Source organism: Nocardia amikacinitolerans NBRC 108937, assembly GCF_001612615.1.
Classification (GTDB): Bacteria; Actinomycetota; Actinomycetes; order Mycobacteriales; family Mycobacteriaceae; genus Nocardia; species Nocardia amikacinitolerans.
In genome coordinates this window covers 115,343-164,792 of the sequence record NZ_BDAU01000032.1, presented here as the reverse complement: position 1 = coordinate 164,792, position 49,450 = coordinate 115,343, and the positions used below count along the sequence as shown (strand labels likewise).

Below are 49,450 nucleotides of genomic sequence, written 5' to 3'. Positions count from 1 at the left end.
AGGTTATCGGATCGGTTCGGCCAGCTGGGTGCTGTTGTTCGCTGCCGAGGCAGCGCCCGATGGATCATCGGACTGGTTCGGCGAATTGGGTGCCGTCGCTCGCTGCGCGGGTCGCGCCCGATGGATCGCCGGACGGTTCGGCCAATTGGGTGCCGTCGCTCGCGGCCGAGGCCGTGCCGGACGGATCATCGGACTGGTTCGGCCAATTGGGTGCCGTCGCTCGCCGCGCCGACCGTGCCGGACAGATCACCGGAGCGGTTCGGCCAACTGGGTGCCCTCGCTGGCCGCACGGGCCGCGCCCGACGAGTCACCGGACCGGTTCGACCAGCGAACTGTCGCCCGCCGCGGCGATAACCGCGCCGTCCTCGATGATCAACCAGCGCCCGCACACGCAGCGCAGATACCGGATGGCGCCGTGCGCGGACACGACGGTGGGGGAGGGCCAAGCGCAGGAAGGGCATGTGGCGGACATGGTTTCAGCCTGATGTAATGGCTTTGTGCATTTCAACCCTTACGGCGGCACCGCGGCGGAGCTGGCCGCTCGGCTGGTGAACGCCGACCCGGAAATGGACCTGCTCGAGGTGCTCGACGCGGCGGGATACAAGCCGCTGGGTTCGCTCGACGCGACGCAGACCGCGGAATTGCGCCGCTGGATCGCGCGGCTCGCCGAGGTCTTCGACGCGCCCTCGGTGCCGCAACTCAACGCGCTGCTGGCCGAAACGACCAGTCGCCCTTACATTTCCACGCACGACGGTCGCCCGCCGCACCTGCACTTCGCGCACGAGGACGCGCCGACCGACGAGCGGGTGAAGGCCTATACGGCGGCCGGGCTCGCGGCGCTGTTCTGTGAAGACCCCGATCGCATCGGTCGCTGCGCGCGGCCGGGCTGCACGGTGGTCTTCGTCGACACCTCCCGCAACGGGCGGCGTCGCTTCTGCTCGACACGCTGCTCGAACCGGGTGCACGTGGCCGACCACCGGATGCGGCGCTCGGCGTGAACCCGCCGACTCAGTTGGTGGCGAGCGGTCCGTGCAGCCGGAAGTGCGGGTGCTCCTCGGCGCGGGTCCAGCGCCCGTAGGTCGCCTGGCCCGTGTCGTCGTCGCGCTGGATCGGGCTGACCCAGGTGCGGCGCGGAATCTGGCCGCCGCTGCGCGGGCCGTGCGCGACCAACGGGACCTGCCTGGCCACCAGGTAGTAGTCCTCGTCGGAACCCGTCTCTGGCAGGTATTCGCACAACTGCTCGGCCGCGTCGCCGAGATCGGCGCCCGCCACGACGCCGTGGCGGGGACTCGGTCCGTCGGCCTCGACGACGACCGCCGAGACGGCCCACATGCGGTTGCCCCGCAGACGCCCGCCGGGGCCGTCGGGGTCGGTAATGGTGCGCTGACGCGGTTCGGTGGTGTCTGCCGCCTCGGCCGCGTACGCGTTCTCGATCATCCTGCACCTCCGGTGGGGACGCGGGTCGGCCGGACCGGTGAGCTGTGATCGATCATCTTGCCTCCCTACGTAATCAGAAGAGAACAGCCGGTCATAGGTCGGGACATCTTGTGTCCGAGGTCAATTCGGCAATTACGAGGAGAACTGACCTGCAAAACAGTGTATAGCCCCGACCCGGCCGCCGTGGCCTAACCGTCGGGTCTACGTGGTGAAACACGTTCGCCAGCATCATGATTCAACCGCTATGGGCCCGCAGGGTGTTACACCTGGTCAGGAAGTATCAGCACACGCAAACCCCGGGCAATCACTGCGCGTGATCGAACGTGTTCGGTTGGCTGCGCGATCGTGCGCGATCAGGCGGTGCCGTTGAGTCGCCCGGCCACCTCGGGCAGCCGATCGATCATCGCGATGGTGAAATCGGCGAGCAGATCGATCAGGCCGTCCCGATCGATGTCGAGCCCGCCGTCCAGCCAGACGAGCACCAGTTCGGCGGCGCCGCCGGTGATGAGCTGGGAAGTCGCGGCGACCGCCGTTTCCTGTCCCGCGGGCAGATCGAGGACGATGCGGGTCTGCTCGATGATGGTGGCGGCGACCGTGCGCATGCCCGCGAACCGGGCGCGCATCAGCGCCTCGTTGCCGTAGGCCTGGGCGAAGACGATCTTCGCCCGGCGCGGGTCGTCGGTGAGCTCGGTGATGAGGGCGGCCACCGCGGCCCGGATGCGCCGCGCGGGCGGGCCTTCGGTCTCGGCGATGGCCACGCGCGCGCGATCGAGCGCGGAACGCTGCACCTCCAGCAGCAGATCGGAGGCAAGTGCGTCGAGATCGGGAAACGCCTCGTAGAAGAACCTGGGACCGACCTTGGCCTGTTCGCAGACCCCGCGCACGGTGAGCGCCGCGAGGCCCTGCGTGCCGACGATGTCCAGCGCGGCGTCGAGCAGCCGCCTGCGCCGATCCTCGCGACGCTCGGCGCTGGACACCCCGCGGTAAGTGCCGGTGAATGCGCGAGTCACCCGGCCAGCTTGGCACAGCACAAGTTGGGAAACAAACGTTTACGGAAACGCACGTTTCCGATATCGTCGATCCATCGCAGCGTCGCGAAGGGATGGGCCATGAGTCTTCTCGTGCCACAAAGAGTCAGTGCGGTGTCCGACGGGGCCAGGCAGCTGCGGACCCGGCTGTCCTGGCGGGTCCAGCGCGTCGGCGTCCGTTTCGTCCGCCGTTATCCGACCAGGGTGCGTCCACTGGCCGAGCCGCCTGCGGGCAGCGGATTGCGCCCGACCCTTGGTGATTTCGGGCCGCCGGGCATCGGATACACCCTGCACACCCTGGCCGATCCGATCGAGTTCGCGCGCAAGCGTTTCGAACGATTCGGCCCGGTGCAGTGGATGGGCGTGCTCGGCAGGCCGGTGGTCACCGTCGGGAGTCCGGAGGCCTTCGAGGTCGTCATGCTTGACCGGGACAAGGTCTTCTCCGCGCAGCGCGGCTGGGAATGGCTCATCGGCCCGTTCTTCCGCGGCGGCCTGCTGCTGCGCGATTTCGACGAGCATCTGTTCCATCGCCGGATCATGCAGCAGGCGTTCACCCGGCCGCGCCTGGTCGGCTACCTCGAGCTGACCACGCCGCTGCTGCGCGACGGCATCCGGAAGTGGCGTCCGGCCAACGATTTTCCCGTCTACAGCGCCATCAAGAAGCTCCTGCTGCAACAGGCCACCGAGGTGTTCGCGGGCGCCGCGCTCGGACCCGAGGCAACCAAGCTCGAGCACGCCTTCGAGGACGCGGTGCACGGCGGCACGGCGCTGGTCCGCGCCAATCTGCCCGGCGGGGTGTGGGCGCGCGGGCTGCGCGGGCGCCGGGTGCTCGAGGAGTACTTCCGTCGCGAGCTGCCCGTCAAACGCGCGGGGGAGGGCAACGACCTGTTCAGCGTGCTGTGCCGGGCCAGCACGGTGGAGGGGCACACCTTCACCGACGACGAGGTCGTCCAGCACATGATCTTCGTGATGATGGCCGCCCACGACACCAGCACGATCGCCTCCGCGATGCTGGTGCACGAGCTCGGCAGGCATCCGGAGTGGCAGGAGCGGCTGCGCGCGGAATCCCGTGCGCTCGGCAAGGATTCGCTCGACTACGACGATCTGGACCGGCTGCCCGCGCTGGACATGGCGTTCAAGGAGGCGCTGCGGATGTACGCCCCGGTCGCCCAGCAGGCCCGCGAAACCCTGCGCGACACCGATATTCTCGGCCACTTCGTGCCGCGGGGAACGCTGATCATGTGCGGCCCGTACACGATGATGCGCACCGACGAATTCTGGCGGGACGCAGCCGCTTTCGACCCGGAGCGATTCGCGCCGGAGCGCCGCGAGGACAAGGCGCACCGCTTCGCCTGGACGCCCTTCGGCGGTGGAGCGCACAAGTGCATCGGGCTCTACTTCGGCGGGATGACGGTCAAGGCCGTGCTGCACCAGATGCTGCTCCACTACCGCTGGACCGTGCCCGCGAACTACGAGGTGCCGCTGGTGGCCGGGACCGGTCCGACGCCCGCCGACGGCCTGCCCATCCGGCTCGAACGGATCCGGCCGTGAGGCTCGCGGCCGACCGCGGTAGGTGCGAAGGGCACGGCATGTGCGAGGCGCTGGCGCCCGCGCTGTTCCGTGTCGGCGCGGACGGCGTCGTCGAGCCGCTGGTCGAGTCGGTATCGCCGCCGGACGTCGAGGTGGTGGCGCTCGCCGTCGACAGCTGTCCCGTCCAGGCGCTCAGCTGGGCGGCGGACTGATTCTCGTCGGCTATTATCTGGCTATACTCGCGAGGCTCTCCCTCTTACGTCCTCGCGAGGAGACTCATGAACGAGTGGGATGGTGCGCACTCCTCGGGTGCGGGACGCGAGATCACGCGCCGCACCGTCCTCGGCTGGGCGACGGCGGCCGCCATCGGCCTCGCCGCGTGCGACCGGTCGACGGACGAGGAACCCGCCGTCCTGAGCGAAGCGGGCATTATCGCGAACGACGCCTACATCTTCGGCTACCCGCTGGTGCTGATGCATGCGATGCGGGATACCGCGCTGGCGAGCACACCGGTCAACCGTTTCCAGCATGCCGCGGCGTTGGCGACGCCGGATCGGCGCGGCGCGGTGGGGTACAACCTGGACACGCTGTATTCCACGGCGTGGCTGGATCTTTCGGGCGGCCCGATCGTGCTCCAGGTCCCGGCGGTCGACCCCGGCCGCTACTGGTTGATGCAGATCATGGACGCATGGACCAACACCGTGCACAACCCGAGCAGCGTGCGCCCGCAGGTGCGGCCCGGCGTGACCACTCCGCCATTCACCTACGTGATCATCGGTCCGAACTGGTCCGGCGCCCTGCCCGAGGAGCTGACACCACTGCCGATGCCGACCCCCACCGTCTCGGTACTCGGTCGCATCGAGGTCGAAGGCGCCGCCGACATATCGCGCGTGCACGACATCCAGCGGGGGATACGGCTGGCTCCGCTCGGTGACTGGGTCGCCCGCCGTGTTGCCCCGGCCGAACCGGTCACGCCCTCCGAACCGCCGCAGCCGCCGGTCGAGCAAGTCGCCGACATGGACGCCAGGGACTTCTTCGACCGGCTCTGCGCACTCATGGACACCGATCGGCCCGCACCGGCCGACGAACCCGCGATGGCGCGGTTCGCCGAGATCGGGATCGCGCCGGGCGGCCGGGTCCGCGGCATATCCGACGCGGAACTGACGACCGCGGCGACCGATGCCAAGCGCACCATCGACGTCTATGTCGATCCGGAGACCCGGATGTTCAACGATTGGTCCTTCGATCCACAAGCGGGCGTATACGGCACCGACTATCTACACCGCGCGTCCGTCGCGCGAAAAGGCGTCGGCACCAACCTACCTCAGGACGCGATCTACCCCACCTACTTCGGGACCGCGGACGACAACGGCACCCCCGCCCGGTACCGCCTGCGCTTCGCCGCCGGGCAGACCCCGCCCGTCGACGCGTTCTGGTCGCTCACCGCGTACGACGCCGATGGCTACCTGGTGCGCAATCCCGCGGGCATCCACGCGGTGGGCCATCAGGTCCCGGTCGTGCCGGGCCCGGACGGCGCGATCGAGCTGGCGATCCAGCACGACGACCCCGGATCCGCGGTGCCGCAGGGCAATTGGCTGCCCATCCCGTCGGAGGGCCCGTTCTCGCTCACCATGCGGCTGTACGCGCCGCGCCCCGAGGCGATCGACGGCCGCTGGCAGCCGCCGCCGGTCACCCTCTCGCAGTGAAGCGCGCGGGCGTGCCGCGCGGGCTGCGTAGTCTTGTCGAGACACGTCCGCCGAGCCGCGACCGGAGCGCCCTGTGACCGAACCAAGCCCCTTCCCGGTCCGCGCGAGCGAGCGAAGCGCGCTCGACCGCGTCACCGAACTCGCCGCGGAATTCCGTGCTGCCGCAGCCGATTACGACGAACGCGCCGAGATCGCAATCGAACACCTGATCGCGTTGCGCGACGCCGAGGTCGATCGCGCGGTACTGCCGGAGCACGTCGGCGGCACGGGCCTGAGCTACCAGGTGTTCGGACAGCTGGTACGCACGCTGGCGAAGGCCGACCCGTCCACCGCCACCATCTGGACCATGCACGCGGGCGCGGGCGTCGCGCTGGCGGAGATCACCGCGGATACGCTCGGCCCCTTCTTCGCCGAGGAGTTCTTGGCGGGCAAGCGATTCGCGAACGCGCTCTCCGAACCCGCCAGCGGCAACCGCTTCCTCCAGCCGCAGCAGGAGGCGCTGCCCGCGCCGGGCGGCTGGGAGTTGACCGGCGCCAAGAGGTTCGTCTCCGGCGCCGAGATCGCCGACTATCTCTTCGTCAACGCCCTCGTCGACGGCGTGCCGACCTTCTTCGGCGTGGTGCCGGACGCGACCGTGTCGATCATCCCGATCTGGGACACGCTCGGGTTGCGCGCCACCCGCAGCCAGCTGCTGTCGTTCGAGCGTACCGTGCTGCGCGCCGAGTATCGCGGAAGACGGCCCGACGCAGGCGATTTCGCGGTGATTCCCGCCGGGCTGCCCGCCCTCTCGCTCGGCATCGCCGACGCGGCGCTGGACGCCTTGGTCGAGCACGCGGCGTCGCGGGTGATCCTCGGCGCCCCGCTGTCGCACCAGCAGTGGGTGCAGCACGAGGTCGCCGACGCGCAGACCAGACTGGCCGCCGCGCACGCGCTGTACGAGCGCGCACTGTGGCAGGCGGACAACGGGATTCCGGCGTTCCTGCCTACGCTCGGGCGAGCGAAATACCTCGCCAACAAGGTCGCCGTCGACGTCGCGCAGCTCGGCGTGCGCGTCGGCGGCGCGTCCGGATATCTCAAGACCTCGCCCATCCAGCGGCACCTGCGCGACGCCGAAGCCGGTCAGCTCATGGCGTATTCGACCGAGGTGCTCGCCGGTGTGATCGGCAAGGAAGTCCTCGGCGTCGTGGACGAGCAGTGATCCGGTTGCCCGTCACGGGGTGACGATGGCGAAGCCGGGATCCGGCTTGTCGAACAGTCCGGGCAGCTGCGCCAGCGCTGCGGCGTTGCCCTCGATCGTTATGTCGCCGTTGCGCACCGCCTCGCGCAGGTCGCCGCCCGCGAGGAACGCCCGCGACAGCGCGGCGCGGGTGAGGACGATCGTGGCGTCCGGCGCGGGAAGTCCGTCGTCGGGGCGGCGGTCGTAGTGCACGAGCACGCCGTTGCGCAGTTCGGCGCGGTGCGTGCGATCGGCCTCGTCGCGGAAGCGCCAGTCGGTGACCAGCCGGACGCCCCACGCTTTCGGTCCGTCGACGCGCAGCGACATGGCGTCGAACGCCTGCTCCACGCTGATCGCGGTCAGCAGATCCGTCGAATTCGCTTGAATCGGTGTGCCGAACGAGCCGTTGCGCAGTTCGTGCGCGCCGCTGAGGTAGAAGTTGCGCCAGGTGGCGTTCTCCGCGCCGTAGGCCAGTTGTTCGAAGGCGCTGGCCTGCAAGTGTTTTGCCGTCGTATCGGTCGGATCGGCGAAGACGACGTAGTTCACCATCTGTGCCACCCACCGATAGTCGCCCGCGTCGTAGGCGCGCTGCGCCTTCTTCAGCACCTCCTTCGCGCCGCCCATCGCCTCGACGTGACGCTTGGCGGACTCGACCGGCGGATGTTCCCACAGGTGCGCGGGATTGCCGTCGAACCAGCCCATGTAGCGCTGGTAGATGGCTTTCACATTGTGGCTGACCGAACCGTAATAGCCCTGCGTCGACCAGGTTTTCGTCAGCTCGGGCGGCAACTGGATCAGCTCGGCGATCTCGGCGCCGACATAACCCTTGTTGAGCAGCCGCAGCGTCTGGTCGTTGAGGTAGCCGTACAGATCCCGTTGCGCGGAAAGGAATTCCACGATCCGCTCGGTGCCCCAGACCGGCCAGTGATGGGAGGAGAACACCACGTCGCTGGCGCGGCCGTAGCGGTTGATCGAATCGGTGAGGTACTTCGACCACACGTGCGGGTCACGGACCAACGCGCCGCGCAGGGTCAGGATGTTGTGCATGGTGTGGGTGGCGTTCTCGGCCATGCACAGCACCCTGCGGTCGGGGAAGTAGAAGTTCATCTCCGACGGCGCCTCGGTGCCCGGCGTCAGCTGGAACACCATACGGACGCCGTCGATCGTCTCCTCTTGATCCGTGCGGACGATGTCGACGGTCGGCTCGATCAGGGTGACGGTGCCGAGCGAGGTGGTCTGGCCGAGGCCCGCCCCGATCTGCCCCTTCGGACCGCGCGGCAGAGCGGCGCCGTACATGTACGCCGCGCGGCGCGCCATCGCTGTCCCGGCGTAGATGTTCTCGGCGACAGCGTGTTCCAGGAAGCCGACGGGCGCGAGCACCGGGCAGCGGCCCTCGGCGACGTCTTGGTGGGTGGTCACGCCGAGCGCGCCGCCGAAGTGGTCGACGTGGGAATGGCTGTAGATCAGACCGGTGACCGGACGGTGCCCGCGGTGCGCGCGGTAGAGCGCCAGTCCGGCGGCCGCGGTTTCGGCGGAGATCAGCGGGTCGATCACGACCACGCCCGTGTCGCCTTCGACCAGCGTCATGTTCGACAGGTCGAGGCCGCGGATCTGATAGAAGCCGGGCGCGATCTCGTACAGCCCCTGCTTCACGGTGAGCTGGGAATGCCGCCACAGGCTCGGATGCGCCGACTGCGGGCAGGGTTCGCGTAGGAATCCGTAGGAGTCGTTGTCCCACACCACCTTTCCCTGGTCGTCGGTGATCGTGCCCGGTTCGAGCGCCGCGACGAAGCCGCGGTCGGCGTCGGCGAAGTCGGCGGTGTCGGAGAAGGGCAGGGTCTCGGCGGCCCGCTGGTTGGCGGCACGGATGTGATCGCTCGGGTCGGTCGGCGTGGCCGAGGGGCGCACCTGGTCGTCGTCGGCGCAGCCGCCGAGTCCGACGCCGACGCCCGCGGCCGCCAGTGCCGCCGCGCCGACGCCGAAGACGCCGCGACGGGACACCCGCGGGCCCGAAGTCTCGCCGTTCTCCCGCTCGACCATGCGCGCTCCTCGCTTGTCGTGGGCGTTCGCCCCGTAGTTGCCGACCCTCGGCGGTTTCGGTCGACCCTACGCACTATTGCAGCGATACTGCAATAGTGAATCTGTGCCGGGACGACGGGCCGGTCGTCGCTCGTCCGCGCGATCTGTGATCGGATGCGGTCATGGCTGAGGGCACGACCGGCGCGCGACGGCGCCGCAATCCGGAACAGACCCGGGGCGCGATCATCGACGCCCTGCTTGGCGCCGTGAAGGAGGGCATCTTCGCGCCGACCGCCAAGGACATCGCGCAGCGTGCGGGCGCCTCGGAGCGCAGCATCTTCGTGCACTTTCCCGCGATCGACGATCTGCGGATCGCCGCCGTCGACCGGCAGTCCGAGCAGGTCGAGGCGCTGATCAGGACCATCGACCCCGCGCTGCCGCTGGCGGAGCGCATCGATCTGGTTGTCGAGCAGAGCGCCGACATCTTCGCGCTCCAGCGCAACCCCCGCGTGCTCGGCCTGCTGGAATCGCACAGTCTGCCCGCCTTGGACGCGCGAATGCGGCTGACCGACAGGCGGATTCGCGCCGCGCTCGCGCGCGCTTTCGACGCCGAACTGACCCGCGACGGAGAACGCGACGAGCAGCTGCTCGACACGATCGACGCCACCGTCGGCTGGCCCTTCCGGCACCACCTGGTGGAACGGCGCGGACTGTCCCGCGCCGCCGCCTCCGCCGCCGTCCGGCGTGCCCTGGTCGCGCTGCTGGTCGCGGACCATTCCGGTCGGTCCGATTTCGGGTAGTCGACTACGCGCGCGATCGGGTCCGCGGTGGGCAGAATCGGCGGGCAAACAGGCCGAGTTCAAGGGGGGTGCCAGATGTCCGACGAGCGCAAGGCGTTGTCGCCCGCGCCGCACAACGAGCCGCCGCTGCGCGGCTTCCACGCGCCACCGCGATCCCAGCCCTGCCGGATGCGCCCGCGCGGAGACGCGACTGCCGGCGCGGGAGTTCAGCGCGCCGTCCGGGAGTCGCACGCCGCGACGGAACAGGACGAGCTGATCACCTCGGCGCGCAAGTTCGCGGAGCGTTCGCTGCGCCTCACCCTGGAGGTGCTGGACCAGCGCAGGCCGCTCGGCCAACTGGCCTCCGTCGCGGAGCCCGCCGTGGTGTCGGCGATCCGCACCTTGATCGCGGGCGACCTGACACCGGGCCGCGGTCTCGGCGTCGCTGTCCTGGCGCGCGTCGCGGTGACACCGGTGGACCCCCGCAGCGCGGAAGTCTTCGCCGGCTACGACCGCGGCGCCCGACGTTTCGCCCTGGCGGGCCGCATCGTGCACACCCGCACCTCGGGCTGGCGCTGGACCGCATTGCGCATCCGATGAGCGCGGGCGACATCAACCGGCGAAATTCCGATGGGGCAGTTCGACCCGCGGTCGCCGCGCTCGAGCATGCCGTCGATCGTGACCGCACATGTGCGCGCAGTAATGATGCGTCTATTGCGCCGAGGTTGATATCAATTGGAAGCCATAGCTACGCATCAGAATGGAGGTGGCGTTGATGCGCACGACGATAGATCTCACAGACGACTGGGAGGAAGCCGCGCGAGTTCTCGGTACCCGCGGCAAGTCGGAAACGGTGAACCGAGCCCTTGCTCACGTTCTCGCGGAGCGCCGCCGTGCGCAAGCCGTGGAAACCTTCCGAACCGTGAACCTCGACCTCGATCCGGAGACCATGCGGGGAGCGTGGGAGTGACCGACGCCCCGGTCTACCTCGCAGACAAGAGCGCGCACGCTCAGCGCTACAACTCCCAGGACGCCGCGCGACGCTTGGACCGCGAGATCACCGCGGGGCGGCTCGCGGTGTGTGAGATGGCGGCGCTGGAGTTGCTGTATTCGGCCCGCAGCGGCTCTGACTATCTACGCCTCGACACCGCGCTTCAGGCACTGCCTTGGGTCGCGACGGACGGCGCGGCGATGAGGCGGGCACTCGATGTCCAGGGGCAACTGGCCAAACGGGGACCGCACCGGCGGCCGTTGCCGGACCTCATCATTGCGGCTACCGCCGAGCTGGCCGAACTCACCGTGCTGCACTACGACCACGATTTCGATCTGATCGCGGAAATCACCGGCCAGCCGACCGAGTGGATCGTGCCCCGTGGCACCGCGGGCTGATTTCAGGTCGATCACCTGTGCTCGCGGGGGTATGACATCCGGCCCGCACGTCTTGTAGAGCATCCTGTCCGGCCGAGTCGAGTAGTCGACTACGCAGGTGATCGCGGCCGAGGTGGTGCGCTGTATCTCGTTGCGGTGCTGGGTGGTCAGCGAGGGCCGTTGGTGTTCAGGAACAGGACGGGGCCGGTGCCGAAACTTCCCTGGGCGTTGTGGGAGAGCAGGGCGGCCAGTGCCTTCGCGGTGTACACCGGCTCCAAGGCGAGGCCCTCGCTGTCGCCCGCGAGGTCTGCCGCCTCGGTGGCGGCGGGAATGGGGTGGCCGTAGCCGGGGCCGAGCCAGTTCCGGGTGATCTCGAGGTCGTCGGAGGTGAGTGCGGGTGCTTCGAAGACCGCGCCGCGTTTGCGCAGCAGGGCGATCGTGCGGTCCGCCAACCGCAGCAGCGTCGGTGCGTCGAGGCGAAGGGTGTCGTTGACGACGACGCCGAACACCCGGGTGCGCAGTCCGGCGAGCCGCAGTCCGAGCACCAGCCCGGCCGCCGTCCCGCCGGAGCCGATCGCGGTGACGACATGCGAGGGTTCGGGCAGAACACCCGCGCGGACCTGGGCGGCGATCTCCAATCCAGCCTCGACGTAACCGAGTACGCCGAGCGGCGCGGAACCGCCGGCGGGCAGGTAGAAGGGGGCCGCGCCTGGCCGCCAGTGCTTGGCGTAGAGCAGGGGAGCGGTGAGAACGGTGCGCGATTTGGTGCGCGTCCGATGGATCTCCGCGCCGGAGGCCTCGAGCCGGGCCAGTTGCGCGCGCACGTGCTCGTCGAGCGGTTGGTCGATCAGCGCGAGCACCGTGTGCAGTCCGAGCTCACGCCCGTACAGCGTGGCGGCAAGGCCCCAGTTTGTACCGACGCCGCCCACCGTCAGCAAGGTGCGTCGCCCGGTGCGAACCGCCTCGGGCAGCAACCATTCCAGCTTGCGCACCTTGTTGCCGCCCCAGCCGCCGTCGCCGTAGCCGCTCTCGTCCTTCAGCCACACCGGAGCGACGCCGGCGGGGAGCTCGTGCAGCGGTCGCACCGGTGTCGGTGCCGTGCCGAGCTGCCGGAAGGGAAGTTCGTCCGCGACTGCGGGAAGGCGGGCGTGCAGCAGCGGCAAGGCTGGTCGGTCGTCCAGTTCCATGGCGCTCCAGCATAGGACGCGGTGGCCGTCGGCGAGGTCGCATCCGCCGCGCGTCCGCTGTTCGACACTCACATCGCCTAAATCGATCAGCGGCAGACCTAGTCAACTACCTTTGACCTGGTGCGACGCTGCGCGAATGCGGTCGAGCTGATCACGGCGTTCATCGCCGCCGTGGTCGGCGGACTGGCGCTCACCACGCCGATCTCGCTGGCGTGGGCCCGCGGGACGGCGACGGTGGAGATGCAGCTGCTCGCCGACAACCTGCCGAGGGCGACCGCGATCGGCTTCGTCGTCGCGGTGATCGCCGCGGTCTTCACATGCACCGCCGATTCGGCCGTGGTGGCGTGGCTGGTGGCTCTATTCGGCACGGTCGTGCTGCTGATCAACCACACCATAAGCCGCAGCTTCTCCGCGCTCGCCCCGCTGACTACGCTCAACGACATCGATTCGCTGGCGGGCGGGATGCTGCTCGGCGGGCTGATGACGGCGGCGGGGCGGCACATGGTGTTCGCGGGCGCGGCCACCCTTGGCGCGCTCACCAGCATCGTGATCGGCGACCTGAGTGTGCCGGGCATCGGGCATCCGATCGCGCCGGAGTTGCCCGCCGGCTTCGTGACGGACTCGCCGCCACTCTGGCTGCTCTGGCCGACCGTCGCGCTGGTGCTGGCGTGCGCGCTGCTGAACCGGCATCGACGCCGGGAATCGGTGATCGCGGTCGAGCTGCCACTGCGGCCGATCGTCGCCGCGTTGCTGACCCTGCTCATCACGCTCGGTAGTTCGGAGTGGCTGGTCCACCGCGGCGCGACGCTGCTGGAGGTGCTGCTCGTCGCCGCTGTCACGGTGGTCACGGTGCTGGGCGCTGCGCTGCTGCTACCCGGACGCGACGGGGTGATCGTCGTGCTCAGCGCGGCCATCGCGGCGTCCGGAGGTGCGATCGTGGTCACCGCGCTTTCCGGTTGGACAGTGCCGCTGCTGCTCGGCAGCACGGTGGGCGGCATGCTGCTCGGGATGGCCCGTCCGATGCCGATGGCCGGGCTTGCGGCGACCGCGGCGCTGAGTGCGTTCGCCGCGGCGACCGCACGGCCGGAAGGCCCGACGCCGGCGGCGACCATGGCGGGCTGTCTGGCGCTGGCGCTGATCACCGGATATTGCTTCGGTACGGCGCAGCCGATCGAGAGTCCGAGCAAGGTGCTCGCTCTCTCGCTGCTGTACGTGCCCGGCGTCGTCGTCGCGCTCCGTGGTCTCATCTTCGGCGGCGAACTGGACATCCCGCGCCGCTACGCCGATCCCGACCGATGGCTTTCCGCGGTGCCCGGCCTCACGGCGATCTTGATAGCCGGTGGCTGCGCGCTCGTCGTGTTGCTGTTGCAGAGGGTGCGGCCCGAGGAGTCCGAGACCGAGTCCGCCGACAGCACCCGCCCCACCCTTCGCTAACGTCGCGGGCATGCGGCTTCACGTGGGATGTGCGATGTGGACGCACGCGGCATGGCAGGAGCGGCAGCTGGGACCCGCGGAACGGTTGCGCTGGTACGCCGAGCGCTGCACCGCGGTCGAGGGCAACACCACGTTCTACGCGACCCCCGCGCGCCACACCGTCGAATCATGGGCCGAGCAGACCGCGCCCGATTTCCGTTTCGTGCTGAAGCTGCCCAAGCCGATCACCCACGAGCGCAGGCTCACCGGCGCGGACCGGGAACTGCGCGCGTTCCTCGGCGCGATGGAGCCGCTCGGACCGCGCCTGCACACGCTGTGGGTGCAGTTGCCCGGCTCGTTCGGTCCGACCGATCTCGGCGCGCTCGCGGCGTTCCTGCGCGGGCTGCCCGGGGGATACCGGTGCGGGGTCGAGGTCAGGCACCCGGCCTTCTTCGAGGACCGGCGCGCGGGGCAGGCGCTGGAGCGGGTGCTCGCCAGGGTCGGCGCCGAGTGGATAACCTTCGACACCACAGTCCTTTTCGACGGGGTCGCGGCGGGCCCCGCGGAGCAGGAGGCGCGGTCGAAGAAGCCGCGCGTGCCGCGGCGCACCGACGCGCTCACCGAATACCCGATCGTGCGGTACCACGGGCGGGACGACGTCGAGCGCACCGTCGCCGGGTGGCGTCCCTGGCTCGACACGGTGACAGCCTGGCTGCGCGAGGGGCGCTCGCCGACGGTATTCCTGCACACCCCCGACAACGCGGGCGCGCTGGACTTGGCCCGGCGTTTCCACGACGAGGTCCGCGCCCGGCTCCCGGAACTCGACCCGTTGCCCGAACCGGTGGGGGACGAGCCGATGACGCTGTTCTGATTCAGCGAAGCCCCAGCACCGTCGACGCGAAATCCACGAACAGCGGGGCCAATTCGGGCACCTTCGCCGGTCCGTGCGAGACCATCGTGCGGCGGGTCCGCTCGCCGATCGCCTCCGGAATCAGTGCGATCAGGTCGTCCGCCAGCTCGGGCAGGGACGGGTCGGCCGCGCGGGCTTGGTGGTAGAAGACGCGGTAGAGCTCGGCGAAACGGTCCACGGCGAGGTCGCGGTAGGCCACGGCCGCTTGGTCCACCTTGAACGACTCCACCAGCACGACGCACGCGAAATCCGGTTCGGTGACGATCATTTCGCAATAGGTGTGCACGATCGAGCGAATCTTGGCGAGGGCGTCGGCATCCTGCGGGAGCTGGGCGAGTTCCTCGGCGATGCGGGAGGCGACGATGTCGATGCCGGTGTGCACGGCCTCGACGAAGCACTCCTCCTTGTTGGCGAAGTGTTCGTAGAACGTGCTGCGCGACACCCGGGCCCTGCCGACGATATCGGAGAGTGTGGTCGCGGAATACCCTTTGGCCCGTACGCTTTCCACCATCGCGGTGATGATCCTGCCGCGTTGCGAGGTGAGGACCGCTTCGCGGGTCGCGCGGTGCCGTTCGGCGAAACCGCTTCTCGGTAACACCGTCGGACGTATGGTCGCCTGCTCTCGGCGCATGTGTGCCTCTCTGTCGGAACGATCGAGATCGGACACGGCCCCGCCGATCGTGTCGTCTCGGGTCCCACCCGGGCGACATTATGCCGTGTGGTCTTCTGCCGCTCTGCGCCATTCATCCGTCATCTTCGGCGCAAATGTGCAATCTTGTTATTGCGCAATGGCATTGATACGGAGGGTGCGGCGGAGTCATGGCGTCGAACGCGTTCGATCTCGGCAGCCGCACTGTCGCGCGTCGCGGTGCGCTGCGCCGTGGCAGGGGCAGGGAAGCGGCGACGACGCCGCTGTGGCCGGGCATGATCCCGCCGCAGCAGGTCGGCCAGCCGCTCCGGAGGCAGCAGGGCAAGCGTTCGCCGCGGCGCGGGCGACCGCGAAACCGGCGGCGCCCCTGGCTCGTCGGCGGCGCGACCGTCGGCGCGTCGCTCGCCGCGGTGGCGGTGGTGCTTGTGTACGCCGCGGAGGTGACCGAACCGCGCCAGTCCGCCACGGTCGCCGACCCGGTGCTCGGCGGCGGACCCGGCTGTGAGCCGACCCGATCCGACCAGTTGGTGCGCGGCAACGGCACCGGCTCGCTGGCCAGCGGACCCGACGCGATCCTCGCCTTCCAGCACGCCTACTACGTGACCAAGTCCGGTGTCGCGGCGCGCGCGGCGACCACGCCCGACGCGGCGGTGTCGCGCATCGACGTCATCGACGCGGGCATCGCCTCGGTTCCCGTGGGAACCAGCCACTGCGTACTGGTGCTGCCGCTGCCGGACGGCCGCTTCGACGTGGTGATCACCGAGACCCGCCCCGACGCGGCGGTGCGCACCTATCGCCAGTTCGTCACCGTGACCCCGCGCGACGGGGACGTCCTGATCAGCAAGATCGCCCCGCCGGACCGGTAACCCGTTTCTCCGCCGTTTCGGGTTTCGGCGCGCCCGAGTCCTGATACATTCCTGTATCGAATACGCCGGTGTATCGAACCGGGGCGAGAGGAGTCGACGATGGCGCCGTCCACCGCGGGGGCGCGCCCTGCCACCCGCAGACGGGCCGCGACCCGCAAACGCCTGCTCACCGCCGCCTACGAGGTCTTCGCCGAGGACGGGTTCGGCAGGGCAACGGTCGAGCGGGTCTGCGAGCGCGCGGGATTCACCCGCGGCGCCTTCTACTCGAACTTCACCTCGCTCGACGAGCTTTTCCTCGCTATGTGGGAGGAACGCTCGGCCGCGATGCTCGCCGATGTCCGCACCGCCCTCGACGACATCTCCGTCGAGGGCATCGCCGACCTCCGCGACGCGGTGGACCGGCTGCTGCGCGCGGTCCCGCTGGACGAGGCGTGGTACCGGATCACCGCCGAGTTCACCAGCCACGCCCTGCGCACGCCGACGTTGCGCCGGGTGATGGCCGCCCGCGAGGAGGCGATCGTCGCGGCGCTGATGCCGACCGTGGTGACCGCGCTCGGCCGGGTCGGGCGCGGCGTCCCCGACCCGGAGGCGCTCGGCCAGGCCATGGTGGCCGTGCACGACGGCACCGCGGTGCAGGTGCTGATGGAACCGCGCAGCCGCACCGCCCTGCGGCGGCGCACCGACCTCTTCTGTCACGTCGTGCTGGCCTACAGCACGCCAATCGAAGGATGAACATGACCAACTGCAGTCCCGAATTCGCGCGCGAGGCCGATGTGATCGTGGTCGGCGCGGGCCTCGCCGGCCTGGTCGCCGCCCACGAGCTGGTCAAGGCGGGTCGCAAGGTGCACCTGCTCGACCAGGAGAACCGCAACAACCTCGGCGGGCAGGCGTTCTGGTCGCTCGGCGGGCTGTTCTTCGTGGACAGCCCGGAGCAGCGGCGCCTCGGCATCAAGGACTCCTACGAACTGGCACTGCAGGATTGGCTCGGCTCGGCGGGATTCGATCGCGACGACGAGGACCTCTGGGCGCGTCAGTGGGCCGAAGCGTATGTGCGCTTCGCGGCCACCGAGAAGCGGGACTACCTGCGCGCCTTGGGTTTGCGGGTGACTCCGCTGGTCGGCTGGGCCGAGCGCGGCGGCGCGGCCGCCGACGGCCACGGCAATTCGGTGCCGCGCTTCCACCTCACCTGGGGCACCGGTCCCGAGGTCGTGCGGGTCTTCCAGGAGCCGGTGCTCGAGGGCGAGCGGCGCGGGCTGGTCGGCTTCAGTTTCCGGCACCGGGTGGACGAGCTGATCGTCGAGGACGGCGCGGTGGTCGGCGTGCGCGGCACTGTCCTGGAGGACACCGATCTGGAGCGCGGCAAAGCGTCGTCGCGGATAGCCGTGGGGGAGTTCGAGTTTCGGGCCGAGGCGGTCGTGGTGACCTCCGGCGGCATCGGTCACAACCACGAGATGATCCGGCGCAACTGGCCCACCGAGCGGCTCGGGCCATGCCCGGAGACGCTCATCTCCGGTGTTCCCGCGCACGTCGACGGTCGCATGCTGGCCATCTCGGAGAGCGCGGGCGGCGCGATCGTGAACCGGGATCGCATGTGGCACTACACCGAGGGCATCCACAACTGGGACCCGATCTGGCCCGACCACGCCATCCGCATCATTCCGGGGCCGTCCTCGCTGTGGTTCGACGCCAACGGAAAGCGTTTGCCCGCACCGTGTTTCCCCGGTTTCGACACCAACACCACGATGAAAGCGATCCTGGCGAGCGGCTACGACTACTCCTGGTTCGTGCTGACCCAGTCGATCATCGAGAAGGAGTTCGCGCTGTCGGGTTCCGAGCAGAACCCCGACATCACCGGTAAGGACCTCAAACTCACCCTGAAGAGTCGGGTGGCCAAGGGCGCGCCAGGCCCGGTGGAGGCGTTCAAACAGCACGGCGTCGATTTCGTCGTCGCCGACACGCTGCGCGAGCTGGTCGACGGCATGAACAAGATCGCGCGCGGACCCCAGCTCGACCACGACGACCTGGAGCGGCAGATCGTCGCCCGTGACCGGGAGATCGACAACAAGTACAGCAAGGACGCGCAGCTGATGGCGATCACCAACGCGCGCCAGTACTTCGGGGACAAGGCGGGCCGGGTCGCCAAGCCGCACCGCATCCTCGACCCCGAAGCGGGTCCGCTGATCGCGGTCCGGCTGAACATCCTCACCCGAAAGACCCTCGGCGGCTTGCAGACCAACCTCGACTCGCAGGTGATGCGACCCGACGGCACCCCGCTGCCCGGCCTGTACGCCGCAGGCGAGGTCGCCGGGTTCGGCGGCGGCGGTGTGCACGGCTACAACGCGCTGGAAGGCACCTTCCTCGGCGGCTGCATCTTCTCGGGTCGCGCCGCGGGTCGCGCACTCGCGAAGAAGCTCGCCTGACGTTCGGCGAGGTTCCGGTCGCCGGTGCGGGTCAGCGCACCGGCTCGATCGGTAGCCGCCGTGCCGAGGTCGCGGTCGGAAGATCCGGTGCCGCGGTATCGGTCGCACGGCCCGGTGCCGCGGTATCGGTCGCAATGCCCGGCGCCGCGGTATCGGTCGAAAAGCCCGGTGCCGTCTCGGCGGTCGAACGACACAGCGCCGCAGGCGCGTTCGGTGGGACGATCGGACGACGCGGCGGGATCGGATCGAGCCGCCGGTACGGTGCGCCGAGCGCAGGCCGCGGATCGGCCTCACCTTTGTTGGGCCACAACGAAACCGCGCGTTCGGCCTGCGCGGTGATGGTCAGCGACGGGTTGACCCCGAGGTTCGCCGAGATCGTCGAACCGTCGATGACGTGCAGGCCGGGATGACCGTAGAGCCGGTGGTACGGATCGACGACGCCGGTCTCGGCCGAGTCGCCGATCACGCAGCCGCCGATGAAGTGCCCGGTCATCGGGATGTTCAGGACGCCGGAGGTGGTGCCGATGGGGAAGCCGTCGATCTTGTCCGCCACCCCGCGCGCCACCTCGTGCCCGGCGGGCACCCAGCTCGGATTCGGCTGGCCCGCACCCTGTTTCGTGGTCATCGTGCGGCGCCCGAACCAACCGCGCTTGGTGTAGGTGGTGATGGAGTTGTCCACCGACTGCATTACGAGCAGGCCGATCGTCTGCTCGGACCAGTGCCGCGGGTTGTGCGCTCGCAGCACGTCGCGACGGCCGCGCCACAGCGCGCGCAGCCACAGCCCGAACCGCGGGGTGTCGCCGCTGACCATCACCGTCGCCATGATGGCGAGTGCGTTGCTGCCTTTGCCGTAGCGCACCGGTTCGACGTGAGTGTCCGCGTCGGGGTGGATGGAGGAGGTGATGGCGACGCCCTTGGTGAAATCGGCGTCGGCGCGGCGGCTGCGGGCGCCGAGCAGTTCCTCGGAGTTGGTGCGCGAGAGCTGCCCGAGCATGTCGGAGATCGCGGGCAGCGAGCCGGTGTCGCGCAGCCGGTGCAGCAGGCGCTGGGTGCCGAGCGCGGCGGCGGAGAAGACCACGTGCTGGGCGGTGAACTCGCGGCGCCGCTTGCGCGCGGTGCGGCCGGTGCGCTGCGTGGTGATCGTGAAGCCGCCGCCCTCGCGCGGTCGCACGTCGGTCACCGTGGTCAGCGGATGCACTGTGGCACCGAACTTTTCGGCCAGATACAGGTAGTTCTTGACCAGGGTGTTCTTCGCGTTGTGGCGGCAGCCGGTCATGCACTCGCCGCAGTGCGTGCAGGCCCGCCGGTCCGGACCGACGCCGCCGAAGAACGGGTCCGGCACGTCCTGTCCCGGCCGGACGCCGGGGCCGCCGAAGAAGACGCCGACCGGCGTCCTGCGGTAGGAGTCGGCGACGCCCAGATCCTCGGCGACCTCGCGCAGCACCCGGTCGGACTGGGTCGTCGCGGGGTTGGTCGTCACGCCGAGCATCCGCTTTGCCTGGTCGTAGTGCGGCGCGAGTTCCGCGCGCCAATCGGTGATGTGACCCCACTGCCGGTCGGTGAAGAACCGTTCCGGGGGTTCGTAGAGGGTGTTCGCGTAGACGAGCGAGCCGCCGCCGACGCCAGCGCCCGCCATCACGAAAGTGTCCTTCAGCAGCGCCAGGCGCTGGATGCCGTAGCAGCCGAGGCGCGGTGCCCACAGGTATTTCCGCAGCCGCCAAGAGGTTTCGGCGAACTCCTCGTCGGTGAAGCGGCGACCCGCTTCCAGCACGCCGACCCGGTACCCCTTCTCGGTCAGCCGCAGCGCCGTCACGCTGCCGCCGAACCCCGAGCCGACGACCACCACGTCGTAGTCGAATGTCATGGACCTACGCCTTCCGCTCCCGCCGATGTCGTGGAACAACGCTAGGAGCGGGCGACCCCATGACAGGACAGACCTGCGGCCAAGAAATCGACATTTCCGGCCACTGGGTGGTCCGCGCAGGTCAGCCGGGCAGCGCGTGGAGCGGTCGGCTTCTCGGCCGGTCAGGGTTGTCGTCGAGCCAAGTGGTTGTGGCGGCCGCGACCGCACCCGAGTGGTTCCGCGCTAAATCCGGCGCAGGGCCACTTCGGCGAGCTCGGTCCAGTCGGCGAGCACTTGTTTGCGGCGGGCGCGGTCGCGACCGACCATCTCGTCGAGGGTCGCGCCGCGCACCAGGTTGATGGTGAGCCAGAAGGCGGAGTCGAGGCGGGCGCGGGGGATTTCCCGGCCGATGAGTTCGGCACAGCGGTCGAGCAGTTCGACGGTGAGATCGTGCTGCACGCGCAGCATCTCGCGGCGCAGCTCGCGGTCGTTGGCGATGCCGACGTAGAGCTCGACGCAGGCGCGGCCGAGTTTGCCCGCGAAGGTGGCGGTGACCAGCTCGACGAGCACGGCTCCCGCGGCGGAGTTCGCGGGCAGCGTGCGCAGCTTGCGGTGCAGCGCCTGGCGCTGGCGCTCGGTGAGATGCCCGATGGTCTGGGCGAACAGCTCATGGCGGGTGTGGAAGTGGTGCAGCTGGGCGCCGCGGGTGACGCCGGCGCGCGCGGTGATGTCGGCGATGGAGGCGCCGCCGTAGCCCACCTCGGCGAGGCTGTCGATCGCCGCGTCAAGCAGCTGCGCGCGGGTCCGCAGACTCTTCTCCTGGTGCTTGTTCGGCGGCAGATCGGAAACCATTCGTGCAGTATAACGGCCGGAAAGTACATGCTGCCTTGCATGCAATTGGATGTTGGCCATAATGTGTTGGCAAGCCGACCACCCCCGCCGCGGAGATGATGAGATGCCTGTCGACCGACTGCTGCCCACCGAGGAAGCGCGCGATCTGATCGAGCTCACCAGGGAGATCGCCGACAAGGTGCTCGAGCCGAACGCGGCGGAGTTCGAGAAGCAGGAGAAGTACCCGGAGGAGGCGTTCCGCGCGCTCGGCGCGGCCGGGCTGCTCAGCCTGCCGTACCCCGAGGAGTTCGGCGGCGGTGGTCAGCCCTACGAGGTGTACCTGCAGGTGCTGGAGGAGCTGGCCGCGCGGTGGGCCGCGGTCGCGGTGGCGGTCAGCGTGCACAGCCTCTCCTGCCACCCGCTCTTCGTCTTCGGCACGCCCGAACAGCAGCGGCGATGGCTGCCGGAGATGTTGTCCGGCACCATGATCGGCGCGTACAGCCTCTCCGAGGCGCACGCCGGTTCCGACGCGGCGGCGCTGCGCTGCAAGGCCACCGCGGCCGAGGGCGGGTACCGGATCGACGGCACGAAATCCTGGATCACCAACGGCGGGCGGGCGGACTACTACACCCTGTTCGCGCGCACCGGCGAAGGATCGCGCGGCGTCTCCTGCTTCCTGGTTCCCGCCGACACCGAGGGCCTGAGCTTCGGCAAACCCGAGGAGAAGATGGGCCTGCGGGCGGTGCCCACCACCACCGCTGCCTACGACGGCGCGTTCCTGCCCGCCGAGCGGCTCATCGGCGCCGAAGGCCAAGGTCTGTCGATCGCGTTCAGCGCCTTGGATTCCGGACGTCTCGGCATCGCCGCCGTGGCGACCGGCCTCGCGCAGCGCGCCTTGGACGACGCGGTGGCCTACGCCAAGGAACGCGAGGCGTTCGGCCGCCGCATCATCGACCACCAGGGTCTCGGCTTCGTCCTCGCCGACATGGCCGCCGCCGTGGACTCCGCCCGCGCCACCTACCTCGACGCCGCCCGCCGCCGCGACGCCGGCCTGCCCTACTCGCGGCAGGCCAGCGTCGCGAAGCTGGTCGCCACCGACGCCGCCATGAAGGTCACCACCGACGCGGTGCAGGTCTTCGGCGGCTACGGCTACACCCAGGACTTCCCGGTCGAGCGCTACATGCGCGAGGCCAAGATCACCCAGATCTTCGAGGGCACCAACCAGATTCAGCGCCTGGTCATCGCCAGGGATCTGGCCGGAGCCTGAGCCGAGCCGGATACCGAGGGCGCCAACCCAACTCGGCGTCGCCTCAGAGACTGCCACCGCCGCCGATCAGCCAGGGGTTGAAGGTGCACGCCAGTTCCGTCGGGACGGTCGGGTCGAGTGCGCGCAGCGCGATCGAGGTGGAGCGGGGCGAGTACATCATGGTCAGGTGGTCGGAGACGTCCTGCTCGCAACCCGCCTGGAGGGTGATGTTGTCGACCGTCGCGTCCGGGCCTGGGCGCAGGAAGGTCCAGTCGTAGGGGTTGGTGACCTCGTCGTAGCGCGAGCCGACCGCGGTGTAGGCCACGCCGGGGACGGTGTCGCCGTTGGCGTTCAGCGTCGCGTAGAACGCGGAGCCGACGGCCTGCTGAATGTTGGAGAGCCCGACGATGGGCTCGTAGAAGCCCAGGATGTTGACGCCGAGGTTGTTGATCGCGCGGCCAAGCGCGGCGATGCCCATCAGCGAGGTGCCGTGGTGGGTGGCGCCGAAGGTGATCAGCTTGTCGACCTTGCCCTCGCCGCCGTCGAACTTCAGGTACCGGTTGGCGACCGTGCCGCCCTGCGAGTGCCCGATGATGTCGACCTTCTCCGAACCGGTCGCCGCGCGCACCTGCTCGACGAATTCGGCGAGCTGGCGCGAGGACTCCTCCATCGGGCCGACGCCGAAACGGCCGGGCAGGACGGTGCCGATGCCGCCGCCCTCCATCAGCCCGGAGCGGCCGTAGTTGAAGCCGAAGACGCAGTAGCCCGCCTTGGCCAGTCGCGGCGACATGTAGGCGAAGGTGTCGTAGGCGTTGAGCCAGGTGCCGTGCAGCAGCACCACCGGGCGAGGATGCGCGGCGCTCGGCTTGCAGTCCCACCGGTTGGCGCCGGGCGGCGCGGCGTCGGGATTTGTGAGGCCGTAGGCGAACGCGGCGAGCGCCGCGGACATCTCCGGGCCCTCCCCGACGGCTGCCGAAGCGGTGCTCTTGGCCCAACCGGAACCGCCGCTGCCGGTGTCCACGATCGCCTTCGGCTGCCGTCCGTCGGCCGCTGGCAGCAGCCCGGCGGTGATCGCGTCGGCCAGCGCCTGGGCGGCGGCGGACTCGGCACTCCCCTCCACGGCCGGGTCGGCGAACGTCACCCCCGCGGCCGATCCCTGCGCCAGCGCCAAGCCCGCGATCAGCGCGGCGCAGGCGAGCGCGCGTATGCCTCGTTGCTTCGTTGCAAACATTTCCGTACTTCCCATCCGCTACGTTGCGCCCCCCGAAATCGATATGGCGCAGAACACAATTGGGTATCAGCTGTGACGCGCGCCATCTCGCGGTGGCGGTACTGAAAATTCAATACCGAATGGTCCAGGTCGTCACTGCACGGCTGGACGAAGAAAATCCGGAGCCCGTTGTCGTCGGTGACAAAGTTCTTGGCGGTCGCGACCGACGCGTTGTCGTCAACCCTGTCGTCGGCAACAATCGGCCCATGGCTGTCGCTTCACCCCCGGTGACCGGGGACCTCCCACTGGTGGCCCGTTTGCTGACCAGGTGGCCTCAGATCTCCGAGCGGATGCTCGCCGCCGGTCTCGGCGCCACACCGCCCGCCGCCGAGCTGCCCGCGGGTCATTTCACCGCCGAGGTACTGCCCACCATCTACGCCTGCGGGCGCGCCGTGCTCCAGGCCATCGGGGAGGAGCGCGCGTTCAGCAGGGCCGAGGTCGCCGCGTTCGTGGTGCCGGTCGCCGAGCGGCACGCCGAGGACCGTTTTCCGCTGGCGATCCTGATCGAGGCCATCCACGGCTCCGCGCAGTCGGTGCTCGCCGAGGCCGCCGCGCTCGCCAGGATCGACGAGAAGGACGAACTGATCGTCGTCGTCTCGCGGCTGCTCGACCTGCTCATGAACATCAACATCACCGTCGTGGAGACCTACACCGAGGTCGAGCAGTCCATCTACAACGCCGAACGCGAGGCGCGCCGCGAACTGTGCGCCGCCCTGCTGCGCGGCCAACCCGCCGACGAGCTCGCCGCCCGTGCGGACACGCCGCTGACCGACCGCTACACCGTTCTCGCCATCCATCTGCGCCCGGACGACCAGTACAACTCGGTCGCCGACCTGCTCGCCCGCCGCCGCATTCGCATCCTGCACCGCACGCTGGACGCGCTCAGCAACGGCACCGCGCTGGTCACCTTCGACGGCGGAACCGGAATCGCGTTGCTGCCCAACCACTCCGAGTCCATCGCCCCCGATGCCGCGCGCCATCGGGGCCTCGCCACGGAACTCGCCGAGCAGTTCGGCACCCCGGTGTATCTGGCCGAGTCCCGCGGCGTGCCGCGTGCGGATCTCCCCGGCTCCGCGGAACAGGCGGCCGAGGTGGCGACCCTCGCCCGGTTGCTCAACCGCCCGACCGGCCGCTACCACCTCGACGACCTGCTGCTCGAGTACCAGCTCACCAGGCCGGGCCCGGCGCGCGACCGGCTCGCCCAGCGCATCGCCCCGCTGCTGAACAACCCGCACCTGCTCGAGGCGCTGGAGGCGCACCTGGAGTACGGCTCGGACCGCAAGGCCGCCGCCGCGCGCCTGCACGTGCACCCGAACACGTTCAGTTATCGGCTGCGCCGCATCGCCGAGCTGACCGGCATCGATCCCGCCGACCCCACCAACTCGCGGATGCTCGCCGCGGCGCTCACCATCCACCGGCTCTACCCGGCGAACGACACCGCCTGACCGGTCACCGCCTTCCTCTCTGCCGTGCGCGGTTATTGGGTTGACTGCGTCCAGCCGCGTGGGCGTACCTCCGCCTTCGCTGCGGCCATACGCGGCTATCGACGGACTCCGTCCGGCAGCGCCTGCCGGGCGTACCTCCGCCCGTGCGCGGTTATTGGTTGACTGCGTCCAGCTGTATCGGGTGCGCCTTCTGGTGGTACATCGCGGTGTCGGCGTCGTGCAGGATCTCGGTCGCGGTGCGCGGATCGCCGGGCACGATCAGCGTGACGCCGATCGAGGCCCGGACCGCGAGCCGATGTCCTTGGGCGACAATAGGTTCCGCCACCGAGGCGGCGAGCCGCTGGATGACCGCCTCCGGGCCGAGCTCGTGCCCGCCGAGCAGGACGAGGAACTCGTCGCCGCCGAGCCTGCCGACAAGATCGCCGCGGCGTACCGCGCGCAGCAGCCGCTGGGCAACGATTTGCAGCACGACGTCGCCGGCCACGTGCCCGTGCGAGTCGTTGATGGCCTTGAACCCGTCGAGGTCGACGAACAGCACCGCCGATAGCGGACCGCCCGCGGGATGGGCGAGGGCGGTCTCGAGATCGGACAGGATGGTGGGCCGGTTCAGCAGCCCGGTCAGCCCGTCGTGCGTGGCCTGGTACTGCAATTCGCGCTGGCTTGCCCTGGTGGCGGTGATGTCGGTGAACGAGCTGACCACCGGCGATCTCCGGTCGGTCGGCTCGAGCAGGCGGCAGTTGCCCGCCAGCCAGCGGCGGTGATGGTCGGTGCCGTCCACGCCGAAGACGAAGCGGGTGACCGGCTCGCCGGTCGCCATGGTGCGCGCGACCGGATGACGGGTGGGCGGCAGCGGAACGCCGTCGCTGTCGACCATGCGCAACGGCAGCGCGTCGAACCTGGCGCCGACGAGTTGTACACCGCGACAACCGAATATGCGCACTGCGGCCGGGTTGATCGACTCGATCATGCCCTGCCTGCTTATCACGACGACGCCCTCTTCCAGTTGCGAGACGATCGCGGTGAAGTGCTGTTCGGCCCGGCGCTGGGCCTGCTCGGCCGCGTGCTGGGCGCTCAGATCGTGCAGCACCACCTGGTAGGCGCGCCTGCCCTGCCAGATGGTGAGCACCGAGACGGTCTGCACCGGGATGCGAGCCCCGTCGGCGCGCAGCAAGGTGAGGACCGCCCGCTTCGAGGCGTCGCCGGTACTGGGCGAACCCTCTATTCGGGCCAGCGTCGAGGCGACCGAATCGGGTGCGACGAAGTCGCTGACCGGGCGCCCGACGATCTCGTCCGCGGACCTGGCCGCCAGTAGGCGAACCCCGGCCGGATTGAGATAGACGACGACGCCGCCTTCGTGTACGCAAATGGCATCGGGGGAGTGTTCGACCAGCGATCGGTACCGCTCGGCCACCTGCTCCGGATCGCCCACCATGGTCTTGTTCTCGTCCATGCGAATCCCCGTTCGACGAACGACGCGCGGTCGGTGTCCACATTGCTTGGAACCCGCCGGATCCGGCGATCGCCCACCCTGCCGATCCGAACGGGGTTTGGTGCTGCCATCCACTAGCCGAGAGCGAGATTATGAGACTCGTTGGAATCGAAGGTCAAGGATACCGCCTGCGGTTACTGAACAGCAATCGCCGCGCCCGGGTAGGGACGCGCGACCTTCGGCCTCGATGCCGAGCCAACGCGGCCCACCGGTAAGCTCGCCGGGTCGCAGCATCCCCTTGATCTATCAGTACGACAGCGCAGATCGCTTGTGGCGCATGGCTCGGTCGCTCGCGGCCGCCGGATGCGCTTTGTTCCGAACGCAAGATCGCAACCGTTGGACGATCAGAACCAGGGCATCTACATGACCAATACGACCACCCAGGCTCCGGCGCCGAAGCCGGACCTGGCGGCCGAGGCGGGCGCGCAACTGTCGCATCGGCAGATTCTCACCATCCTCTCCGGCCTGCTGCTCGGCATCTTCCTCGCCGCGCTCGACCAGAACATCGTCAGCGTCGCGATCGTGCCGATCGCGAACAGCCTGCACGGATTCGACGAACAGGCTTGGGCGACAACGGCTTATCTGATCACCGCGACCATCACCACGCCGCTCTACGGCAAGCTCGCCGACATCTACGGCCGTAAACCGTGGTACCTCATCGCCATCGGACTGTTCGTGGCCGGCTCGGTGGCGTGCACGTTCGCCACCTCGATGTACGAGCTCGCCGCGTTCCGCGCGTTCCAAGGACTCGGCGCCGGCGGCCTGATGTCACTGGCGTTCACCATCCTCGGCGATATCGTCCCCGCGCGCGAAAGGGTCCGGTACCAAGGCTATTTCATGGTGGTGTTCGGTTCCTCCACCGTGCTCGGGCCGGTGCTCGGCGGGCTGTTCTCCGGCTACGACGAGCTCGCGGGCTTGGCGGGCTGGCGTTGGGTGTTCCTGGTGAACGTGCCCATCGGCCTGCTCGCGTTCGTGGTGGTCGCCAAGGTGCTCGATGTGCCGCATCAGCGCCAGCCGCACCGCATCGACTGGTTCGGCGCGCTGACGCTCACCATTTGCGTTGTGCCGCTGCTGATCGTCGCCGAACAGGGCAGGGAATGGGGCTGGACCTCGGACCGGGCGCTGATCTGCTACGGCGTCGGCGCGGCCGGCTTGGTGCTGTTCGTGTTCGTGGAGTTCCTGATGAAGGACGCGGCGCTGATCCCGCTGCGATTGTTCCGTAACTCCACCTTCAGCGTGTCCATCGTCGGCGGCTTCATCGTCGGCATCGCGATGTTCGGCGCGATCGTGCTCGTGCCGCTGTATTTCCAAGTGGTGCGCGGATATTCGCCGACGAAGGCGGGCCTGCTGATGCTGCCGCTGGTGGTCGGCATCATGATCGGCGCGCAGATCGCCGGAATCGTCACCAAGCTCACCGGCAGGTACAAGATCCTGCCGGTGGCAGGCTGCTTCCTGATCGCGCTCGGCGCGGCGTTGCACGGCGGGGTGCACTACGACAGCCCGCTGTGGGAGCCGCTGTTGTACGGCGGGGTGATCGGCTGCGGCCTCGGCGCGTGCATGCAGACGCTGATCATCGCCGCGCAGAACGCGGGACCGCGCACCGACATGGGCGTCTCGACCGCGGCCGCCACCTTCTTCCGTCAGATGGGCGGCACGCTCGGTGTCGCGATCTTCCTGACCATCCTGTTCAATCTGCTGCCCGGCCGGATCGTCGACGCCTTCGGCGGGCAGCTGCCGGAGGGCTTCGACACCGCCCGGCTCGGCGAGTTGCAAAGCGACACCGGTGAACTCGCCGCCATGCCCGCGGACCTGCGCGCGCCGATCCTGATCGGCTTCACCGACGCGATGGCTGGCGTGTTCTACGTCGCGGCGGCGGTCGCGGTGCTCGCGGGCGTTGTGCTGATGCTCATGAAAGAGATTCCACTGCAAGACGATCCGATCGTGCCCGAGCCGGGGCCGGACGGTGCGGACAACTCGAAGAGCTGGGCGGAGTCGCAGGTATGGGCGGGCGCGGCGGAGGTCTTCTCCGAACCGGAACCGGTGCTCGCCGCCGCGGCGGAATCCCGTTCGCTGTTCGGCCGCATCCAGCACGAGGACGGGCATCCGGTGCCCGACGCCGCGCTGACGCTGATCGACAAGAGCGGGCGTCAGGTCGCGCGGGCGGTGGGCGACGCCAACGGCGGTTACTCCATCGATGTGCCGGACGCGAGCACCTACGTGCTGATCGCGGCCGCGGCCGGGCACCAGCCGACCGCGGTCAGCGTCGTCGCGGGCTCGTGGCCCCAGGAACTCGACGTGAAGCTGATGGGGTCGGGCACCGTGTCCGGAACGGTCAGATCGTCGGGCAGCGGCAAACCGCTCGGCGGCGCCACCGTGACCCTGACCGATCGACAGGGCGAGGTCGTCGGCGCGACGGTCACCGCGGACGACGGCGCCTACGTCTGTCACGGGGTCGTCTCCGGCACCTACACGATGGTCGCGCTCGCCGAGCACATGCGCCCGCACGCGACCACGCTCACCGTGCCGGACAGCGGGCTGCTACGCCACGACATCGACATGGAACCGAACGCCGTGCTCGCCGGATCGGCGCTGGCCGACGGCCGCGTTGTGCCGGATGTGCAGATCATGCTGCTGGACATGGCGGGCGATCTGACGGCCACCGCGCGCACTGACGCCGACGGCCGGTACGTCGTCCCCGATCTGCCGGAGGGGCAGTACACAGTTGTCGCGCGCGGATATCCGCCGGTGACCAGCCGAGTGACGGTGTCGGGCGGCGAGGCCGTGCACGACGTGCGGCTCGGCTACGGCCGCGACGGCGAGAACTGAGCGCGACCGGTCAGTTCGCGGGCGCCGCCTGCTCGCCGCTGCGGCTCACCTCGTAGCCGAGCAGGCGTTCGGCCTCCTCGATACCGCCCTGGAGGTCGCCGACCGCGTTCATCTTCGACAGGTCGAGGCCGATGGTGACCAGGGTGAGCGCGATCTCCGAGGACAGGCCGGTGATGATCACGCTGGCGCCCATCAGGCCGGAGGCGTCGACGGTCTGGACCAGGTGGTTGGCGACGGTGGAGTCGATCGTCGGCACACCGGTGATGTCGATGACGACGACCTTGGCGCGGTTGTTCCTGATCGCGCGCAGCAGCTGTTCGGTCAGCTGGCGGGCGCGTTGGCCGTCCAGCACGCCGATGATCGGCAGGATCAGCAGCTGCTCGCGCACCTGGAGCACCGGGGTGGACAGCTCCCGGATGGCTTCCTGCTGCTGGCGGATGATGCGCTCACGTTCCTCGACGAACGAGATCGCCACCGTGCTCGCGATGCGGTTGGCCGCGGGCTCGTAGGCGTCCAGCACTCGGTTCAGCAGGTCGAAATCGGACTGGTACTTCTCGAACAGCGAGCGCGCCAGCACATCTCGCAGCAGCAGCACGATGCCGAGGACCTCGTCGGTCTCGACTCCGCGCGGGATGATGCGCTCGGACAAATCGCGCGCGTAATCCTGTAGCGCCTCGACCGAACCGGTCTCCAGCACCGCCACGTAGTTGTCGTAGACCGAGGTGACCTCGGAGAACATCTCCTCGGCGGTCATCGCGGTCAGCAGCTGAGCCTCGGTGATCAGTCGCGCCCATTCCTCGCGCAGCGCCGTCCGATTCTGCCTGAGGTGCCGGACCAGCTCCGAGAGCAAGCCCGCGCCGCCGCCGTTCGCGCCGAGTTCGGTCACGACGGCGTCGAACACATCGGACACGTGGTCCTCCAACGATTCCGCAGCCGAGCGCCTTTCACGGCGCCTGCCGAATCGTATACCTCACCTGTGCGGTGCGCCGCGTTTCGTCGGCGACGCACGATTCCCGTCCCCGCCGTGTCGAATTCGCGCGGCGGCCGGCGCCATGAGGTGATGCCGGTGGGTGCGCCGACCCGCTCGGGCAGATTCGAGGCGACTCGCTGGACCGATGTCGGAAAGCCTAGTGCCGCACGGTGTCCGGGCGTCCTGCCCGCGCCGCGGTGAACGCCTGCACGACGGTGACGGCGGTGAGGGCGAGCAGCGCGGGGACCCAGCTCCGGGTGTGGTCGCGCAGGATGCCGAGCAGGACCGGGCCGAGGGCGGCGAGAACGAAGCCGACGGTTTGAGCCATGGCCGCGAGGGCGGTGGCCGCGGCCGCGTCGGCGGCGCGTTCGCTCTGGAATACCATTGCCGAGGCGAGGCAGGCCCCTGACCCGATGCCGAGCAGTCCGATCGCCAGCGGGGCCGCACCGGGCGCGAGGGCCAGCAGCAGGAACCCCGTGGCCTCGACCGCGCTGGCCGCCACCGCGAGGCGCCGCTTGGCCGCGACCGTGCGTGCCAGCCACGGCATCGCGTTGATGGCGGCCAGACCGAGGATCTGGACGGTGAACAGCGCGAATCCGGCTGCCCACGGTGCTGTCCCGTTGTCGTGCAGCACGCTCGGCAGCCACGCGAGGGTGGTGTAGAACCCCAGCGCCTGCAATCCCATGAAGACGCTGACCTGCCAGGCCAGCGTGGAGTTCCACGGCATCGGTACGCGGGGCGCGGGCCGCGGCGGCTTCGGCATGGACTCCGTGGTCGACCACGCCCGTAGTGCGACGACGACCAGCAGCGCCGCGGCGGCGAGCGCGGAACGCCATCCACCGGGCAAGTTTTCGGCCAGCGGCACCGCGATCCCCGACGACACGGCGGCCGCCGCGGTCATCGCCGCCACGTAGCCCGCGGTGACCGTCATGATCCGCGCGGCGGGGACGGCGCCGCGGACGATCGCGGGCAGCAGCACGTTGGCGTACCCGATCGCCGCCGCGATGACCACCGTCCCGGCGAACAGACCCGTCGAGCCGGGCATCGAGCGCAGCACGATCCCCAGCAGCAGCGCGGCCAAGGCGAGCCGCACGAGCTGTTCGGCCCCGCGATGCACGGTGTGCAGCACCATCGCGGGCACCGCCGCGAAAACCAGCAGCGGCAGCGCGGTGAGCAGTCCCGCCGTCGCGGCGGACAGCCCGGTGTCGTGGGCGATGGCCGGTACCAGCGGTCCGACGCAGGTCAACGGCGCCCGCAGGGTCGCACCGGCCAGGACGATCCCGGTGACCGGCCGGACCGCACCACTCATCTAGCGGCGGTACGGGAAGGTCATGCGACGAAGCAACCCGTCGCGTAAGACCAACGCGTGGAACAGGACCGCGCAGATATGTGCGGTCAGCGCGAACACCAAGAGGTAGGCCAGCGCACTGTGCGCGGTGCGCAACACCGCGTACAGCTCGGCGTCGGCGGGGGCGATCGCGGGAACACGCAGGCCGCCGAGCACGCGGATCGGGACGCCGGACGCCGACACCAGCGCCCACCCGATGATCGGCTGGAGCAGAAACAGCGCGTACATCAGGATCTCGGAGCCGGTCGCGACGAGCCGCTCCGGCCGGGACATGGTGTCGATCTGCGGTGGCGGCCTGCGCCGCAGGCGGTAGGCGATGCGGATCACGGCCAGCGCAAGGATCGCCAAGCCGATGGTCTTGTGCCAGCTCAGCAACCGGCCGTAGTTGCCGAGATAGCCGACCATCGCCGCGCCGATGCCGACCATCGCCAGGATCAGAACGGCCATGAGCCAGTGCAGAATACGGGCGGTAATACCGAAACGGGTTGTGTCGGTGGTGAGTTCGCCGAGCGTCATTGTCGTCAGACCTCCCGCACCAGCACCGCGCCGGTGGGTTTCGATTCGCCGGCGCGGCGACGGTAGGACTCGCTGTAGGCCGCGGATCGCGCCTGGAGCAGCGGATCGTCGGAGGGCTCGATTCCGTTGGGCAGCACCAGCGGGTCGAAGTTGACGTCCTGGACGTTGTCGGCCGATTCGGTGTCGATGCGGTCCAGCACGACCGTGCCGACGTGCACGGCGCGGCGGTCGCTCGGCCACATCCGGGTGGCGTCGTCGGTGGGATCGCCGGGCTCGCCGACGACAACGACGAGCCGCCAGCGCAGCGGCCTCGCCTTCAGATCGGCGACGAGGCCGTCGAACAGGGCGCTGTCACCGCCGCCGGGTCCGGTCGCCGGAGGCGGGCTGTCCGGTTCGAGCCGCCAGCGTACGGGGACGGTGCTGCCCTCGCCGTCGGTGAACCGAAAAGCGTTGAGTCCGAAGAAGGCCGAGGCCGCGAAGGTCGGCGCTGGCGCGCCTTGCTCGATGACGCCCAGCGCGGCAGCGGTTTTCGGGTGGCTCTCCAGGTACCGCTTCATCGTGGCGGCGTCGGGCTTGCCGGTGGCCGGGTCGGGGGCGAACGCCAGGGTGCGGTCGTAGAAGTGTTGCGGGGTGGCGTCCAGGAAGACCGGGATGTTGATCATCGCCATCCGCCACTCCTCGCCCCCCGGCAGAAACAGCCGCAGCCCGAGTCCGCGCGGAGCGGTCGGCGCGTCGGGCATGTGCGGGTTGCCGCCCGCGAGGGAGAACCGTCCGGAAAGGCGGTATCGACCGGCCCGGAACACCGAAGCCTTCGACAGCTCGACACCGCTGCCGTTGCTCTCGAAGTATCCGGCGACGGCCACCCCTTTGGCATGGTTGCGGCGGCAGCCTGGGAAGGAGCCGCCCGCGGTGTCCTGTAGTCGGTCCACCAGGGCGCGCGCGGTCAGGCGCCACGGACCGATGCGGTTCTCGGTGAACAGGAACCCGCCGATGCCCGCGGCTCCGAGCGCGGCGACGGCCGCGCCGCCGAGCAGGGTGCGGCGATTCAGCGGGAAGGAATTCGGCTGTGCGTCGGTCATCGTCCGTCCTTCTTCGTGCGCCGGTGTGGCGGGTTCGGGTGCGCGGCGCGGGTCACGGCGGACCCATCGCCTGGAGCCGGTCGATCAGCACCGGATCGATGTCGGGCTTCTCGGCAAGCAGCATGTCGATGGGCGGCGCGGGCGAGGAGGCGATGCGGATGTCGACGACGTACGGTTCGCCGTTGTCGAGGGACTCGAGCCCGCGCTCCAGCGCCGCGCGCAGTTCGCCGGTCTTGGCCACCACCTCGCCCTGGATGTCGAACGAGGCGGCGATCTCCGCGAAGTCCTGTGCCGGGCGACCCAACCGCAGGTACCAGGCGTCGTTGGACGGTTGCCAACCGTAGATTTGCCCGATCGCGGACAGCCCGGTCATGAGGGTCTTGTATTCGTGGTTGTTCATCACCAGATACAGCACAGGAAGCCCGAACTTGCTGACGGTCCACCAGGAATTGGTGTGGAACAGCGCGGAACCGTCGCCGACGATCGTCACGACGTAGCGCCGGTCGCCGAGGGCGAGCGAGATGCCGATCGACGCGGGCAGCGAGAACCCGAGCGAGCCGCCGGAGGTGCAGAAGTAGGCGTCGGGGGCGTCGTAGGCGATCGCCTTCTGGATCGCGGCCGAGATCGCGAAGTCCTCGTTGATCACCGTCAGCGGTTTGTCGAGGCCCTTCTGTACTTCGGCAAGCACCATCGGCACGGCGTGGTCGGGGATCGGCTCCTTCTCTCGCGCCGTTGCCGCGGCGGCGATGAACTCCTCGGTGCGGCGGGAGTCGAGTTCGACGACCCGCCGATTGCGTTGTGCCACGGCGGCTTCGTCGTAGTCGCAGTGGCCGGTGATGGCGTCGATGATCAGCGGCAGGGTGCGCTTGATGTCGCCGAGCACAGCGACCTCGGCGTAGGCGTTCTTGCCGATCTCCCACGGGTCGTTGTGCAAGGTCACCTGGGTGAGGGAGGCCGGGATGATCGGACCCTTCTCCCAGCGGAACACCAGGATCTGCGCCTGGGAATTCACCCCGATCTGGAAGATGGTGTCGAAGTCGGCCAGCTGCATGTGCACACCGTCCTGGGTGGGCACCAGTTCGCCCTGCCAGTGCGGCAGGTCGTTCGGGTAGTTCATCCTGCTGGCTTGGTTCTCGGAGTAGACCGCGGCGCCGAGTACCCGCGACAGCCGCTCGATCTCCGGCCACGCATCGGCCTCGCCGACGCCGTCGCCGACCAGCACCACCGGGTTCTTCGCCCGCGCGAGCTGCTCGGCGGCCGCCGCGATTCCGGTCGGATCGCCCGCCACCGCGTGCGCGACGCGCGTCACCCGGCCACGCTGCTGCATGGCGGGCGCCTCGATCAGGAAGTTCCACGGCAGCGAAACGAACACCGGCCGGAACGGCGGGACCAGGAGTTCCTTGAACGCGCGCTGCAAGACGAGCGGCATCTCGTCGACGCTGCGGATCTCGTACGCCCACTTGGTGTATTGCTCGGCCGTGTGGACGAGATCCGAGGCCAGGATCGGTTCCTGGACGAGCAGTTCGCTGTGCTGCTGTCCGCAGAACACGATGAGCGGGATGTTCGATCGGTAGGCGTTGAACAGGTTGCCGATGATGTTGGCCGTGCCGGGTGTGATGTGCACGATCGCGGCGCCGGGGCGTCCCGACATGCGTGCGTAACCCATCGCGGCGCCGAGGGCGATGTTCTCGTGCAGACACGGGACGTACTCGACACCGTTCTCGGGGATGGTCGTTCCGTCGAGCAGCGGGATTTCGTGGGTGCCTGGCACGCCGAACGCGTACTCGATGCCCACCTCGCGCAGGTAGTCGAAGATGATGTCGCGGCCGAGCCGGGGTGTTGTCGCTGAACTCATGGTCCTTTTGTTTCTGATGGGTCGGTAACTCAGTGACCGGTCCAGTTGGGCGGTCGCTTCTCGATGAACGCGCGCGGTCCCTCCCGCGCGTCGGCGGAGTTCGCGCGCAACGTTTCCCAGTGGTAGGTGGCGGTGAAGGCGTCCGGTAGCGGCGTTGTCGACGCCGCAGCTTCCTTGATGGCGCGCACCGACAGCGGCGCGCAGGCGAGGATGTCGGCCACCCAGCTTTCGGTACTGGCGTCCAGGTCGTCGACGGGAACGACCTCGTTGACCAGCCCGAGTTCGGCGGCGCGGGCGGCGCTCATTCGCCGCCCGGTCAGCAGATGACCGAGCGCGATCCGGTAGGGCGCTTGACGCGGCAGCCGGAACACGCCACCCGCGCCGGGGACAAGGCCGAGTCTGGCCTCGGTGAGCCCGAATTCGGCGTTGTCGGCGGCGATCACGATGTCGCAGGCGAGGGCCAGTTCGAAGCCGCCGCCGAGCGCGTACCCGGCGACTTTGGCGACGAGCGGCTTGGCGAACCCGAATCGCTCGGTGATCCGGGGATATCCGGGTTTGCCCGCGCTGCCGAACGACGACCGCCCTTCGCCACGGCTGTCGCGCTCGGCCAGTTCCTTCAGATCCTGCCCGACCGAGAACGCGCGCCCGCCGCGGCCGCCGAGGACGGCCACCCAGATGTCGTCGTCGCGTTCGATGTCGTCCCACACCAGGGCCAGCTCCGCGTGCATTCGCAGATTCATCGCGTTGAGGACTTCGGGTCGGTCGAGTTCCACGGTGGCGACGTGCCCCTGTTTGCGATAGACCACGGTGGACAGGTCTCCGAGCGTCACCGCCGCGCCCCGACTTCGGTCTTCGCCGAGGCACCGAACCGGGCCACCTTCGCCAGCACGTCCTGGCCGTAGAGCCGCAGCGCTTGGTGCAACGCGAACTCGGACATGTATCGGCGGAACGCGGCCTGCGGTTCCTCGGCGGTCACGATCATGTGCTTGTTCGCGATCACCGCGTCGGCGTCGAGTCGCTCGGCGGCCCGGGCGATTTCGGCGTCGAGGTGTTCGGGTTCGACGACGCTGTCGAAGACGTAACGCGCGTCGGGTTCGGTGGCGCGAATCTTCCTGCCCCACAGAATCACCTCGCGCGACACCCGCGAGGTCGCCGCGCACCCGAGCCGCAGGTTGCCCGCGCCGGGCACGATCCCTTCCTGCGCGGCGGGCAGGCTGAACCAGCTGTCGGCGGCGGCGATCACGCGGTCGAAGACGAGCAGCAGTTGCGCGCCGCCGCCGATCGCGAACGTGTCCACCGCGGCGATCCACGGTTTCGTGCGCGGTGTGGGCGGCCAGCTGTCGCCGTCGTCGGACAGGCCGCGCAAGATCTTCGCGATGTATCCGGTTTCGCGTCCGAGCAGGAACTCGAGGTAGGAGATCTTGCCCGCGTGCAGCTCCGCGAGATTGATGCCCGCGCTGAACACTCGCTTGCCCAGGTAGCGAGGATGGGTCATCTCGCCGCCGCGCACGACGCCGACCTTCGATCTCGGGTCGAGCAGCACCAGGTCGACCGCGGTTTCCATATCGGCGACGTGCTGGTTGTCCTCGGCGTTGAGGCAGTGGACGTTGGTGATCGTGAGTGTCGCGGTGCGCCCGGAACGGGTCAACGTCACCGCGGACAACGTGACCCGGCCGGTCGCCTCGTATTCCGGCAGCAGCGCAATAGCGGCAGGCGTCGGTCGGCGCATGGCGTCGAGCAGGTGCTCGCCCGCGACCGGGTCGGCGAAGACCGCGTGGAAGAAGATCCCTTGATCGATCTCCCACCCTTCCTTGTGTGCCTGGACGACCGCGGCGTCGGCGGCGAGTTGGGCCTGCTGCGGCAGCAGGCCGGGGAACCGGGTGGTCGCCGCGGCCGCGAGATCGGTCAGCCGCGGCGAGTCGCGCAGATCGTCGGTCACGCACCGGTACACCGTCGAGACGTGGCGGCGCAGGAACGTCCGGCGCAGCGCGCGCACCGTCCGATGGGCTCGTGCCGCCCGCGCGGCCAGGTCGGCGTCTCGCTCCGCGACAGGACCGAGCTGTCGCAGAGTCCGGTCGCATTCGGCGGCGGCGTCCCGCAGCACGGCGCTGTCGTGGGCCAGGTCTCCGGTGAACGGCGACAGCGATGTGGTCATGACGCCGCCCGGAGACGCCGCAGCGATCGGTCGGAGGCCGCGAGGTGCGCGCCGAGCGCGTCCTCGAATCGCATGGTTGTCGCATCGAGCAGCAGTCGGCGGCGGATCGCGATTTCCGCCCCGGCGGCCGACTCGAACAACCTGAGACCCGCTTGCACCGTTCTGGTCGCGGTGCCCGCGTCGTCGTCGATCACCGCGTCGACGAGACCCTGCGCGTGCGCTTCGGCGGCCGACAGCGTGCGGCCCTGCACGGCGAGTGTCCGCGCCGGTCCGGCGCCGTACTGGGCGACCAGGCGATACAGCGCCATGGACGGCCAGACGCTCGAACCGGTGGCGGCGAACTCGAAAGTGCTTCCGGCCCGGAGAATGCGGTAGTCGGCGACGAGCAGTAGTTCCGCGGCGGGTCCGTAGGCGTTCCCGTCGACCACCGCGATGATCGGCGCGGGCACCTGTTCGAGCCGGCGCAGCGCGGCTTCCCACTTGCCGACGACGCCGATATCCACCGGGCCGGGCCACGAGAATTCCTGGCCCGCACGGGTTCCGGTGATGTAGAGGACAACGGAGTGCGGCTTGTCCGCAGGCGCGTCCTCCGCGCGCACCGCGATCGCGGATACCGCGGCGAGCAGTTCCTCGGTCAGCGGTTGGTCGGCGGGAATCACCGCGGGCAGGACGTGCGTAGCGGTTTCGTGACTGGTCATTGATACCCCCTGGAGTCGAATCGACTTGGACTGCTTCAGAACTGGAGAAGCGCGGACTCGATCTGTGAACCGGGGCCCATGGTCATGAGCACGCCGTGGTCACCGCGCCGAACCTTGCCCTCCTCGAGCAGTCGTTGATAGGAGAACAGGAACGAGCCGCTGGAGAGATTGCCGAAATCGCGCATGACACTGGCGGTGTGCCGCAAGTCGTGCGAGGTCAGGCCGAGGTTGATCTTCACCGCGTCGATGACCTTCTTGCCGCCGGAGTGCACCGTCCAGTGCGCGATGTCCTTGCGCCGCAATCCGGTACCGCGCAACAGCTTGTCGATCACGATCTCGGCGTGCGCGCCGACTTCGTAGGGCACCTCTTTGTCCAGGTAGAAACTGAACTTCCCGGCGTCCTCGTCCCAGTCGTAGCGCATCGCGCCGACCGCGTGCCGAATCATGTAGCTGCTTGTCGTCACCAGCGCGGGGGCAGGAGCCGAGCCGGGGGCGGTCGCGCCGGTATCGCCGCCCGCGCGGACCGCCAGCGCGGCGGCGCCGTCGCCGAAGAGGCTGTTGACGACCGCCGTACGCATCGTGCCGTCGAACACGTACGCCGCCGAACACGCCTCCGAGCAGACGAGCAGCGCCAGCTCATCCGGATGCGTTGCCGCCCAATTGGATACGGCGGCGAGACCGTTCAGTCCCGCGTTGCATCCCATGCCGACCACGTCGAGCCGGGCCGTGTCCGGGTCCAGCCCCAGCTCGTTGATCAGCAACGCGCTGAGTCCGGGCGTCAGGAAGCCGGTGGTGGTGACGGCGACCAGATAGCGCACGTCGCGGATGTCTCGGCCGATGCGGCGAAGGCAGGCGCGAACCGCGGCCGCGCCGGTCCGTACCCCTTGCGTCCGGTGCTTGGCCAGCAGTTCACCCTGGGTCTCGATGCGGAACGCGCCTTCGTGATCACGGGGTGGCAAGGTGAGGTAGCGCGTTTCGATGCCGCCGTTGAGGAAGACGCCGCGGATCTTCGCGTCGGTGATTTTCAGCAGGTCGAGGAGTTCGCGTTGGCTGTAACGGTTGGGCGGATTGGCGGTGGCCACACCGAGCAGCCGAGGGAGCGCGGCCGGTGTCGACCGTGGTTCGGGTCGTAGCTCGTCGTCGGGTCTTTCGATTTCGATTGTCGAGGCGGTCATGCTCTGGTTCCTTTGATTATTCGTCAACCCTGTTCCGCGATCCGGCCGACTGTTCGGACGCGAGTGAACGCGCGCGTTTACATTCGACCTGCCGCTCGGGGCGGCATCGGCCGGATTTGTCCGTGAGCACCTGATGAAGCAGTTATGCAGTGGTTCGAATTTCGATCACGAGTTGTCGAATACCCCCGTAGTTCGGCAATCGATACACGTACGTAGATCCCCGAGGTAGCGAATTCGTTACGACACCAGTCGGTCCGACGTCGCTTCCCGCACCGATTTCGAACGGTACACCAGCGCGATGTACTGCGACAACCCTAAAAACAGGGGCTCGAACCGCGGAACTGCTCTTCTGTAAGTCGAAAAATGTTGCGGTGCAGCATCTTTCGTTGATGGCGTCGCCGCGCCGAGATGGTACGTACACGTATGAGTCTGGCGGGAATCGGTCGGAAAGTTATTGGACGAACGACTAGAACGGCGATGTCGGCGGTTCGGATCGTGGTCTAATCGGCGGATGGATTCACTGACCTCGCGGCTGGTGCCCCACGTGTTCCCGGACACACCTGGACATCTGATCCGTTTGCTCTACCAACGCCACAACGCGCTCTGGCACGCCACGGTCGGGGATTCGATCACGCCAACGCAATTCGCCATTCTCAACGTCGTCTACGCGGAGGGGCCGCTGACCCAGCACGAGGTGTCCGTACGAATCAGCACGGACACTTCCACAATGGCGCAATCCGCCGGAGTCCTCGAACGGAAGAACCTGATCAAACGGTCCGTCAACCCGGCCGACAAACGCGAACGCCGGATCGCCCTCACCCGCACCGGTCGCCGCGAGTACGCCCAGCTCCTACCGAAAGCCGATGAAGTGCAACGACTCCTGTTCTCCGTCTTGACCCCCGATGGACACGACGGCGCCCTCGCCGTCCTTCGCACGCTCGCCGGAATCGGCGCCGACGGTGCGAGCGTCGACTGTCTCTAGACCGTAGAACGTCAGGCGCGGGCGGCGGCCAGCTCCACGACGGTGATGTCGGAGGGCGCGCCGACCCGCACGGGCGGACCCCATGCGCCAGCGCCGCGCGTCACGTAGAGCTGCGTGTCGCCATGGCGTTCGAGTCCGGCGACGGTCGGATTCGCCAGCGCCGCAAGGAGATTCCCCGGCCACAGCTGGCCACCGTGGGTGTGCCCGGACAGCTGGAGATCGACGCCGTGCGCCACCGCGTCGTGGATCTGGATGGGCTGGTGCGCCAGCAGCACCGCCGTGCGGGCGGGGTCGCGGTCGCCGAGCGCCTTGTCGAAATCCGGTCCCTGCCCGATGCGCTCGCCCTGCACGTCGTTGACGCCCGCGAGGTCGAAGCCGGGCAGCTCGGTCCGATCGTTGGCAAGCAGGCGCAGTCCGAGATCCCGCACGTGGTCGATCCATTCCTCCGCGCCGGAGAAGTACTCGTGGTTGCCGGTGACGAAGAACGCGCCGTGCCTGGCCCGCAGCCGAGCCAGCGGCTCCACGGCCGGGCGCAGGTCCTCGACGCTGCCGTCCACCAGATCGCCGACCACCGCGATGAGATCGGGCTGGGTGTCGTTGATCGTGCGGACGACGCGCTCGGCGAAACCCCTGCCGAGGATCGGGCCGAGGTGCACGTCGCTGACCACGGCGATCCGAAATCCGTCGGCCGAGCGGGGGAGTTTGGCCAGCGGGATCGTCAGCCGCTTGACCTGCGGTCCGTTCAGCACGCCGTAGGCGCCGACGCCGACGGTGGTCGCCGCGGTGAGCGCGGCGGTTCCGGCTATCGCGCGGGAGACGAAGATGCGTCGGGAGATCGGTTCGGGTTCTCGGGCTGGTTCAGCCGAAGTGCTTGCCGCCGAGCTTTTTTCGCTTCCCGGAGCCGCGGCGCCGGTTGGTGCGTCCAGTTGGCCGCCGGGACCGAACGGAGTGCTCGGTGCGGCGCCGGATCCCGGTCCCTGCCGCACCGGTGCGCCCGCGCACTCCGGTACCTTCTCCGTCGCGGCGCCCGGAGCTTCGGCGGGCTCTTCTCCCTGCTCGGTCGAAGTGGCTGCGGCTTTTCCGCCGCTCAAGGGTGCAGCCGCCGTGTGGTCGCGCCGTACGGCGCCGGTTGTCGTGGTGAGCCCTTCGCCGAGTCCGGTCGAAGGTTCCGGTACATCGGCCGATTCGGATTTCCTCGTCGAAGCGCCTGCGCCTCTTGCGGATTCGCGCGCGAACAAGCGCAGCAGCACCGGCCGCAGCACCTCGCCCGCCAGCAGCGCGAGCAAGAGGTACACGAACAGCGCGCCCCAGAAATAGCCCGGCCACGCGATGGCCTGCACCAGCGGAAACGGCAGTCCGGCCGATTCGGCGAAGAACGCGGCGAGCAGCAGTAGCGGAGCCGCCACCAGCGCCGCGGTCCCGATCCGTCGCGCAGGCGACCCCGGCACGGTCGTGTCTCGCACCAGTCGCCGCCACAGATACCAGTGCAGCCCGGCGAAGACCGCGAGCACCACGACGCCGATCAGCACCACCACAACGACCACCGCGCAGCCCTCTCGACACAACCGAACGGAGTTCGCCGACAGCCGCGCGTGGCCGTGGCGGAGGCGGGATACGCCCACTCCCGAACCGACCGTTCCGACCTTACGCGGGAGCGCTCGTCGGAGCAGGCGACGATGTCACCCCACCTCGGTAGCCTCGAAGTATGTGCCGAAACATCACAGCCCTGCGCGGGTTGGAGCCCGCTGCGACACCGGAGGAGATCCAGGCGGCGGCGCTGCAATACGTGCGCAAGGTCGCCGGCATCTCCAGCGTCTCCGCGGCGACGCGTCCGGTTGTGGAGGCCGCGGTGGCCGACATCGCCGCGGTGACGACCCGCCTGCTCGCCGAGCTGCCGGACCGCAAGGTGCCGCCGAAGTCGGTGCCGCCGCTGCGCCGCCCCGAGGTGCAAGCCAGGATCGCGGCGCGGGGCTGAGCCGCCCGCCGGAAATTCGGATGCGCCGCCGGACGCGTCCGGTTACCGTCGCGCCCATGCGAATCGTCATCGGCAAAAAGATCCGCGATGTGGACATCGGTTAAGCCCGAGAGCTGATCGGACGCCATTCGGCGGTCCTGATCGACCTCGGTACCGGCGACGGACGCGCGGTGCTCACCGCGGCCGCCGCCGACCCGCGCCGGTTGGTCATCGGCGTCGACGCCAACGCGGCGGGCATGATCGAAGCCTCCCGCAAGGCCGCGCGCGGCAAGCTCACGAACGCGCTGTTCGTGGCGGCCGCCGCCGAGCGCCTGCCCGTGGAACTGGACGGCGTCGCCGACGCGGTCACCGTGTACTTCCCGTGGGGTTCGCTGCTGCGCGGCGTGGTGACCGCGGACCCGGTCGTCGCGGCGGGCCTCGCCGGGTTGCTGAAGCCCGGCGCGGCCCTGTCGATCCTCGTATCGGTCACCGAGCACGACCGCGGTTCCGGGCTGCCGCCGATCGGCGAGAACGAGCTACGTGCTCTCGCCGAGCCTTACGCGGCCCACGGCCTCACGATCGACGAGGTGACGCCAGCGACGGCTTCGGACATAGCCGCCACCGGTTCCTCGTGGGGCAAACGCCTCGGCGCGGGATCTCAGCGCAATGCCTGGCGGATCGCGGCGCGTCTTTCGGACGCGCCGCGGCCGCTGGAAACCACTTCCGAGCAGCGGGCGATCACAGGGACCGGGCGATGATCTCCTTCATGATCTCGTTGGTGCCCGCGTAGATCATCTGCACCCGGTTGTCGACCCACATGCGCGAGATCGGGTACTCGGTCATGTACCCGTAGCCGCCGTGCAGCTGGAGGCACTCGCTGGCGACCGACATGGCCTTGTCGGTGGTCCACCACTTCGCCATCGCCACGGTCGGGATGTCGAGTTCGCCCGCGATGTGCTTGGCGATGCAGTCGTCGGTGAAGACGCGCGCGATCTTCGCCTCGGTGGCGACCTCGGCCAGCTTGAACTTCGTGTTCTGGAAGCCGAAGACCGGGCGGCCGAACGCCTCGCGCTCCTTGGTGTAGCGCAGCGTGTGCTCCAGCGCGGTCTCCATGCCCGCCACCGAGCCGACCGCGATGATCAGGCGCTCCTGCGGCAGCTGCTGCATGAGCTGGATGAAGCCTTGGCCCTCCTGCGTACCGAGCAGGTTGCTCACCGGGATACGCACGTCCTCGAAGAACAGTTCGGAGGTGTCCTGGCCCTTCTGACCGATCTTGTCCAGCACCCGGCCGCGCCGGAAGCCGGGGCGGTCCGCCTCGACGAGCACCAGGCTGATGCCCGCGGCGCCCTGGGAGGTGTCGGTCTTGACCACGACGATGATCAGGTCGGCCTGTGCGCCGTTGGTGATGAAGGTCTTGGAGCCGTTGACGACGTACTCGTCGGCGTCGCGGACCGCCTTGGTCTTGATGCTTTGCAGATCCGAGCCGGTGCCGGGCTCCGTCATCGCGATCGCGCCTACGACCTCGCCGCTGGCCATCTTCGGCAGCCAGTGCTGCTTCTGCTCCTCGGTTCCGTAGGCGAGCAGGTAGTGCGCGACGATGCCGTTGTGCAGGCTCTGGCCCCACGCGGTGTCGACCACCCTGGCCTGCTCCTCGATCAGCACGGCCTCGTGCGCGAAGGTGCCGCCGCCACCGCCGTACTCCTCCGGGATGGACAGGCAGAGCAGCCCGAGTTCGCCTGCCTTGTTCCACAGGTCGCGGTCGACGTGGTGCTGGGCGATGTACTTGTCGACGTTGGGCGCGACTTCCTTCTCGAAGAAGGCGCGCGCGAGTTCGCGCAGCGCGTCCAGGTCGTCGTTCATCCAACACGACCGGTAGGCGGCCATCGAGACTCCTTAGGCTCGGCGTATTACTGGCGATACTTGTGACCAGTGTTTACGGGTACAGTGTGTACCATCGGTTGCGCTGGGACAAGACGGAATCTCGAGCTGGACGCAGCGCAGGCGGAGAGTCGATACAGCGCCTCGTGGAGGTCGGATACGGTGAGCCGCGTGGGACGACAGCGCTGGACCGATACCGCCGAAACCCGCCGCTCGGGTGCGCGCGGGCCGGGCGGTGACGAACGCCGTCGTGCGCTCGTCGCGGCCGCCGTCGCGGCGATCGAAGAGCACGGGCCAGAGGCTTCGATCGGGCAGATCGCCGACCGCGCCGGCCTGGTGCGCACGCACGTCTACCGGCACATCGCGGGCAAGGAAGAACTCGATCGCGCCGTCGCGCGGCACGCGCACGCCGAGCTCACCGCGCGCATCCGCGCCACCTTCGACGTCGACGGGACGCCGATCGATGTCATCCGCGCGCCCATCGCCGAACACGTCGCTTGGGCGGGGGAGCATCCGAATCTGTACCGGTTCCTCGTGGAGCGCAACTATCGCAGCGGCAACGACGAACCGCGCATCGGCGGCAGCGCCTTCGCCTCCGAGATCTTCGCCGCCGCAACGCGATACATACCGCGCTTCGGTTCGGACCGGGCCGCGGCGGAGCGGCTCATCATCGCGCTGCTCGGGTTGATCGACGCGTCCGTGCGCTGGTGGCTGACGCACCGGGAGAGCACAAGGGAGACGCTGGTCGACCAGCTGACCGCCGAGGCGTGGCTGTTGATCGACCATCGCTTGCGCGCCCTCGGCATCGCGCTCGATCCCGAGGCGCGACTGCGGGACCTGCTCATCGCGGGTGCGGACTACCGCGGCGAGGCGAGCTGACCGGCCGTCGATCAGCTCCGCTGCGCGGCATCGCTCATCAACGCCTCGGCGAACGCCGCGAACTCCGCGCGGAAATCCAGGTACGCCGCGCGCAATTCGCGGCCCGGCCAGCGGCGGGGCAGTAGTTCGGCGGGCAGCATCGGGTCGTTGAGGATGTGCCGCACCGTCGCGGCGGCGATCTCGAAACGGTCGCCGATGGCGTCCGCCGCCGCCATGGCGGACAAGAGCAGTCGCGCGTTCTCGGCCCAGGCGTCCGGCTGGAAGAGTCGTTCGGCGAGTTCGCGGTCCGGTTCGCCGGGGTGGCCGGTGAAGATCGTCAGGCGGCGCGCCGCGGCGGCGGGGAACTCGGTGCCGAGGTTGTCCGGCCTGGTCCAGACGCCCTCGCGGAGTTCGCCGAACTTCTTGGCGCGCAACACTTCCCGGAACGCGGCCCGGTCGGTCGAGTCGTCGGCGCCGACCGTCACGATGGCGAGCCGCCAAGCGCCGTCCCATTCGCCCGTCGGCGGATGCATGGCCTCGTCCTGCCGGTTCTGCCGCTCGATCAGCCGCGGCGCGAGGCGGTAGGCGCTGTCCCTGCGCTCCAGATCGCCACCCGCGACCATCCTGGTCAGCGCCGCGCGCACCGCCGATTCCTGGAGTCCGAGCCCGGTCGACACCCGCACGATCCAGCTGACCGGCGCCTCGGCCGGATGCGCGCCGAGCAGCGCGCTCAGGATCGCCGACCGCGCGGTCAGCTTCCGTACCGGCGCACCACGCGAATCCATGCCCCGATGCTAGCCACAACCCGCTCACCGTTCCCGCCCGCCGCACGCAGGGTATTGCAATTGTCCGGCGCGTGACGCAGGCTTGTAATAGACCCGGGAGGACGGACAGCTATGCCCACACACGAGGTGACGAATCAGGTTCCACCGTTGGTGGATTTCGACGCGGCGGAGCAGCCGGTGATCCTGGAGGCCTTGCGCAGGACGGGGGCCGAATCGGCCATCGACGACGTGCGCGCGGTCGGCAAGGTCGCGGGCAGCGCCGAGGCCCAGACACTCGGCGACCTGGCCGAGGCGCGCCCGCCGGTGCTGCGGACCCACGACCGCTACGGGCACCGGATCGACGAGGTCGAGTACGACCCGAGCTACCACCGGTTGATGGAGTACGCGGTCGGCTTCGGCCTGCACGCCGCGCCGTGGGCGGACAGCGGCCCGAGCCCGCATCTGGTGCGCGCCGCGAAGATGAGCGTGTGGAGTCAGGTCGACGCAGGCCACGGCTGCCCGATCTCGATGACCTACGCCGTGGTGCCCGCGCTGCGCGCCAACCCGGAGCTCGCTGCGCAGTACGAGCCGCTGCTCGTCGCCAAGGAATACGACCCCGGTCTGCGCGTGCCGTCGACCAAGCGCGGGCTGATCGCGGGCATGTCGATGACCGAGAAGCAGGGCGGTTCGGACGTCCGCGCGAACACGACGGCCGCGGTGCCGAACGCGGACGGCACCTACCGCATCACCGGGCACAAGTGGTTCACCTCGGCGCCGATGTCGGACTTCTTCCTCGTCCTCGCGCAGGCGCCGGGCGGACTGTCGTGCTTCTTCGTCCCGCGCGTGCTGCCCGACGGCACCCGCAACACCTTCAACCTGCAACGCCTGAAGGACAAGCTCGGCAACCACTCCAACGCGAGCAGCGAGGTCGAGTACGACGACACCGTCGGCTGGTTGGTCGGCGCGGAAGGCCGCGGCGTCCCGACGATCATCGAGATGGTGAACCTGACCCGGCTCGACTGCGCGCTCGGGTCGGCCTCCGGGATGCGGGCGGGCGTCGCCATGGCCGTGCACCACGCCACCCACCGCCGCGCCTTCGGCGCCCACCTGATCGACCAGCCGCTGATGCGCAATGTGCTCGCCGACCTTGCGCTGGAGGCCGAAGGTGCGACCACGGTCGCGCTGTGGCTCGCCGAGGTGACCGATCGAGCCGTCGCCGGTGACGAGACCGCCGACCGACTGCGCAGGATCGCGCTGGCGGTCAGCAAGTACTACGTCTGCAAGCGTGGACCGATCCACGCGGCCGAAGCCCTGGAATGCCTTGGCGGCAACGGGTACGTCGAGGAATCGCGGATGCCGAGGCTGTACCGGGAGGCGCCGCTGATGTCGGTGTGGGAGGGCTCGGGCAACGTCGCCGCGCTCGACACGCTGCGCGCCCTGGCCAAACAGCCCGAAACCCTCGGCGTCTTCTTCGACGAGGTGGAGCAGGCGCGCGGCGCGGACGCCAGGCTCGACGCCGCGATCGCCGCGTTGCGTGATCAGTTCACCGACTTCGACACGATCCAGTACCGCGCCCGCCGTGTGGTCGGCGAGATGGCGCAGGTACTGCAAGGCTCGCTGCTGGTGCGTTACGGACATCCCGCGGTCGCCGACGGCTACACCGCGAGCAGGCTCGGCCGCGATCGCGGCGACGTCTTCGGAACTCTGCCGCACGGCGTCGACACCGGGTCCATCATCGAACGCGTGACGCCCAAGCTCTGATTCCATCCGATCGAAAGGGACTCTCCCGTTGCCCGACTACACCGATCACGCGGGTACCCGCCCCGCCGCCTGGTACGAAGGCCTGACCGAAGGCAAGGACTCGCTGTTCGCCGACCGGGAACAGGCGCCCTCCGACATCCGGTACCGGACGCTGACCTATGAGGTCACCGATCGGGTCGCCCGCATCACCTTCGACCGCCCCGACCACGGCAACGCGATCACCGCGGACACCCCGATCGAACTCGCCGCGGCGGTCGAGCGGGCCGACCTGGACCCGCGCGTGCACGTGATCCTGGTGTCCGGCCGCGGCAAGGGGTTCTGCGGCGGCTACGACCTGTCGATCTTCGCGGAGAACGGCTTCGCACCGGACGGCGGCGCGGCGCCGGTGGACGGCACGGTCCTCGATCCCACCGTGCAGGCGCGCAACCACAATCCATGGGGCACCTGGGATCCGATGGTCGACTATCAGATGATGAGCCGCTTCAACCGCGGCTTTTCCAGCCTGCTGCACGCCAACAAGCCGACCGTGGCCAAACTGCACGGCTTCGCTGTCGCGGGCGGCACCGACATCGCGCTGTTCGCCGATCAGATCATCTGCGCCGACGACACCAAGATCGGCTACCCGCCCACCCGCGTCTGGGGCATTCCGGCGGCGGGCATGTGGGCGCACCGGCTCGGCGATCAGCTCGCCAAGCGGCTGCTGTTCACCGGCGACTGCATCAGCGGCAAGCAGGCCGCCGAATGGGGCCTCGCCGTCGAATCCTGCCCGGCCGACGAGCTCGACGAACGCACCGAGGCACTCGTCGCCCGCATCGCCCGCATGCCGATCAACCAGCTGATCATGGCCAAGCTCGCGCTCAACAGCGCGCTGCTCGCTCAGGGTGTGGCGAACTCCGGAATGGTCAGCACCGTGTTCGACGGCATCTCCCGGCACACCCGCGAGGGCTACGCCTTCCAGTTGCGCGCGGCTACCGTCGGCTTCCGCGAGGCGGTGCGCGAACGCGACGAACCCTACGGCGACTGGAAGCGGGCGCAGTTCCGGGAGGACGCCGAGGGCTGACCCCTCAGTCCGGCAGTTGCCGCATCTCCAGCAGGGTGAGGCCGAGGTTGTCGATCATGGCGAGCACGGCGCGCATGGCGGTCGGATCGGGCACGGCGCCGAACAGCGAGGTGGTGCCGGTGCGCGACGGTGCGACGTCGAGGTCAGGAAAGGCGGCCAGGGCGCGGTCGGACAGTTCGCCGTCGATGATGAACTGGTACCTGGTCGGGACCGCCATGGCTCTCCTTCCTGTGACTGCGCGATGGTCGAGTCTCGCGCGCCGAGCGCGCGGCTCGCCTCACACGCCGCGGATGAGATTTCCGGAATTCGACGGGGTCCTCAGAGCACGCCGCTGCGCCGTGCGAAATCGAGCGCGGCGACCCGGGAATTCGCACCGAATTTCGCGTAGATCGAACGCAGATGCGTTTTGACGGTATTGATGGACACCCCGAGATCACCGGCGATCTGCTGCGCGGTACGGCCGGACGGAAGTTGTTTGAGGACGGTCATTTCGGCGTCCGTCAGGGCCGGGTGGGTCGAGCGCCTTGCGGTATTGCGATTCTGTCGGACGATATCGCCGAACGCGTCGAGCCGACCCAATCGGCCCGCGTAGACATCGAGCAGTTCGATAGCGTTCGGGACGTCGAGAAATGGACGAACCAGGTGGTCGGCTGCGGCGTTCCGCAACGCGTTCTCCAGGCCGGTCCGCGCCTTCGCGCGGTTGCCGATCGCGTGCTGCGCGGACGAGTACAGCAACCAGCCGGTGACCAGGGTGGAGGGACGCGCGTCGTCCGCACCGTCGAGTTCGAGCAGCGGCTCGACGAGCGCCAGCGCGGCCTGACTGTGCCCGGCGGCCTCGGCGACCGCAGCCCGCGCCACGGTGACGTCGGGTAGGTCGCCGAGCAGCCGCTGTCCCCGTTCGGCGAGCAGCTGGGCGGCC

47 protein-coding genes (1 of these 47 only partly in view) are annotated in these 49,450 nt (G+C 69.2%); 23 read left to right on the top strand and 24 right to left on the bottom strand.

The features are described from left to right. Positions 1-307: 307 nt before the first annotated feature. Complete coding sequence (locus tag NAM01S_RS35815; RefSeq protein ID WP_169810889.1) at positions 308-472, bottom strand: hypothetical protein; 165 nt, start codon at positions 470-472, stop codon at positions 308-310. A gap of 25 nt (positions 473-497) precedes the next feature. On the opposite strand from NAM01S_RS35815, the gene NAM01S_RS24015 reads away from it, so the two are divergent. Next, positions 498-998 carry a CGNR zinc finger domain-containing protein gene (locus NAM01S_RS24015; protein WP_067788855.1) on the top strand — a complete coding sequence of 167 codons (501 nt, stop codon included), beginning with the start codon at positions 498-500 and terminating at the stop codon, positions 996-998. A gap of 10 nt (positions 999-1,008) precedes the next feature. On the opposite strand, the gene NAM01S_RS24010 is transcribed toward NAM01S_RS24015, so the two are convergent. Both NAM01S_RS24010 and NAM01S_RS24005 read right to left on the bottom strand, forming a co-directional pair. Next, positions 1,009-1,437, bottom strand: a complete 429-nt coding sequence (locus NAM01S_RS24010; protein ID WP_067788852.1) for a hypothetical protein — start codon at positions 1,435-1,437, stop codon at positions 1,009-1,011. Between the two features lie 353 nt (positions 1,438-1,790). Then, the gene (locus NAM01S_RS24005) at positions 1,791-2,447 is read right to left on the bottom strand and encodes a TetR family transcriptional regulator (RefSeq protein WP_067788849.1); all 657 of its coding nucleotides are present in this window, start codon (positions 2,445-2,447) and stop codon (positions 1,791-1,793) included. Between the two features lie 99 nt (positions 2,448-2,546). Between NAM01S_RS24005 and NAM01S_RS24000 the strand changes: the two genes are divergently transcribed. The 4 genes from NAM01S_RS24000 (at position 2,547) to NAM01S_RS23985 (ending at position 6,899) form a co-directional block, all read left to right on the top strand. After that, the gene (locus NAM01S_RS24000) at positions 2,547-4,016 is read left to right on the top strand and encodes a cytochrome P450 (RefSeq protein ID WP_084483230.1); all 1,470 of its coding nucleotides are present in this window, start codon (positions 2,547-2,549) and stop codon (positions 4,014-4,016) included. Further along, on the top strand, positions 4,013-4,207 hold the full coding sequence (locus NAM01S_RS23995; protein WP_067788846.1) for a ferredoxin: 195 nt from the start codon (positions 4,013-4,015) through the stop codon (positions 4,205-4,207). Before NAM01S_RS24000 ends, NAM01S_RS23995 begins: the two co-directional genes overlap by 4 nt. Before the next feature lie 66 nt (positions 4,208-4,273). Further along, positions 4,274-5,701, top strand: a complete 1,428-nt coding sequence (locus NAM01S_RS23990; RefSeq protein ID WP_067788843.1) for a DUF1254 domain-containing protein — start codon at positions 4,274-4,276, stop codon at positions 5,699-5,701. A 73-nt stretch (positions 5,702-5,774) separates the two neighbouring features. After that, a complete protein-coding gene (locus NAM01S_RS23985; RefSeq protein ID WP_067788840.1) occupies positions 5,775-6,899 on the top strand; it encodes an acyl-CoA dehydrogenase family protein in 1,125 nt (374 codons plus the stop codon). A gap of 12 nt (positions 6,900-6,911) precedes the next feature. On the opposite strand, the gene NAM01S_RS23980 is transcribed toward NAM01S_RS23985, so the two are convergent. After that, the gene (locus NAM01S_RS23980; protein ID WP_084483229.1) at positions 6,912-8,957 is read right to left on the bottom strand and encodes an alkyl/aryl-sulfatase; all 2,046 of its coding nucleotides are present in this window, start codon (positions 8,955-8,957) and stop codon (positions 6,912-6,914) included. A 161-nt stretch (positions 8,958-9,118) separates the two neighbouring features. Between NAM01S_RS23980 and NAM01S_RS23975 the strand changes: the two genes are divergently transcribed. The 4 genes from NAM01S_RS23975 to NAM01S_RS35810 all read left to right on the top strand — a co-directional run bounded on the left by NAM01S_RS23975 (position 9,119) and on the right by NAM01S_RS35810 (position 11,104). After that, positions 9,119-9,736 (top strand): TetR/AcrR family transcriptional regulator, encoded by a 618-nt coding sequence (locus NAM01S_RS23975; RefSeq protein ID WP_067788837.1) that lies wholly within the window; start codon positions 9,119-9,121, stop codon positions 9,734-9,736. Between the two features lie 75 nt (positions 9,737-9,811). Beyond that, complete coding sequence (locus NAM01S_RS23970; protein WP_067788834.1) at positions 9,812-10,315, top strand: Rv3235 family protein; 504 nt, start codon at positions 9,812-9,814, stop codon at positions 10,313-10,315. Positions 10,316-10,490: 175 nt separating this feature from the next. After that, positions 10,491-10,685: a type II toxin-antitoxin system VapB family antitoxin gene (locus tag NAM01S_RS23965; protein WP_218018445.1), complete on the top strand. Its 195-nt coding sequence runs from the start codon at positions 10,491-10,493 to the stop codon at positions 10,683-10,685. Continuing rightward, on the top strand, positions 10,682-11,104 hold the full coding sequence (locus NAM01S_RS35810; RefSeq protein WP_067788828.1) for a PIN domain nuclease: 423 nt from the start codon (positions 10,682-10,684) through the stop codon (positions 11,102-11,104). The genes NAM01S_RS23965 and NAM01S_RS35810 overlap by 4 nt, the downstream gene beginning before the upstream one ends. Positions 11,105-11,250: 146 nt before the next feature. On the opposite strand, the gene NAM01S_RS23955 is transcribed toward NAM01S_RS35810, so the two are convergent. Continuing rightward, on the bottom strand, positions 11,251-12,270 hold the full coding sequence (locus NAM01S_RS23955; protein WP_084483234.1) for a 1-aminocyclopropane-1-carboxylate deaminase/D-cysteine desulfhydrase: 1,020 nt from the start codon (positions 12,268-12,270) through the stop codon (positions 11,251-11,253). 120 nt (positions 12,271-12,390) lie between these two features. Between NAM01S_RS23955 and NAM01S_RS23950 the strand changes: the two genes are divergently transcribed. Both NAM01S_RS23950 and NAM01S_RS23945 read left to right on the top strand, forming a co-directional pair. Continuing rightward, on the top strand, positions 12,391-13,704 hold the full coding sequence (locus NAM01S_RS23950) for a hypothetical protein (RefSeq protein WP_067788825.1): 1,314 nt from the start codon (positions 12,391-12,393) through the stop codon (positions 13,702-13,704). Positions 13,705-13,714: 10 nt separating this feature from the next. Beyond that, positions 13,715-14,554: a DUF72 domain-containing protein gene (locus NAM01S_RS23945; protein WP_067788822.1), complete on the top strand. Its 840-nt coding sequence runs from the start codon at positions 13,715-13,717 to the stop codon at positions 14,552-14,554. Position 14,555: 1 nt separating this feature from the next. Here NAM01S_RS23945 and NAM01S_RS23940 read toward each other — a convergent pair whose 3' ends face one another. Next, complete coding sequence (locus NAM01S_RS23940) at positions 14,556-15,191, bottom strand: TetR/AcrR family transcriptional regulator (protein WP_255284329.1); 636 nt, start codon at positions 15,189-15,191, stop codon at positions 14,556-14,558. 221 nt (positions 15,192-15,412) lie between these two features. Between NAM01S_RS23940 and NAM01S_RS23935 the strand changes: the two genes are divergently transcribed. From NAM01S_RS23935 to NAM01S_RS23925, 3 genes are all read left to right on the top strand, one after another. Next, the gene (locus NAM01S_RS23935) at positions 15,413-16,108 is read left to right on the top strand and encodes a DUF8176 domain-containing protein (protein WP_067788818.1); all 696 of its coding nucleotides are present in this window, start codon (positions 15,413-15,415) and stop codon (positions 16,106-16,108) included. A gap of 99 nt (positions 16,109-16,207) precedes the next feature. Next, positions 16,208-16,840, top strand: a complete 633-nt coding sequence (locus tag NAM01S_RS23930; protein ID WP_067788816.1) for a TetR/AcrR family transcriptional regulator — start codon at positions 16,208-16,210, stop codon at positions 16,838-16,840. Between the two features lie 2 nt (positions 16,841-16,842). Beyond that, positions 16,843-18,528, top strand: coding sequence for an FAD-binding dehydrogenase (locus tag NAM01S_RS23925; protein WP_067788902.1), 1,686 nt, complete (start codon positions 16,843-16,845; stop codon positions 18,526-18,528). Positions 18,529-18,559: 31 nt separating this feature from the next. On the opposite strand, the gene NAM01S_RS23920 is transcribed toward NAM01S_RS23925, so the two are convergent. Together NAM01S_RS23920 and NAM01S_RS23915 are read right to left on the bottom strand one after the other, a co-directional pair. Further along, entirely contained in the window at positions 18,560-20,392 is a 1,833-nt protein-coding gene (locus tag NAM01S_RS23920; RefSeq protein WP_084483227.1) for a GMC family oxidoreductase, read from the bottom strand. A 222-nt stretch (positions 20,393-20,614) separates the two neighbouring features. Further along, positions 20,615-21,223: a TetR/AcrR family transcriptional regulator gene (locus tag NAM01S_RS23915; protein ID WP_067788814.1), complete on the bottom strand. Its 609-nt coding sequence runs from the start codon at positions 21,221-21,223 to the stop codon at positions 20,615-20,617. A gap of 103 nt (positions 21,224-21,326) precedes the next feature. On the opposite strand from NAM01S_RS23915, the gene NAM01S_RS23910 reads away from it, so the two are divergent. Further along, on the top strand, positions 21,327-22,469 hold the full coding sequence (locus NAM01S_RS23910) for an acyl-CoA dehydrogenase family protein (protein WP_067788810.1): 1,143 nt from the start codon (positions 21,327-21,329) through the stop codon (positions 22,467-22,469). A 43-nt stretch (positions 22,470-22,512) separates the two neighbouring features. Here NAM01S_RS23910 and NAM01S_RS23905 read toward each other — a convergent pair whose 3' ends face one another. Then, positions 22,513-23,679, bottom strand: a complete 1,167-nt coding sequence (locus NAM01S_RS23905; protein WP_067788899.1) for an esterase/lipase family protein — start codon at positions 23,677-23,679, stop codon at positions 22,513-22,515. 245 nt (positions 23,680-23,924) lie between these two features. On the opposite strand from NAM01S_RS23905, the gene NAM01S_RS23900 reads away from it, so the two are divergent. Beyond that, complete coding sequence (locus NAM01S_RS23900; RefSeq protein ID WP_067788896.1) at positions 23,925-25,163, top strand: PucR family transcriptional regulator; 1,239 nt, start codon at positions 23,925-23,927, stop codon at positions 25,161-25,163. A gap of 151 nt (positions 25,164-25,314) precedes the next feature. On the opposite strand, the gene NAM01S_RS23895 is transcribed toward NAM01S_RS23900, so the two are convergent. Continuing rightward, positions 25,315-26,613 carry a diguanylate cyclase domain-containing protein gene (locus NAM01S_RS23895; protein WP_067788807.1) on the bottom strand — a complete coding sequence of 433 codons (1,299 nt, stop codon included), beginning with the start codon at positions 26,611-26,613 and terminating at the stop codon, positions 25,315-25,317. Positions 26,614-27,015: 402 nt separating this feature from the next. Here NAM01S_RS23895 and NAM01S_RS23890 point away from each other — a divergent pair, with 402 nt between their 5' ends. Further along, on the top strand, positions 27,016-29,478 hold the full coding sequence (locus NAM01S_RS23890; RefSeq protein ID WP_067788894.1) for an MFS transporter: 2,463 nt from the start codon (positions 27,016-27,018) through the stop codon (positions 29,476-29,478). Between the two features lie 10 nt (positions 29,479-29,488). Here NAM01S_RS23890 and NAM01S_RS23885 read toward each other — a convergent pair whose 3' ends face one another. From NAM01S_RS23885 to dpgA, 9 genes are all read right to left on the bottom strand, one after another. Next, positions 29,489-30,400 carry an STAS domain-containing protein gene (locus tag NAM01S_RS23885; protein ID WP_372508145.1) on the bottom strand — a complete coding sequence of 304 codons (912 nt, stop codon included), beginning with the start codon at positions 30,398-30,400 and terminating at the stop codon, positions 29,489-29,491. 205 nt (positions 30,401-30,605) lie between these two features. Continuing rightward, positions 30,606-31,757 carry an MFS transporter gene (locus NAM01S_RS23880; RefSeq protein WP_067788805.1) on the bottom strand — a complete coding sequence of 384 codons (1,152 nt, stop codon included), beginning with the start codon at positions 31,755-31,757 and terminating at the stop codon, positions 30,606-30,608. Further along, the gene (locus NAM01S_RS23875) at positions 31,758-32,312 is read right to left on the bottom strand and encodes a cytochrome b (protein WP_067788803.1); all 555 of its coding nucleotides are present in this window, start codon (positions 32,310-32,312) and stop codon (positions 31,758-31,760) included. 5 nt (positions 32,313-32,317) lie between these two features. Beyond that, positions 32,318-33,391 carry a catalase family peroxidase gene (locus NAM01S_RS23870; protein ID WP_067788801.1) on the bottom strand — a complete coding sequence of 358 codons (1,074 nt, stop codon included), beginning with the start codon at positions 33,389-33,391 and terminating at the stop codon, positions 32,318-32,320. Between the two features lie 52 nt (positions 33,392-33,443). Then, entirely contained in the window at positions 33,444-35,246 is a 1,803-nt protein-coding gene (locus tag NAM01S_RS23865; protein ID WP_067788798.1) for a thiamine pyrophosphate-binding protein, read from the bottom strand. 29 nt (positions 35,247-35,275) lie between these two features. Continuing rightward, positions 35,276-36,076 (bottom strand): enoyl-CoA-hydratase DpgD, encoded by an 801-nt coding sequence (gene dpgD / locus NAM01S_RS23860; protein WP_067788796.1) that lies wholly within the window; start codon positions 36,074-36,076, stop codon positions 35,276-35,278. Beyond that, positions 36,073-37,401, bottom strand: a complete 1,329-nt coding sequence (gene dpgC, locus NAM01S_RS23855) for a (3,5-dihydroxyphenyl)acetyl-CoA 1,2-dioxygenase DpgC (RefSeq protein ID WP_067788793.1) — start codon at positions 37,399-37,401, stop codon at positions 36,073-36,075. Before dpgC ends, dpgD begins: the two co-directional genes overlap by 4 nt. After that, positions 37,398-38,099 carry an enoyl-CoA-hydratase DpgB gene (gene dpgB / locus NAM01S_RS35985; protein WP_067788790.1) on the bottom strand — a complete coding sequence of 234 codons (702 nt, stop codon included), beginning with the start codon at positions 38,097-38,099 and terminating at the stop codon, positions 37,398-37,400. The genes dpgC and dpgB overlap by 4 nt, the downstream gene beginning before the upstream one ends. Before the next feature lie 35 nt (positions 38,100-38,134). After that, positions 38,135-39,274 carry a 3,5-dihydroxyphenylacetyl-CoA synthase DpgA gene (gene dpgA / locus NAM01S_RS23845; RefSeq protein WP_067788788.1) on the bottom strand — a complete coding sequence of 380 codons (1,140 nt, stop codon included), beginning with the start codon at positions 39,272-39,274 and terminating at the stop codon, positions 38,135-38,137. A gap of 511 nt (positions 39,275-39,785) precedes the next feature. On the opposite strand from dpgA, the gene NAM01S_RS23840 reads away from it, so the two are divergent. Next, a complete protein-coding gene (locus tag NAM01S_RS23840; protein WP_067788787.1) occupies positions 39,786-40,256 on the top strand; it encodes a MarR family winged helix-turn-helix transcriptional regulator in 471 nt (156 codons plus the stop codon). Between the two features lie 11 nt (positions 40,257-40,267). Here the strand turns inward: NAM01S_RS23840 and NAM01S_RS23835 are convergent, their stop codons facing one another. Further along, the gene (locus NAM01S_RS23835) at positions 40,268-41,800 is read right to left on the bottom strand and encodes a metallophosphoesterase (protein ID WP_067788785.1); all 1,533 of its coding nucleotides are present in this window, start codon (positions 41,798-41,800) and stop codon (positions 40,268-40,270) included. A 161-nt stretch (positions 41,801-41,961) separates the two neighbouring features. Here NAM01S_RS23835 and NAM01S_RS23830 point away from each other — a divergent pair, with 161 nt between their 5' ends. Next, positions 41,962-42,231 carry a DUF2277 domain-containing protein gene (locus tag NAM01S_RS23830; RefSeq protein WP_067788783.1) on the top strand — a complete coding sequence of 90 codons (270 nt, stop codon included), beginning with the start codon at positions 41,962-41,964 and terminating at the stop codon, positions 42,229-42,231. 113 nt (positions 42,232-42,344) lie between these two features. Next, positions 42,345-42,968, top strand: a complete 624-nt coding sequence (locus NAM01S_RS23825) for a methyltransferase domain-containing protein (RefSeq protein ID WP_157107872.1) — start codon at positions 42,345-42,347, stop codon at positions 42,966-42,968. Here NAM01S_RS23825 and NAM01S_RS23820 read toward each other — a convergent pair. Continuing rightward, positions 42,949-44,094 (bottom strand): acyl-CoA dehydrogenase family protein, encoded by a 1,146-nt coding sequence (locus NAM01S_RS23820; protein WP_067788779.1) that lies wholly within the window; start codon positions 44,092-44,094, stop codon positions 42,949-42,951. The genes NAM01S_RS23825 and NAM01S_RS23820 overlap by 20 nt on opposite strands. Before the next feature lie 165 nt (positions 44,095-44,259). Here NAM01S_RS23820 and NAM01S_RS23815 point away from each other — a divergent pair, with 165 nt between their 5' ends. Next, positions 44,260-44,967: a TetR/AcrR family transcriptional regulator gene (locus NAM01S_RS23815; RefSeq protein ID WP_067788889.1), complete on the top strand. Its 708-nt coding sequence runs from the start codon at positions 44,260-44,262 to the stop codon at positions 44,965-44,967. An 11-nt stretch (positions 44,968-44,978) separates the two neighbouring features. On the opposite strand, the gene NAM01S_RS23810 is transcribed toward NAM01S_RS23815, so the two are convergent. Next, positions 44,979-45,731 (bottom strand): PaaX family transcriptional regulator C-terminal domain-containing protein, encoded by a 753-nt coding sequence (locus tag NAM01S_RS23810; protein WP_067788777.1) that lies wholly within the window; start codon positions 45,729-45,731, stop codon positions 44,979-44,981. A gap of 111 nt (positions 45,732-45,842) precedes the next feature. On the opposite strand from NAM01S_RS23810, the gene NAM01S_RS23805 reads away from it, so the two are divergent. Then, positions 45,843-47,471, top strand: coding sequence for an acyl-CoA dehydrogenase family protein (locus NAM01S_RS23805; protein ID WP_067788775.1), 1,629 nt, complete (start codon positions 45,843-45,845; stop codon positions 47,469-47,471). Between the two features lie 28 nt (positions 47,472-47,499). Next, entirely contained in the window at positions 47,500-48,531 is a 1,032-nt protein-coding gene (locus NAM01S_RS23800) for a crotonase/enoyl-CoA hydratase family protein (RefSeq protein WP_067788773.1), read from the top strand. 4 nt (positions 48,532-48,535) lie between these two features. On the opposite strand, the gene NAM01S_RS23795 is transcribed toward NAM01S_RS23800, so the two are convergent. Further along, positions 48,536-48,748 carry a DUF8691 family protein gene (locus NAM01S_RS23795; RefSeq protein WP_067788771.1) on the bottom strand — a complete coding sequence of 71 codons (213 nt, stop codon included), beginning with the start codon at positions 48,746-48,748 and terminating at the stop codon, positions 48,536-48,538. Positions 48,749-48,849: 101 nt separating this feature from the next. Further along, on the bottom strand, positions 48,850-49,450 hold the end of the coding sequence (locus NAM01S_RS23790) for a LuxR C-terminal-related transcriptional regulator (RefSeq protein ID WP_067788769.1). Its footprint extends 2,042 nt past the window's final position; only the last 601 of its 2,643 coding nucleotides appear in the window; its start codon lies off the right edge, out of view; its stop codon occupies positions 48,850-48,852.

What these genes read in the sequence shown, in the direction of transcription:
- NAM01S_RS23975 (WP_067788837.1), top strand. Translation starts at nt 9,119, where the DNA reads ATGGCTGAGGGCACGACCGGCGCGCGACGGCGCCGCAATCCGGAACAG.
- NAM01S_RS23970 (WP_067788834.1), top strand. Translation starts at nt 9,812, where the DNA reads ATGTCCGACGAGCGCAAGGCGTTGTCGCCCGCGCCGCACAACGAGCCG.
- NAM01S_RS23865 (WP_067788798.1), bottom strand. Translation starts at nt 35,246, where the DNA reads ATGAGTTCAGCGACAACACCCCGGCTCGGCCGCGACATCATCTTCGAC.
- NAM01S_RS23910 (WP_067788810.1), top strand. Translation starts at nt 21,327, where the DNA reads ATGCCTGTCGACCGACTGCTGCCCACCGAGGAAGCGCGCGATCTGATC.
- NAM01S_RS23880 (WP_067788805.1), bottom strand. Translation starts at nt 31,757, where the DNA reads ATGAGTGGTGCGGTCCGGCCGGTCACCGGGATCGTCCTGGCCGGTGCG.
- NAM01S_RS23915 (WP_067788814.1), bottom strand. Translation starts at nt 21,223, where the DNA reads ATGGTTTCCGATCTGCCGCCGAACAAGCACCAGGAGAAGAGTCTGCGG.
- NAM01S_RS23875 (WP_067788803.1), bottom strand. Translation starts at nt 32,312, where the DNA reads ATGACGCTCGGCGAACTCACCACCGACACAACCCGTTTCGGTATTACC.
- dpgA (WP_067788788.1), bottom strand. Translation starts at nt 39,274, where the DNA reads ATGACCGCCTCGACAATCGAAATCGAAAGACCCGACGACGAGCTACGA.
- dpgC (WP_067788793.1), bottom strand. Translation starts at nt 37,401, where the DNA reads ATGACCACATCGCTGTCGCCGTTCACCGGAGACCTGGCCCACGACAGC.
- NAM01S_RS23955 (WP_084483234.1), bottom strand. Translation starts at nt 12,270, where the DNA reads ATGGAACTGGACGACCGACCAGCCTTGCCGCTGCTGCACGCCCGCCTT.
- NAM01S_RS23840 (WP_067788787.1), top strand. Translation starts at nt 39,786, where the DNA reads ATGGATTCACTGACCTCGCGGCTGGTGCCCCACGTGTTCCCGGACACA.
- NAM01S_RS23795 (WP_067788771.1), bottom strand. Translation starts at nt 48,748, where the DNA reads ATGGCGGTCCCGACCAGGTACCAGTTCATCATCGACGGCGAACTGTCC.
- NAM01S_RS23990 (WP_067788843.1), top strand. Translation starts at nt 4,274, where the DNA reads ATGAACGAGTGGGATGGTGCGCACTCCTCGGGTGCGGGACGCGAGATC.
- NAM01S_RS24010 (WP_067788852.1), bottom strand. Translation starts at nt 1,437, where the DNA reads ATGATCGAGAACGCGTACGCGGCCGAGGCGGCAGACACCACCGAACCG.
- NAM01S_RS23965 (WP_218018445.1), top strand. Translation starts at nt 10,491, where the DNA reads ATGCGCACGACGATAGATCTCACAGACGACTGGGAGGAAGCCGCGCGA.
- NAM01S_RS23820 (WP_067788779.1), bottom strand. Translation starts at nt 44,094, where the DNA reads ATGGCCGCCTACCGGTCGTGTTGGATGAACGACGACCTGGACGCGCTG.
- NAM01S_RS23810 (WP_067788777.1), bottom strand. Translation starts at nt 45,731, where the DNA reads ATGGATTCGCGTGGTGCGCCGGTACGGAAGCTGACCGCGCGGTCGGCG.
- NAM01S_RS23945 (WP_067788822.1), top strand. Translation starts at nt 13,715, where the DNA reads ATGCGGCTTCACGTGGGATGTGCGATGTGGACGCACGCGGCATGGCAG.
- NAM01S_RS23935 (WP_067788818.1), top strand. Translation starts at nt 15,413, where the DNA reads ATGGCGTCGAACGCGTTCGATCTCGGCAGCCGCACTGTCGCGCGTCGC.
- NAM01S_RS23925 (WP_067788902.1), top strand. Translation starts at nt 16,843, where the DNA reads ATGACCAACTGCAGTCCCGAATTCGCGCGCGAGGCCGATGTGATCGTG.
- NAM01S_RS23930 (WP_067788816.1), top strand. Translation starts at nt 16,208, where the DNA reads ATGGCGCCGTCCACCGCGGGGGCGCGCCCTGCCACCCGCAGACGGGCC.
- NAM01S_RS35815 (WP_169810889.1), bottom strand. Translation starts at nt 472, where the DNA reads ATGTCCGCCACATGCCCTTCCTGCGCTTGGCCCTCCCCCACCGTCGTG.
- NAM01S_RS23920 (WP_084483227.1), bottom strand. Translation starts at nt 20,392, where the DNA reads ATGACATTCGACTACGACGTGGTGGTCGTCGGCTCGGGGTTCGGCGGC.
- NAM01S_RS23870 (WP_067788801.1), bottom strand. Translation starts at nt 33,391, where the DNA reads ATGACCGACGCACAGCCGAATTCCTTCCCGCTGAATCGCCGCACCCTG.
- NAM01S_RS23805 (WP_067788775.1), top strand. Translation starts at nt 45,843, where the DNA reads ATGCCCACACACGAGGTGACGAATCAGGTTCCACCGTTGGTGGATTTC.
- NAM01S_RS23830 (WP_067788783.1), top strand. Translation starts at nt 41,962, where the DNA reads ATGTGCCGAAACATCACAGCCCTGCGCGGGTTGGAGCCCGCTGCGACA.
- NAM01S_RS23980 (WP_084483229.1), bottom strand. Translation starts at nt 8,957, where the DNA reads ATGGTCGAGCGGGAGAACGGCGAGACTTCGGGCCCGCGGGTGTCCCGT.
- NAM01S_RS23905 (WP_067788899.1), bottom strand. Translation starts at nt 23,679, where the DNA reads ATGTTTGCAACGAAGCAACGAGGCATACGCGCGCTCGCCTGCGCCGCG.
- dpgB (WP_067788790.1), bottom strand. Translation starts at nt 38,099, where the DNA reads ATGACCAGTCACGAAACCGCTACGCACGTCCTGCCCGCGGTGATTCCC.
- NAM01S_RS24000 (WP_084483230.1), top strand. Translation starts at nt 2,547, where the DNA reads ATGAGTCTTCTCGTGCCACAAAGAGTCAGTGCGGTGTCCGACGGGGCC.
- NAM01S_RS23900 (WP_067788896.1), top strand. Translation starts at nt 23,925, where the DNA reads ATGGCTGTCGCTTCACCCCCGGTGACCGGGGACCTCCCACTGGTGGCC.
- NAM01S_RS23895 (WP_067788807.1), bottom strand. Translation starts at nt 26,613, where the DNA reads ATGGACGAGAACAAGACCATGGTGGGCGATCCGGAGCAGGTGGCCGAG.
- NAM01S_RS23890 (WP_067788894.1), top strand. Translation starts at nt 27,016, where the DNA reads ATGACCAATACGACCACCCAGGCTCCGGCGCCGAAGCCGGACCTGGCG.